We start from the raw sequence: 57,671 nt of genomic DNA on the forward strand, positions 1-57,671 counted from the left end.
AAACATTTGAAATTATAAAAGGAATAGTTGACAGATTAAAGCCTGCACTGGTAATCGCTGTAGACTCACTGGCGGCACAGAATGTCGAACGAATAGGCACCACCATTCAAATGTCTAACACCGGCATCCAGCCAGGAGCAGGTATAGGCAACTTAAGACAATCCCTGACTTATGAAGGTTTAGGTGTCCCCGTTATAGCCATAGGGTGTCCTACCATAGTTAATGCCGGAATTATTGCCGACCAGGCCATCAAAAAGTTTTGTTTTCACAGCGGTGCTATGTACAATGAAAATAAAGCAATTGATTCCATTAAAGATGTCCTTTCATTCTTTGGCGGAAGTTTAGGAGTTACTCCTACCGAAATAGATGAAATAATTGAAAATACTTCGCGCATTATAGCTATGGGAGTGGCTAAATCATTATTCCCCGGTATTTCAGAAGAACAGCTTGAACTTTATGCCACCTGATGTCGACATAATGAAAACAAGCGGATATAATTTAATCCGCTTGTTCACCATAATATGATTAGATTATCCGTTAAATATTATTTCATACCACTTTGCTGATTCTGCTGCTTAATAGTATTTAAGTCCTGAGTCATGCTGAGAGGAGTAGCAGTACCTCCAGCGGATCTCTGTTGATAATCATAAATCATCTTCTTAACCATCTGTCCGCCTATACTGCCAGCCTGGCGGGCAGTAAGGTCCCCATTATATCCGGGTTTCAGGTTAACTCCCACTTCCTGAGCAGCTTCATATTTGAACTGTTCCATAGCTGCCTTAGCCTGTGGCACTAACAGATTATTTCTTGCCATCTAATTTCACCTCCTTTTCCTTTGGTAGTCTTATTGTGTCACCTTAACCTTTCTTATATGCTAGAAGTATTTTCATCACCTTTTAATATTTTCCCCTCTTTCCTCATTTCTTTTTTTAAGCCAAATTCCCATCTCCTGAGCCACCTCAAACTTAATATTTTCTATATCTTTTTTCTTTTTTTCATTGCTTTTCAAAAAACTCACCTCCAGGTAAACTTTTTTAAATAAAAAAAGCTAACATCGGCAATAATTTAAATATCCGATCTTAGCTTTAAAATAATTTTTAAAATTTATACAGGTTAATTTTGAATAACATCATCTTCTTTTTTAAATTTTTTATTTATATAAAAAAGGAGTTGCTCATCAGGCTCTATAATCTTAGCCAGCTCACGTGCATTTTCAATAATTTTTTGATCCTTTATAAGGTCTGCCACCTTGAGCTGGTCAAGGCCGTGCTGCCTTACTCCCCAGAAATCACCCGGCCCTCTCAGCAAAAGATCTTCTGCCGCCAGTTTAAAACCATCATTAGTATTTTCCATTGCTTTAAGTCTTCTAAAAGCTTCTTCGGTTTTAGGTTCCCCTAAAAGGAAACAATAAGCCTGTTCGTCTCCTCTTCCTACCCTTCCCCTGAGCTGATGCAGTTGAGAAAGGCCAAATCTTTCCGCCCTTTCTATAACCATAACGGTAGCATTAGGAACATCAACCCCCACTTCTACCACTGTTGTAGAAACTAAAATATCAACAATCCCTGCTTTAAAATTTTCCATAATAAATTCTTTTTCTTTAGGCTTCATTTTGCCATGTAAAAGCCCAACCTTGTATTCAGAGAAAACCCGATTTTTTAATTCTTCATAAAGGCTGACTGCTGCCTGTAAATCCTGCTTCTCAGATTCCTCGACCAATGGACACACAAAATAAACCTGTTTTCCTTTTTTCAGCTCTTCTTTTATAAAATCATAAAGCCGATCGCGGAAAGATTCCTTTATATAAATCGTTTTTACCGGCTTTCTTCCAGGAGGAAGCTCATCTATAACTGAAAGTTCAAGATCGCCATAGAGAGTCAAAGCTAAAGTTCTGGGTATAGGAGTTGCTGTCATAACCAGAATATCAGGAAAATCACCCTTCTGGCTCAATAAGGTACGTTGTTTAACTCCAAAACGATGCTGTTCATCTATTATCACCAGTCCCAAACGGTCAAAAAATACATCTTCCTGAATAAGAGCATGAGTCCCTATTATTATATCTATCTTGCCCTGGCTTAATGCCTCAAGTATTATCCTACGCTGGGCGTTTCCCGTACTTCCGGTAAGTAAGGCAATTACCACATCAGCACCCTTAAAAAATTTTAAAATCGATTTATAATGCTGTTCAGCTAAAATTTCGGTAGGAGCCATGATAGCCGCCTGATATCCGCTGGAAACCGCTTTAGCCATTGCCAAAGCCGCTACTACGGTTTTTCCTGCCCCTACATCTCCCTGTAAAAGCCGGTTCATCTGCTTTTCTGCTTCCATATCAGCAAATATTTCTTCTATAACCCTCTGCTGGGCTGAAGTTAGATCAAAAGTCAGATTTTCAGTTATTCTCTTTACCAAATCATTTTTTTCTTTATGAACAACATAATCTTCAGCTAAAGGTGTTTTTCTCTCCTGCCTCAAACCTATCTGAAAAAGAAAAAGCTCTTCAAAAGCCAGCCTTCTGCGTGCCTTAATATATTCTTCTCTTCCTTTCGGGAAATGAATATTCAAAAAGGCTTCAGATATTCCGCACAGATTATATTCCCGCCTGATTTTTTCATCAAAAATATCCGGATAATAAGGTAGAAATTCCTTTAAAACATGAAAAACTATACTGCGAACAGCCTTCTGATTCAAGCCTTCAGTTAAAGGATAAACTGGCAAAATCTTAAATGCCAAATCTTCTTCCGTCATAATCTCATATTCGCTTACATTAATCTCCAAAGCACCGTAGTTCATCTTTACTTTTCCTGTTATCAGAATATCTAACCCAGGTTTTATAATATTCTTAATATAAGGCTGATTGAACCATACTCCCTGAACTATACCGGAATTATCCTGAATAAAGGCTTTAAAAATTTTCATACCCCGCCCGGTCTTTATCTCCTGAACCGACTTTACCTTTCCCTTTATCATTCCTTTTTCCCCAATCTTCAAATCCTTTATGCTGTGAACTTTTTCCCGGTTAACATAACTGCGGGGAATATACCATAAAAGGTCAAAAACATTTTCTACGCCCAGGCGCAAAAACTGCTTCTTTCTTTTAGGGCCCACCCCTTTAACATACTGTATATCTTGAAATAAATCTTCCATATTTACTCACCTTCCAGTGAATAATAAATTTAAGGAGTATTCTCTTAAAAAGAATACTCCTTGTTCCAGAAACTATAGTAGCAAACCTCTTTATTCCACTGAAACATAATAGCTGTAATGCGGCTGTCCGCCGTAATGGACTTCTATATCACAATCAGGATAAAGATCTATTATCTCTTCTTTAATCTGGTTAGCCCGTTCTTCCGTAATATCATCGCCATAAAATAGAGTTATAAGCTCACTGTCTTCATTCGCCATTTTGGCCAATAACTCTATTAAAGCTTCTTTATCATCAACGGCAGTCAAAACAATCTCACCCTCTAAGATTCCGATCACATCACCTTCTTTAATTTTTAAACCGTTAACCGCCGAATCTCTCACCGCATAAGTTATTTCGCCCCATCTTACCTGTTCCATTTCCTCTCTCATATTCTGAACCATCTCTTCTATATCACCTTCAGGATCATAAGCAATAAGGGCAGTAACCGCCTGCATAACAGATTTAGTGGGAACAACCCTGACTTCCTTTCCACAAATCTCTGCTGCCTGTTCAGCTGATAAAATCACATTACTGTTATTCGGGAGAATAATCACACTCTCTGCATCAACTTCATCGCAGGCATTAAGAATATCCTCAGTGCTGGGATTCATCGTCTGCCCGCCTTCTACCACCTTGTCTACTCCCAGGTTCTGTAATATATCAACTATCCCTACTCCTGCTCCTACAGCCACCAAACCTATCTTCTTGCTGAACTTCTTTTCACCATAATTGGATTCTTCCCAATTATGCAGGTGTTCATGGGCTTCTTCCAGCATATTATTTATCTTTATATCGCTGAGTTGACCCCACTGCAGGCAGGTTTCAAGAACCTTGCCCGGATGATTGGAATGAATGTGCACCTTAACCATTTCTTCGTCTCCGACCACCAGCATAGAATCCCCAAGTGGTTCGAGATGATCTTTTATATCTTCTATATCAAGATTTTCTCCTTTAATCAAAAGTTCTGTACAATATTGGAATTCCAGGGATATTTCTTCTCCCGAAGCCTTTCTAAATGAAGGAGCAGCCACTTCCCGATATGTTTCGAGTTCTATTTCTTTTTCACCTGCTAATCCTTCGACCAAACCTTCCAAAAAATAAAGAAGTCCCTGACCTCCGGCATCAACTACTCCAGCTTCTCTTAAAACCGACAGCATACGGGGCGTCTTTTCCAGGGTTTCATAACCCTTTTCAATAGCAACAAACAAACAGGCAATAATATCAGAATTTTTTGCTGCTTCTTCCTCACATGCCTTGGCAGTTTCTCTTATTACAGTAAGTATAGTCCCTTCAACTGGCTTCATAACTGCCTTGTAAGCAGTCTCTGACCCCATCTTTAAAGCTTGTGCAATATCCATAGAATAAGCCTGTTTCTTGCCTTCCAACACCTTAGCCATTCCCCTAAAGATCTGAGACATAATAACTCCGGAATTGCCGCGGGCTCCCATTAAAGAACCCATTGACATAGCCTTGGCTACTTTGCCTATATCTTCCGACTTATTTTTTTCTCCCTCTTTTACTGCCGATAATATAGTCAAATACATATTAGTTCCGGTATCACCATCAGGAACCGGAAAAACATTAAGAAGGTCTACTTTATCGCGATTATGCTCTAATTTTATACAACCTGCTTTAATACTCCTTATCCACTCAATCCCGTTTATTTGTTCTAAAGCCAATGCTATTATCCTCCCCTAATTTTCTCTCATTACTTTTACTCCCTTGATATTTACATTAACTCTAGCAACAGGCAGTCCTGCATCATTTTCCAACACATAAGTAACTTTTTGCATTACATTATGTGCCACTTCGTGAATTTTTACTCCATATCCTACTATAACATACAGATCAACAATCAAACCTTCATCTGAATCCCTTACTTCTACACCTTTGCGAACAGATTCCATTCCTAAAATGCTAGTAAGCCCAGACTGAATATTTTGTGGCACCATCCCTACCAATCCATAACAGTCTATGGCAGCCAAACCTGCTATAGTTTCAACTACTTCCTTGCCAACAAATATATCACCTAATCCAGTATTTTTCACCTTATACATTGATATCCCTCCTAAATTATAAGGATACTAATTTTAATTCTATAGTGCAAATATTTATTCCTTCTTCTTGCCCTTTACCTTTCCTTTTGATACAATATTTAAGTGATTGTGAAAGAGAGGGGGCAAAATTATGGCAAAATGCGAAATATGCGGCAAGGGCGTTACTTTCGGCAAACAATACAGCCACTCCCACATAAGAACTAGCCGCCAGTGGAAACCTAACATACAGCGAGTAAAAATAATTGTAGATGGAACTCCTAAAAAAGCGTACGTTTGTACTCGCTGTCTGCGTTCCGGGAAAGTACAAAGAGCCATTTAAGCTGATAAGCCTTAGATAGTTATCTAAGGCTTTTTACTTCTTTCCTCTGCAATCTCTTCCGGAAAATAAGTATAAACTTCATTGCAGAAATTGCACCTGACTTCTATTTTTCCTTCATTATTGTAAATATCATTAAGCTCCTCATCTGAAAAACCTGCCAAGATTCCCTTAAGCCTTTTCCGGCTACAACTACATTTAAATGCTAAATCTTTTCGGTCTAAAATTTCATAATCTTTTCCCTGCATAATCTTATCCAGAACATATTCCAGACTTACCCCTGACTCTATCACACCGCTTATAGGTCCAAGATCAAGAATATTAGTTTCAATTTTTTCCAACAAAACATCATCAGCACCTGGCATGGCCTGAACCAGAACTCCTCCAGCCGCTTTAATACTAAGGTCTTTATCTACCAGCACCCCTAATGAAACTAAAGATGGAATCTGCTCTGATTTAAGAAAATAATATGCAAGATCTTCTGCTATCTCTCCACTCACAAGTTCCACCCTCCCTACAAAAGGCTGTTTTAACCCTAAATCTTTTACTACTTCCAGATAGCCATTTTTTCCTACCAAACTGCCTACATCAAGTTTGCCCGGACTCTTTGAAGGCAAATCAGCCTGCGGGTTTAAAGGATATGCCCGACCATTTCCTTTAGCATCAGCAGTAGCTACTATGCCTTCTATCGGTCCATCTCCTATTAATTTTAAAGTAAGGGTATCTTCTTCCCCTTTTAAATCAGCACCCATGATAAGAGCCGCAGTAAGCAACCGGCCGACTGCAGCTGAAGCAGTAGCCGAAGTATTATGTCTCTTCCTCATTTCATCAACCGTTAGAGTAGTCCTCGCCAAAAAAAGCCTCACATTTTTCCCTTCATCTACAGCTCTGATAAGATAATCCTTTCCCATAACTACTTCCCTTCTTTATCTTCTTTCCCTAAATTATAACACCAGCCTGAATTTTTCCAAAATTATAAGCCTTTATTACTTTATTAATTATAACCGTAGTAATATTCATAGTTAACATTATTTTCCCATAAGCTTTCGTTTTTTCCAAATTCACAACCTTATACTCCCATTTTTTAAATCATCTCCAGATAATAAGCAGGAATATAAATCAAAAATGTATAATAAGGATACAATTTAATTATACTGGGGGGTTTAAAATGCCATTATATGATTTTGAGGGAAAAAAGCCAGTAATAGGCAAAGATTCTTTTGTTCATCCGCAAGCCGTCCTTATCGGAGAAGTAGTGATCGGTAAAAACTGCTATATAGGTGCAGGAGCTGTCCTCAGAGGAGATTATGGTAAAATAATTGTAGAAAATGGAAGCAATATTCAAGACAATGCTACTTTACATGCAGAACCGGGAACTGAAGCTGTAGTCAGCGAAAATGCCCTAATAGGGCATGCCGCTATAGTTCACGGACCATGCAATATAGGGCAAAATTCAGTAATAGGCATGGGATCTGTGGTAAATACCGGATGTCAAATAGGGCCTGAATCATTGTTAGCCGCAGGCAGTGTCCTGCCACCGAACAAAACTGTCCCTTCCCGCAAAATAGCTATGGGCAATCCGGCCCGGATAGTAAAAGACCTAGATGAAAACATGCTAAATTACAACAAAGCAGCAGTTAAAATATATCAAGACCTAGCAGAGCGCTATCTTAAAGGGTTAAAACTTATAAAAGAATGAAAAACCACTTTATCCCATCATCGCCTATATAGAAATATAACTGTAAAACAGCTCCTATATCTGTTTTTATCTTCCTTATTCCTAGCTTGTCCTCACATGCCTTTCTTCAGGCAATTTGAGACACAAGCCCACAAAAAGTAAAATAAGTATAGAATTCAGGCTTATTAAAGCCTGAATTTTTATGTCTTATTACTTTTAGCCGTAGTAAAAGTAAGGGGAGAAAGGAGAATTATATGCTTAAAAAAAGCTTGACAACATTTATTATTTTATCCTTTTTAGCTGTTTCATTAACCCTTGTTATTCCCAACACCGCTGAAGCTGCTCAACCTGTTTTAAAGTGGGGCTCTGTAGGAGAAACCGTAAAAACACTACAACAGACTCTTAACAGCAAAGGCTACTGGTGCGGGGCAGTAGACGGGATATTCGGTAAAAAAACATATAATGCGGTTATAAAATTCCAAAAAGATGCAGGTATAAAAGTTGACGGAATAGTAGGTCCCCAAACCTGGAGGGCTTTAGGAAAAAATTCAAATACAAATTATACACAGCCTTCCAGAGGAACAGCTCGCACATTAACCGTAGTGGCAACAGGTTATTGTCCTTGTTATAAATGTAACTATCCGTTTTATGGACAACCTTCTTACTTAGGTTATCCATTAAGAAAAGGCATCGTAGCTGTTGACCCCAAGGTAATTCCTATGGGCAGTCGCCTCTACATTCCAGGATACGGAGAAGGTATAGCTGCCGATCAAGGCGGAGCAATCAAAGGAAACCGCATCGACTTATGTTTCAGCACTCACCAGGAAGCATTAAACTGGGGAATAAAAACTGTTACTATCACTGTTTATCCATAAAAAGCCGGGCAAAAGCCCGGCTTTTTATGGATATTTACTGTCTTTCAAAAATTTTACAAAATCTTGTGCTTCTTTTTCATTGGTAATTTGTCCTGTAATTTCTTTCTCAACTACCATTCGCAAAATATTTCCAACTTTTGAAGAAGGTCTTACACCTAAAATTTCCATCACTTTATCACCGTTTATATACCGCGGAAGTCTAAACCATTCCCTTCCTTCCTTCAAATAAAACTGCAGAAAATCTTCTACATAACAGGCATAATCAAAAACCTCCCCGTCAATATTATCATTATCAGCTGCAAAATCGGCCAAAGAAAATATCAGCAAAATCGGAGTATATTTATTATATTTATTCACAAACCTTCTTTTAGCCGATAAATCTCTCAAATTATTCTTATAAATTTTTGATACTTCACTGTATCCTTTCACAACGGTTAAAACTATATCCTTTTCCCAACCCGGCATTCTTAAAAAATCACACACTTCTTTTGCTTTCTTTACATTTCTCCTTTCAGAAGATGCAAAATTATCCAAAAGCACCGCCAGCTTAATTGCTGGTGTTATATCTTCTACAAATTCAGCAGTTGTTTTCTCATACAAACTTCTTATGTTATCAAAAATATCAGCAGTCAAACTTCCTTTCCAAAACTCCTCCAAAAACTTAAGCCGCACAAATTTATCAGACCAGGTATTTACCTCAGCATTATCTTCTAAATTCCGATTCCCAAAAAGCTTATCAAGAACACAGGATTTTTCTTGCATATACAAAAGAGTTTTCAGAGAGTCTTCAAAACCTAAAATCATCCTCAATTCTTTCCAGATTCTTTCCCCAGCAATTTTTCCCCAGTCTACCTTTACAGCTTCCATACAAAGTAAATTCAAGGTTTTATCTTCTATAAAAAAATCCAGACCTGAAGCTAAACGAAATGCACGCAAAATGCGCACCGCATCTTCCTTAAAAACCTGCGGATTAACCGCTCTTATAGTCTTTTTTTCAATATCATCCCTTCCCCTGTAAGGATCAATCACTTTTCCAAAATTTAAATCTCCTGACCTTAAAGGCAAAGCCATGGCATTAATTGTAAAATCCCTTCTCCCTAAATTATCCAGAATATCTCCTTCAGTAGTATACTCTACATCTATATAAATCTGATATTCTTTAAATGGTAAAACTAAACGAACAACTGTAGGATGGGCAAATTTTACAAGAACAACATCCAAAAAAGCTGCCAGTTTATCGGCAGAAGAAACATCTCCAATAACAACCAGATCAATATCAGCCGGAAACTTTCCCAGTATAAAATCCCTCACCGTCCCTCCCACCAGATATCCGGTTAAGTTTTCGGAATGAAGGAAAGATTTTACTTTATCAAGCAAGGTGTTAAACAAATCGGAAGTAAGCATTTTAAATAAAGTGCTCCTTTTTGCAAAAAAATTTACTTCAGAACTTAAACAAAACATTACCTCTGCCAAAAACAAGCAATTTTTTTAAGTTATTCTTTTTCATCTTTAGACATCTTTCTATAAATATCATCAAGTTTGTCATAAATGTTAGATAACATTATCATCATAAAGCCCAGCATTATAAAAGTTACTATTTCTTTAGTATAAAAAGCCAGTAAGCCCAAAATAAGCAAATAAAAAGCTTGCCAGCCAGAATTATTGATAAATTTCTTCACAATTTCCCCCCATAAAACAGCTTCAGTTTCCATCTGCATTTCACAATAAAAAACAAAAACAGCGTATGAACCGGCTTATGTATTCCATATTTTGCTTTATTAATAATTTTATATTTTTAAACAAAATTTTATTCTAACGACAAAATTTGTCAAATAAATTATTGCTTTTTTTTTTTTAAGCGATTAAACTCTTTATTAAAATAAAATATTAATAATAAATATATGGAGGTGATATATAAAAAAATTATTTATATTATTATTAAAATTACACACTTTTATTTTTTATCTTTTCTAACTAAAATTGAAAGGAGTATTTTTCATGCGCAAAAAGGGTATAAACTTCCTCATATTATCATGTCTATGTTTAACATTAGTTTTTAATTTTTTTATAATAAACAAGGCAGTCTCGGCTGAGGATTCTTACTCTGTAAAATACAAAACTATTTTCAACGCAAATGAAATTACGGATTTAGACAGATTATATAATATTGCCAAAAGCAATTCTTTTTCAAAAAATACATCAATAAATCCCGCCAAAATGACCGCAATAAATGCAAGAGACAAAACAAAGCAAATAGTTCCAACCTATACAGCTACCCAGTTGCTAAAGATTGAAAAAACTGAAGATGGAATGGTAAGAAAAAGCTTTGCAACCACTTACTTCGCTGATGTGAAGAGTAGCTACCTCGAAGATCAGTATAGAGAACAGTGGGATGGAAGTTTATCTGTAAGAGCATACTCTACAGTATATTATTCTATAATTTCAAATCAAGGAATAAACTATTATAAACTTTCAAAAGTTAAAGGTGGATGGTATAAAGCAGATAATACCGTTTCACTATCCAATCGCCAGGTCACTATATCCAACCAAGGTTTTATTCTAGGAGGGGGTATTTCCAATACAATACTTTATAAATATCCTACTTCAAATAGTTTTTCATACTTATGTCCTTCTTCATGGCCTCCAGTAGCTGCTCATACTCACTATTTTCCTGGCTGCAGCACATCTGTCACCTTGACTAGAGGTGGAGAAAGTTGGATTTTACGACTTCCAAACAATTTACCGCCTACTTTATAAAAAACATAAAAGTGGAGGTCCTTTCACTATGCGTCTTAGAAAATATTTATCGGTTTTATTAATAATCATATTGGCAACAGGGATATTATCTGCTATCGTGTTTATTTCTAATCAATATTACTCAAAAACATATAATGCTGTAATTCAGTTGAGTATTGTTAATCTTTCCTATATTATACTCGGCATCATTTTGGGTATTGTCCACATAACAAGGCAACATAGCACTCCCGGAAACTGGAAAATTGATAAACTGCAAGTTGCGGTATTTACGATCCCTTTGTCAGTATTCTACCTGATGTTGATTTTTAACGTGCAAGACATTTTTATCCGCTATCACATGGTAATCAACAGTTTTTTTAAAGATGCGATAGGTATTCTCATAGGTTATTCATTTATAAGCAGCTTTTATAAAGGGTAACTTTTCAAATTCTTTAAATTCAAAAATACCATTATTTTTTTAGACTTAAACATTCTCGGTTTTTTATCACCGGGAATGTTTTTCCCCCTGCAGCTATAATAAACCGATCATCCGCCCTAGAGAAAATTATAACCCTAAAATAAAAAGAATCCCTGTAAAAACGCCCAATATGAATGCTCATATAGAATCGTTCTACGCAATTTTAAGAATGAATGCTACAGTCAAAATGAGTAGGAAGGGTAGTTTTGGGCTGGAAGTCTTTATTATCAGACATCAAAACATAAGCACGTACGGTTTTTAATTGATCCTGAATGCTTTCAATGAGAGGCAGGAAATCTTCATTGACAAAAAGTACTACATCTTCAGCATGGTTAATACAAAAAGCAATTTGGTCTGGGGACATACGTACGTTAACGGTGTGGAACAGACTTTCGTACAGGGGGATTGCCCAATGAGCTTCCAAGTAACGGTAGGTGTCCCATTCCAGCATACCAACTGCCTCACCTTGTTTGACTCCCAAGTAAGACAGGTCATTTGATAACTGTTTAACACGGTCATAGTGTTCAAGATAAGTAAACTGGCGTTCATCACGATACTTAATAATTTGGTTGGGAGCATACAACACACCATAATCTAAAAAAGGTCGCAGTGTAAGTTGATATTGATAACCGATGCTTTTCATTATTTAACCTCCTGATATTACGATACTACAATAATGATAACTCTCGATTATAATGCGGGGTGATTACTATATAGCCCCCTAACCAAATTGGATAAAAAACGTTTGAGTGATAAGATAAGAACATAAAAAACAAGGGGGTAATTATATGACCAAAAGAGAATATACTCAGAAATTCAAAGAACAAATAATAAAAGAATGCCAGGAAGTTGGCAATATAGCGCTGGTCGCACGCAGACATAATATTTCTCCTAATACCATTCAAACCTGGGTACGGAAGATTAAACAGACAGGTTCATTAAATCCATTACCTAAAAATAGCAAAAAAAGAAGGCAAGAAATCGAAAAAAGATTAGAAGACATAAGCCGTGAAAATAATGAATTAAAAAAGCTTTTAGGAGAAAAAGAACTCGAACTTGCTGTATTAAGAGATATGAGGGATAAAATAAACCCTCAGTAACCGACAAAGTCGAAATAGCTCAAAAGTGGATAAACAAGGGATACAAAGCTTCTCTTATCTTGGACTTTGTCGGGCTTTCTCCATCCACATATTACGAAAATATATCCAGAAAACACTGCATCTCAGAAAAAAATAAGTCTGAAGTATATGCTGCTCCTAAAAACGTTGGAGGAAGACCGTTTTCTGGATATTCCCTCACCGGTAAAGGAGAAAAAATATCTGATGAACAAATAAAAGAATTTTTGTGCGAATTAGTATGCGGTGACGGCTTTATGGATGCTTACCGGATTATAACAGAATATATGGAATTTTATAACCAGCGTCGAAGACATGGAAGTATAAAATTTATGACTCCAACTGGATTTTACGAAGCATTTATGAGTAATTCTGTAAAACTCGAATCTTTTAGTGCATAATCTCCGGATTTAGGGGGTCAAGCCGTAGTTCCTGTAGATGGGTTTCAATTCCTTATAGGTAAGCTACAAACTACCTACCATGAGTCCAAGCATATAGCCACCCTGTAGTTTCAATTCCTTATAGGTAAGCTACAAACTACCTACCATGAGTCCAAGCATATAGCCACCCTGTAGTTTCAATTCCTTATAGGTAAGCTACAAACTAGCCTTTACGAGCAGATCAACTGTTATCGCCGGATGTTTCAATTCCTTATAGGTAAGCTACAAACTAATATAGGAGGATGATAAAATGATAGTTAAAGTTGGGTTTCAATTCCTTATAGGTAAGCTACAAACTTAAAGCTCCCAAACGGGACTGTAAGATTCAAGGATAGTTTCAATTCCTTATAGGTAAGCTACAAACGAACAGCTTGAATGTCTCTTCCTTGCCAGTGATAATAGTTTCAATTCCTTATAGGTAAGCTACAAACCAAATTCCCTGCTTCCCCCCTTTTTGCCGTCCGCCGTTTCAATTCCTTATAGGTAAGCTACAAACCCCAGCTTGTCCATATGTCACCTCTGTTGAACGAAGTTTCAATTCCTTATAGGTAAGCTACAAACCTGCCTCAGCAACTTTAATTGCTAAAGATGCTGAAGTAAGTTTCAATTCCTTATAGGTAAGCTACAAACGGCTTTATCCTTATACAAAATATTATCTGGAGGGCAGTTTCAATTCCTTATAGGTAAGCTACAAACGATATATGTCTCAACGGGTTTTTTCATCCCCCTAGAAGGTTTCAATTCCTTATAGGTAAGCTACAAACGGAGTAGAACGGGAGGGGAAGAACTATGAAAAAAGCAGGTTTCAATTCCTTATAGGTAAGCTACAAACATTCCCTACACCTGATACTTCCAGCGCCTATTGTTTGGTTTCAATTCCTTATAGGTAAGCTACAAACGGTTTTAGTTCTTTTTCTGCCCAGTCCATTAGATCAGGTTTCAATTCCTTATAGGTAAGCTACAAACCAGTCCAGCAGCGGCCCAAAGAGCAGCTCTGGATATTTGTTTCAATTCCTTATAGGTAAGCTACAAACTAACGGCGATACAAAAGTATTTGTTATGCGTGGTGGTTTCAATTCCTTATAGGTAAGCTACAAACGGGAACCTGGCACAAGTGGAAATAAAGCTGATTATAGTTTCAATTCCTTATAGGTAAGCTACAAACTTAGCCAGTTTTCTTAAAGCTTTAATTTTTTCAGGAGGGTTTCAATTCCTTATAGGTAAGCTACAAACGGATTGATGCTCAAAAAAGCGTGAAAGAACAGTTCGTCGTTTCAATTCCTTATAGGTAAGCTACAAACCGGGCAGCCACTTGAAGTTGACCAATACACCACATGCGTTTCAATTCCTTATAGGTAAGCTACAAACGGATTGATGCTCAAAAAAGCGTGAAAGAACAGTTCGTCGTTTCAATTCCTTATAGGTAAGCTACAAACTATCTCTTTCGATTACAAGACACCTAGCGAATGTTTGTTTCAATTCCTTATAGGTAAGCTACAAACACGCTAGAACGCAAAAATTATTAGAATAGCATGAACTAAGCTATTCTCTTATATCTCTCGCTTATTTTACTAAAAATTCCATTATTCCGCAAGCCTTTGGGGATTTTATTTGTCGTCGACCTTCCGTGGTTTTTACATTACTTGAGGTCGACGACAAATTTACAGATTCCTTTTATAAAAAGTTGTCCTGCCCTCCTTTTTTTATTCCCATTATTTCCCGATTTGAATATTTTGTGGTGCGGAAGGTATAAAATATTATGGAATCATATTCTTCATCGATGACTTTGTCCAGCTCATACTTTAAACGGCGAAAACTGCTTTCGGTTATCTCTCCTTCTAAAACAGAATTCTGCACCCAATACAAATATTTGCGGGAAATTTTCAAAACTTTTCCCACCCTTTTTTCTCCTACATCATAAACCATTATGACAAACAAACTAATCACTTCCTACCAGCGGGATACAAAAGGTTCATATTCTTTTTCCCCTATAAGATGTTTTTCAAGTTTATAAAGTTCCATACGAATAATTCTCCTATAAGATACTTCGCGCCCCAGTTCACGGTGTTTTATAGTAGTCTGCAGCTTTTCTTCCCAGCCCTGAATAAATACCCTCCTTCCTTTTTCATTAAGCAGTATACTGTCGGTCTTGGCTTCAAAATAACTTGCCTTAAGCATGTTGCGTCCTATTAAAGCAAATATAAGCCGGTCCACCAAAATCGGCTTGAAAATTTCGGCAATATCAAGGTTAAGGGTAAATTTTCGAAAGTTGGTAGTATGCAGATAACCTATTCTAGGATCGAGATGAGTTTTGTAAATTTCGCTCAAAACAGTAGTATAAGCCAAAGTGTTGCCAAAACTTATAAGGGCATTTATACGATCCCTGGGCGGCCTTCTGCTACGTCCTTCAAAATAGAATTCAGGATTATCAATTATGGTATTAAAAGCCTCATAATAAACATCTCTAATGTTGCCTTCAATAGCCATAAGCTCCTCAACAGTAGTGCAACCATCAAGCAGACCAATTAATCTATCTATTTTTTCCATTTCTTCATTTAGTTCTTTACCGCGGTTGTTGTAATATTTTAAGACATTAAGGATATTCAAAGCCGCCCCTCTTACAAAGGCGCGCGCCAGGGTTATCCGTTTACTCTCATCCAGATAGAATTCTGCCTGTTTCAATATCATATAGCCAGAGTTGAGATGTTCACGCGGATAATAGCTCCCGGTATAATAGCCGTAATTGTTAAAAAAGTGCAGTATTATCTCCTTTTGGGTCATGAATTCCAAAAACCTTTTATTTAATGTTACTTCACCAAATATGAGTATTTCATTTATATCTTCAATCGGCAGGTATTTTCGATCTTTTTCACTTTCAAAATAAATCGTGTTGTCTTTGCGTTTAAACTCTCCGCTATTGAAAACATAAATAGTTTTTTTCACAATACCACCCGTCTTATTTATGCCCAGCAAAACTCTGCATAAGCACAGTTTTTACAGTATTTGTTTTTCTGCGGAAGAGGAGGGAAATTCTCTAAAGCTATTTTTTCAATATTCGCCATAGCCTCCCTTATTTCCCTTTCTTCTTTTTCTCCCAGATTTATTTCGATTTTTTTTCTTTCTTCAGGTATTAAAAGCTCGCCTTTGGCTTCTATTCCCATTTCTTTCAGCTGAAGAAGATAAAATAGAAGCTGCTTGCTTGCACTTTCCACAAAACGTGATGATTTTTTGATTTCACCTACCACTAAACGACCTTTTTCCGTGCGCAGAATATCAAATTTTCCGGTAGTTATATCTACCTCTTTTTTCTCCCTCTCATAAGCAATTTTCCCTATAAGTCTTCCTATCCTTATATTCTCATCATCCTGGTCAGGCTCTAAACCATGTGACATAAGCCAAACCTGCCTTGGACATATGTAGTAATACCATATCATGGTTCCTGTTATGTTAAAGTCCATACGATCACCTGTTCTCCATTAAAAGAAAATGTCATAATCATGCACATCTCTTTTAAAGCCGCTATTCTCATCATAATATTCCTCTGCTCCTTCTAAAGGCAGAGAAAACAGGATCCCTTTTTCTCCTATTCTATCCTGCACAAAAAACTTAGCATATTTAACCGGCATGGAAATGGTATAGCTGGCAAAAATACTTTTTATTTTTAGGTACTTTTCGGTCCTAACTGCGAAATCCTTTTCCTTGATTACGTCCCAAAAATCCTGGTAAGCACTTTCCACTTCCGGAGTTAATCGGAATAAAACATCTATATAGTCCGGATTGTTCTGGATAATTGAAAAACCTGCTATATGATCTTTATCCATTGCAAAGTTTTCTACAGCATCAATCAAGTCATATGATTTTTGCTGGCTCACATTTTCCTTTACTTTTTGATAATATTTCTCGATTAGCAGTAAATAATCTTTTTCTTCAAGCTCTTCGTATTCTTCTAAAACTTCTCGCGTCAAATTAAGGTTGGTTTTTCCATATATGTAATATGCCAGACGTTTCCCATTTTTGTCTTTGAGATTATACAAATAAACCCAGCCTTTCTCGTCATCATAATGAATTCCTGAACGGTTGCATCTGCCTGCACACTGGATAATGGAATCCAATGGTGCAAAATCCCTTATAACCACGTCAAAGTCGAGATCAACTCCGGCTTCCACCACCTGAGTAGCAACTAAAATAAGCTTTTCCTTGTTCTTTAGTTTCTCAGCAATTTTCTGAACCCTTCTCTTTCTATCAGCCGGAACTAAATTAGTGGAGAGGTAATATAAAGGCTCACCCCGCCCTTGTTCTTTTATTATTTTTTTAACACGTCTGTAAATCTCTAGAGAAGAATTTATAGTATTACATACAATCATCACTGATTTATTGCTCAAAATTATTTCTTTTATATCCTCAATAAATTCTTCTATGAACATATCCTTTTTTTTCAGCATAAGCCTGGTTCGGTTAAATTTTTGATAATATAAAGGATATTCAGGCAGCAACTCACAAACCGGAAAAGCTTGAACAAGTTCTCCGCTAAATATCACCGGTTTGGTAGCGGTCATCAAAATCACCCGGCTGTCGAATTCCCGGCATAAAATTTTCAGGAGGTGTTCAACCAGCGGGTAAAATTTTATATCTAATGCCTGTATTTCATCAATCAAAAATACAGCCCCCGCATAATTATGCAGCTTCTTAAGCATACGGTTGCGGTGGGTTAAAATGCTTTCGAAAAACTGCACAAAGGTAGTAACTGTTACTCTGCTGAACCAGTTTTCCAGGTAGAGCTGCAGTTCACTCAAAGAGTATTTTTCCATATCATTTTCTTCTTCTTCACTGTTGGTATCAGAATAAGCCAAATGGTGATGTTTAGCTATATACGATAATTTCCTCTTTATATCGCTGCTCTCATCTTGCAAACTTTCACTTATAAGCCGGTCAATAAAATCATAGTTTTGATCAATTATTGAGGTAAAAGGAAGAACATATATAATTTTGCGATTGCCGCCCAGTTTTTCAGCCAGTTTAGCAGCTGCACAAAAACCGGTTAGTGTCTTGCCTGAACCAGTAGGACTGGTAATAGTAAATATCTTTGCTTTATCCCAGTTATCTTCAATATTTTTGGACACTTCATCAAATATTTTTTCACGTATCTTATTAATGTCTTTTTTCACCTGGGTTTCAGGATCTGATATTATTTTTCCTTTAGCTGACAGTAAATCTCTATAAGATATGTGTCCGGGCGATATGACATCCAAACCTGCGGCATCAATTTTGTCAGCAGCTATAAGGGAAGAATATATAAACTGATGCAGAAAATAACTGCTTGGATTCCTGTATTTTTCATTAACCTTGAAATTATATTCTATGCGCAAAAGCCTTTTTAAATAAACCTCCGGGGTAAAGCCTAGAACAAAATCCTGAATAATTTTCTCCTCAATTATATCTTTACATGTTCTTTTTACATCTTCTAAATTGTTTGCTATATCTTCTATCTGCTTTCTGGCAATCTCCACATTATTAGTCAGAACCGGTCCCAAATTTTTCGATCCCTCAGGCAATATTTCACTGTAAGAACTCAAGTTGCCATGATGGTGGTATATACTGCTGTAAACAGCAAGGGGGATTAGAGAATCATCCCCCCATATGCCTAAAGCCCAATAAGCCCCAAACAATGCGGAAAGAAAGCCATGCTGCTTTAATTTAGAGTTTTCTAAAGGTTCTTTATTGAGATACTTTTGAAAAAAAGTAGTAAACTTCCCAAAATCATGAGAAAGCCCTGCTATTCTAGCTGCTTCCTTGTACGGCTTGGGACAATAATCAGCTGCTAAAATACTCACCTGTTTCAGATGTTCCCCTAAATCCTTTCCTGGATGGGAATAAAATTTCACTTTGTTCATCCCCCTGAAGCTTAATAAAAAACTATATTATCTTCTAGATTCTTTCCATCCCAGCTATAGACAACTTTATGGCAGGCCTCCGCATTTTTCAGTTTCACCCGCAAACCCTTGCCTTTGTCTTCATATAAATATGTCCTGGTATTTATAGGGTATCGTTCAGGAGTAAAATCAACCGGCATTTTATCTTTTACCAGAACACTATCATCAAAAAACTGGTTAAAATCTAATTTTTCGACCAGGTTTATATCTACTGGAGTTACAATAGTCATGATTTCAGGAGTATCAACACCTTTAAGCTCCCCTTCTCCTATATATTCGATATGAGCCGCAAAAGGAGCAGCTCCCAAATAAGGCGGGAAAACACAACGCCTGTCAATAAGCCGTTTTTGCAAATCATGATATAAAGTTTTGTCTGCCAGCCGGGCATAAATCCTGTATCTTATTTCTGGATCGCCGCATATGATTTCAAATGGAATCTGGGTATGTCCATCGGGATATACAAAATGTTTGGATGTTGTAATTTTCATATAATTCAAACTCTGCACCAGCTTGCGGGTAGGATTAATCTTACCCACCGCTATATCAAGATTTTGGGAGCTTAAAATTTCATAATAACTGTCCCGCTCCAAGCCTAAAATTGCTGCTATAATTCCTGCCACGGTGGTGCGCGGCGGAAGCGAATAGCTCAAAGACGAGGAATTGGTATATATCTTACGGAAATGAGCGAAACAGCCAGTAAGGTCAAAGATAATTACCTGCATAAAATCATCCCTTACTTATATTTCTTGAACGCTGAAACAATTTAATATATCTTTCACATGCCTGGTTTCGCCATTTTCCAGGGTTTTAAGCTCTTCATCCTGGAAAAGGTAAATATTCTTTATCAAGTCTTTATTTTTTACCAAATATTCTTTTAATCTTCCGCATTCTAAGGCACATTCATTGATGGAACGCAGGCTTTCTTCATAAGAAATCAGATCAATATAATTGCGCAGGTCGTTGAGCATAGTTTCATTATCTTTAAATTCTACCCTCAAATAAAGCCTGGGGGTTTGTCCAATCTTACTCCGGGTAGTCTGAAGGGGTATAGCCTTTTTCATGGCCTCATCCAGCAGTTTTATGTCATTTGCGCTCAAATCAGTAAATTCAGCTCTTTTTCCGCTTATAACCCCGGAAAATGCTATAAACGAATATTTTACGCGGTAGTCCTTGCCCATTGCTCCCTGACGGTTACTGCTGCTGCTGGCAAAGTGAGAAGTTATGCTGGATTCTAGAAGCTCTACCTTGTTTAAGGAATAGCCCCAGTTGAACTGAACTGGCCCAATAAAAGCCCGATTATCGTTTTTTACGGAAACCGTAGCTCCAAATAGCCTTATGTCGATAAACCTTTCAAAGATAGTTTTATCATCAGCATTTTTTAAATCCTTAATCCTTTCTTCCGCTGTAACCGGTTTGCCTTCAATTTTCTGTACATAAAGCTCATGGCCCTTGTCTAAAAGATAATCCCTTATATATCGCTTTAAGCGCAAATCTGAAACCAGATTAATGTTTCTCTCATCATCCATGCGCGGGCGGTTTTCTTCATCGGGATCTCCGTTCGGATTAGCCATTTGGGCATCATAAAGGTAAAGCATCAGGCTGTTGTCCATTATTCCCTTCCTCCTTAGTCTTTTTTATAGGTGCCGTTGTGGCATAAGCATATCCTGAGAGCAGATAAAACAAGTTCTCATCTTTGCTAAGTTTCCAATTAGGCAAATTTTTGTCCATAAGCTGGCTTAAAACTGCAAATACCCTTTCATTGTAGTGCAAAATTTTTTCCTGCCGCATTTTGTTAAAAATCTCAGAACGCAGTTTCATTAATTTACTGGTGTCAATCCCATTGAAATTTATTTTGTTGAGAACCGGCTTATAGTTTCCTTCACCTCCGCTCTCCTTTAATCTTTTGGCCTGGGCATTCCCTACTTCTCCAACCAGGTAGCCTAGCAAAAACATAGCCCCCTGCATCTCGTTATAGCCCATGTCCTGCATAAAATTCTTTACTTCTTCCTTTAAATCCAGCCTGCTGTAATCCACTCTTTCACCACCTTTCATACATCCCATATATTCAAGGAATTTTACAAAAAATACCCCATCTAGAATCTTATAATGCAGGTTTTCCTTTTTAGCGCCAGAAACATTGAACCCTTTTCTTTCATAAAAAACTACAGCAAAGCATGTATTCAAATTTTCAATAATATGTTTTTTATCCACCTGACGCCCGGTAAACAAGGCATCATAAAGGGCTAAAATATCCCGAAAAGTTGCATTCTCACTTTTTTTATCAGAAAACCTAATCGGGATAGAATAGTAAACCTGCTCTAACCCGCCATTATAGCGGTAAATCCCTTTAAAATAATCTTCTGCTTTTTTCTGCAAATCTCCAACTGCCCTTGACATCTTTTCGAAAAACGATGGGTGAACATCTTTTATAAGCCTTAAAATCTTGGTAGAGGCATTGGCTTCGCGAATAAAGACAAAATCCAGCAGATAATAAATATCATCAAAATCCTTCATCTGATCTATAAGTTTCTTAAACTCTCCAAGCTCTTTTAAACTTTTGGCTCCGTTAATCGTCCCAACTATGTTTTTGCTGAGTTCTTCCATCCTCCCCGCATTGAGGCCTTCTCCATATATCAAATCAGGGATGACTAAGACATCAAATCCGCCTATCTGGGTCTTCATATTTTGCTTCAAAAAATTTTCCCCCGCTTGCATTTTTTCAATACAGTCCCTACACAGGTTAAGGCTTTTCCGGTAATCTTCCAGATTTCCCTTAAATATCTCCTGATTGGTAGTAAAGTATTTTATCTGCATCTTGTTTAAATCTGAACTTATATTTTCTCTGCTTCCGCATATATTGCACTCTAAGTCATAATTAGTTTTATTCTCCTGGATAACCTGCGGGAATTTGGCTTCGATTACTTTTTCCCGGTATTCAGGATAATCAGATACCGGAATATCATCTATAATCACCGTATATAAACCTATTTCTTTGGAAGTTATCCCGTAAGTGTTTTTGAGCCAATTGTTTAATTCTTTCTGAATTTTGTCCAAAAGCTTTTTCCCCGGTTTGCTTTCATTTTTGACTTCTTCCCATATATCTTCCATATCCTTATCGGTAATGCCCAATTTTGAAATATCAAGCATATATTGATATTTTTTATCTCCTACCTCTTCCCGGGGAAATTCATAGTAGAAATTTTCGACTATGTAATCTGCTTTTTCTTTTAATATTCCTAGTTCATAAATATTAGGGAAAAATTCACTTAAAATATAATTGCTTGTAGTGCTTGTAACCTGCCACTGAGGAGATCTTGAGGAACCAATTCTTCCTATATGCAGATATTTATACGCTGAACTGGCATCTATTTCTTCATTTACATCAACCTTAAACTCTCCTTTTTCCGTATTAAATATGAACTTGCATACATGCTGTGGTTTTCCTTTTTTTTCATAGGGCACCTTCTTTATAAGAGAAATCAGCTTATCCCTTTCACCCAGCACCATATCCCCCAGGGCAATTATGCTCTCTAACATCATCTTCCCTCCTTAATTTCAAAACAGCCAAATCCTTGGGAGTTTTTGCTGCCCAAACCTGTATTATAAGCAATTTTTATCAGCTCAGGATTACCTCTAAGCCAATAATCTCCATCATAGCCTTTAACAATAAAATTTTTATAGTATATTATACGCGAAAACTTATCGCCTCCATTTCCAACCGGGATAACCTCTATTTCATCTGCGCATTTTTCCCTGTTTATAATCTCAAATTTTTTGTGGAGATTCTGATTTATAAGAGCTGTAAATTTTTCCTCCCAAGGAGAGTAATAGCGGGTTTTCTTTCTTTCTGCATTAATTTCAGTACTGTAGGCAACCACCGGAGAAAGCATTTTCACCAATACTTTATCTCTAAAATCTGGTTCTCTGTGCACCTTTATTCCTTCAACCTCAACTAAATTATTTCCTAAAACTTTAACCCCGCCCCGAATCAAGGTTTCAGCTACATCAGTTATAAATTTTTCAACCGGTGAAGATATAACTAGCCTAACCGGGGATGCAAAAGTTACCACCTTTTTATCCCTGTCAACAGTTATATCACCTAAAAGCTTGGAAAATGTAAAAAGCTTAAAACTGCGGCTGCCGTACTTGTAGCCCTGGTTATGCAGAAAATCCCGGTAGTCTTTATCTGTAATTTGTCGATATATAAATCCCTGTACTATATGGTTATAATGTTGCGGAAGTGTAATCTCCTTATCAGCCGTAAGATTAACCGTTATTCTCATATCCTTGCGCCCCTTCTCAAACCAATTTTTATATGTAAAATTCTACTAATTTCTGCTTATTCCTGCTTAAATTTTAATCTAATCTGGTGACAGGAGAATGTCACTAAAAAATAAAAAAACTTCCTGCCTTTCGCAGGAAGTTTTTATTCTCATCATTTTTATTCTTCCATCTCTTCTAACACATCAATAAAAACCTCTACAATCTCCGGATCAAACTGGCTGCCGGCATTTTTCTTGATCTCTTCTAAAGCTTCTTTTTTAGTCAATGGCTTTCGGTAAGGCCGATTGCTGGTCATGGCATCAAAAGCGTCTGCCACTGCCAGTATGCGACACTCAAGCGGAATTTCTTCTCCTTTTAAACCTAGAGGATAACCTGTTCCATCCCATCTTTCATGATGTTTTAATATTAGATCCGCAATACCCGCCATATCAGGAGATGAAACAGCTATGCGGTATCCTTTTTCCGGATGACGTTTGATTACCTCCCATTCTTCATCAGTAAGGGGAGAAGTTTTAAATAAAATATTGTCAGGAATTGCAACCTTTCCCAAGTCATGAACCTCAGCCAGCAGAATGAGGTCAGCCATCTGCTGGAAGGAAAGATTCATTTTTTGTCCCATTTCTTTGCATATTTTTTTCAGCCTTTCGGCATGGCCATAAGCCAGATAATCTTTTTCCTCCAAAGCTGTCATAAGTGCACTTACAATCCGGTTGCGTGCACTGGTGCGGTTTAAAAGCTTAGTACGGTACATTAAATCATCAGCCCGTTTAAAGGTCTGTTCTAAATCCTCATCCGCACTTAAACTCGTTGCCGCTCCTATTGATATCTTAAGGGGTAAAGCGGGATGTTTTTCATTGTAAGCTTCAACAGCTGCATATAATCTTTCAACAATCTCTTCCGCCGCTCTTTCATCTGTTTTCGGCAAAAGTGCAGCAAATTCATCTCCTCCGATGCGGGCAACTGCATCTGAAGCCCTAAAAGCACTTTTTAAAACTGCGGCACATGCCTTAAGCATTTCATCCCCTATATTATGGCCCATAGTATCATTGATAAGCTTTAATCCATCTAAGTCAGCAATTATTATAGTTACAGGATAATCCCGTCCTTTTGCCAGGCGTTTCATCTCTTCTTCAAAAAATGCCCGATTGTAAAGTCCGGTTAATGCATCATGCAGTGACAGGTATTTAAGTTCATTTTCATAACGCTTGCGTTCTGTTATATCAAGACCTGCCTTTACAACTCCAGCAACTCTTCCATTTTTATCTTTGATTGGTTTGGCATTGATACTAAATATCCTTCCGTCAGGAAATTCAACTTCTTCCTGCTCCTCTTGTCCGGTTTCAAGAGCTTTTACTGCCGGACAACCCGGGCAATATTCATCTCTTTTAGCCCATAGCTGATAACATTTTGCCCCAATGAGATCGTTCATACTGTAATTTTCAGCATGTTCTTCAGCAGCAACTCTATTAAACCAAATCAAATGTAAATCAGGATCTAACAAAGCAACTCGCTCAGCAAGGCTGTCTAATATCATATTTTTTTCGGTTATAAGACGCTCTATCTCTTCTTCCAATATTTTACGCGGAGTTACATCTCTCAAAAAATGCAGGGTAGCTGCTTTTCCTTCCCATTCAATTACAGCAGCATTATCCTCTACCCATATTTTCTGGTTATATCTACCTGAAAGTTTAAAAGAAACTATTAAATTGGAACGTTTTTTTTCCGTTAAATCCCGGTATCTTTTTAGGAACTTTTCCCATTCGCCGGTTTCCATGTCTAGAAAATCCCTACAATCTCTGTATAATATTTCATCAAATTTGTAACCTATATCTGATATCATTTTTCCACGGGCAAACACTATTACTTTATCCTGAATTACTATAATCGCCCCCGGAGCACTTTCCAGAAGCGAATACCATTTTCTCTCATTTTTTATTATATCTTCCTGTTGTTTGGTTATTCTCTCCATCATTTTTTGAATAGCAGAGGAGAGTAGGGTAAACTCATCTTTTTCCCCAAAAACAGGAATATCGGGAGGAAAAGAAGAAACTAAGTCCGTTTTTTCAACTGCTGAAGTAAGCTCAAGGATTTTAGTCACAAATTTTCGGTTAAACCATATCCAGGCCAGATAAAAACATAGAATCAGCGCACTCAACAGTAATACCTCATAAGCTATGGCAACTGAACCTAAGATCTTTGGAACCCATCTTTGATAACGGACTTCAAGAAATAAAACATTTCTTCCATATATATCCTTCAAAATGGTAATCCTACTATTCTTATTTTCTGATATATTATCTTTTCTGACATAAAACTTAATATCATTTCCAGCCGTGCCGACCAGTTCAAAATCCAATAAATCGCTGTATTCAAATGGATAAATTGATAGATTGAGCTTTATCCTCTCAGAAATTATCTTTAACTCTTCATCTGTTAATTTTCGCGCAAAAATCAAACTCCCATGTCCTAATCCGCTGCCGTCGCTTTTTAAAACAGGTCTGGCTGCAACTAATACCGGCCCTTCAGATGTCATCATTATTCCTTTTTTGCCACCTGGAATATTTGATACATTTAAAAAGATTTCCGAAGGTACGTGAATATCCTTTTTCATAACAAAGTCATAGCCTCTGGCATAAATTTTTTCGTTTTTAGAGTTCAAGACAACGATATAATTCAATCTTAAACCTTCAAACGTGCTGTTTAATAAATTTTTATCTATATAATCCCGGTTCTTTTCTTCTACAAATCTGTAGGTATCGTCCCATTCCGCTTCATCATTGACTGCCCTGTCCAGATTCTCCACCTCATCTTTTAGAGCATAAACGGCACGTTCCATATTACTGTCCATAATCTTAGTTTCTATTCTATCCGCAATATTCCTCGTTATAACATGAGAGATAAAAACAAAAACTAATCCACAGGTTACAAAAAAAATCAAAAAAGCTATAAAAATTTTATTTTTTAAAGACATCTGCTCTAATCTCTCCCCTAAAACTCAAAATATAAATGTCCACATACATAATCGCAACACTTTATCATAATACAATATTTTTCATACCAAAATACACAAAAATAAAAGCCTAATTTAATTATATTTTAATATAAACTCATGACATATTTCTGTCATAAAATAAAAAACTCTCTGCCTACGGCAGAGAAAATTATTGTAATCCAGTCAATTTATTGTTTCAATTTTTCTTTCAGCTTCTTTTCAACCGGCAATGGAACCATTGCGCTTACATCACCACCCAATATAGCAGCTTCTTTTACCCCACTGGAGCTTATAAATATATACTCCGGCCTGGACATGACGAATATAGTATCAACATCAGGCAGAAGATTTTTGTTCATATATGCCATAGTCGCTTCATATTCAAAATCGGAAACAGTCCTCAAACCACGTATTATAGCACAAGCCTTTTTTTCGCGGATATAATCAACTAAAAGTCCGCTGAAAGATTCCACTTCCACATTATCAAGATGAGAAATCGATTCTTTTATAAGTTCTACCCTTTCTTCCAACGTAAACAAAGCTTTTTTGTTTATGTTATGGACAACAGCGATTATAATTTTATCAAAAATTTTGCTGGTTTTTTCTAAAATATCAATATGTCCCCTGGTGATAGGATCAAAGCTGCCAGGATAAACAGCCAATTTCATCTTCCTGCCCCCCGTCAATGTAGATTTCAGGTATTATTTCTATCCTTAAACCTTTTTCCCTGCAAGAGCAGAATTATTCAGAAAAATTTTTTACTTTATCCTAAAAACAGACTTACCGCATTTCTGGTCAAAACAGTAAGGGGAACAGGATATATTCCAAATAGCAAAGTTAAAAGCACACAAATCCAGAGAGCAATCCGAGCCGGAAATTCTATGGCAAGAGGGGCATTTTTTTCAGCCTTTCCTATATACATCACCTTCACAACTTTAAGGTAATAATAAACGGATATCATACTCATCAACAAACCGATAAAAGCAAGCCAAACGTATCCGCCTTCCACGGCACCGGAAAACAGATAAAATTTGCCTGCAAATCCGGCTAAAGGAGGTATGCCGGCTAAAGAAAGCAGACACACAGTCATAACTGCAGCCAGGAAAGGCGATCTTTTACCCAGCTGTCCAAAGGCTTCTATTTCATTGCTTTCCATATCATTTTCAATCTGGGTTGCTACCGCAAAGGCTCCTAAGTTGGCAAAAACGTATACCATGCTGTAAAAAAGTACCCCTTTAAGGCCATAGTCATTGGCTGCTACTAAGCCAACCGCCAAATAGCCTGCCTGGGCAATACTGGAATATGCCAAGAGTCGTTTAATATTTGTCTGAACTAAAGCAATCAGATTTCCAATAATCATAGTCGCAGCAGCGAGTATTGCCAATAATAAATGCCAGTCAAACCAGAACAAATCTAAACTTATCATAAAAAACCGCACCATGGCTGCCAATCCGGCCGCTTTAGAAGCAACCGCCAGAAAAGAAGTTACATTTATAGGTGCTCCTTCATATATATCCGGAGTCCACATATGGAAAGGAACCAAGGCAATTTTGAAGCCAAAGCCGGCTAAAAGCAAGACAACTGCGCTTATAAGTGCAGGCTCTTCCCTCAAACACAGAGCTATCTCACTGATTACAGTAGTACCACTTAAAGCGTATATCATACTTATACCAAAAAGAAGAATTCCGGAAGATAAAGCCCCCAGAATAAGGTATTTAATGGCTGCTTCCTGCGAAGTTTCCCTGTTTAAAACATAAGCAACAAGGATGTAAAAGCTTATAGTCATGAGCTCTAAAGCAATATAAAGGGTTAAAAGATCTCCGGCGCTTACCATTATCATCATACCTAATATGGTGAAAAGTAAAAAAGCATAGAATTCGGATGTGCGCCTTCCAAATTTTTTTACATATTTAAAAGAGCTTAAAATTACCAACAAGGATGCCGTCAAAAATAGCATTTTAAAAAAGCTGGCATAAGGATCAATCAGATATATATTGTTAAAAAGGCTGGCTTCACGGTTAAAATTAGAAAATATCCAGACTAAAACCCCGATTATTCCGGCAGTAGTAACAAACTTTGCCGCTTCCTGCCCTTTATTAGGGAGGATTAAAGTTAAAATAACAACCAAAATTCCCAATAAAGCAATTATTATTTCCGGCATCAGCAAGAGATACATAATCATATCCCCCCTATATTAAGTAAATTTATATGGGCTAAAAGTTCGGTCGCTCCCTGATTTATCAAATCCATGATAGTAAACGGGAAAAATCCGCCTAAAATTATAGCTGCCCCTAAGATTACAAGCGGAACCATTTCTACTCCTTTTAAATCTTGCAGATGATCCCATTTTTCCTGACGGGGTCCAAAAAGAACTGCTCCTAAAGTTCTTAAAATATATAAAGCGGTAAAAATAACCCCGGAAACAGCCAAAACAGTCAAAACCCGATATTCAGAAAATGCTCCGACAAAAATAGTAAATTCGCCAATAAAATTTACCATCCCGGGAAGCCCTAATGAAGCAAGCCCTGCAATCATAAATCCGGTTGCCAAACGCGGCATTTGATGGGCTAATCCTCCAAAGTCATCTATATTACGGGTATGGCTTTTTTCATAAAGATTACCGATTAATGCAAAGAAGAGAGCGGCCATAACTCCGTGCCCAAACATCATCATAACGGCTCCGTTTATGCTGATGAGATTTAAAGCAGCAATTCCTATAAGCACATATCCCATATGACTTACACTTGAATATCCGACAATATATTTCAGGTCTTTCTGGCTTATACAGATTAAAGCGGCATATAAAACATTACAGATAGCCAAAACTGCAATAACCGGAGCTATAACCTGTGCGCCAGCCGGCAGAATGAACAAACCAATGCGTATAAGTCCATATCCCCCGATTTTCTTCAATACCCCGGCATGAATCATGCTTACTGCAGTTGGGGCACCGGCATACCCATCCGGCGACCAGGAATGGAAAGGAAACATAGAAAGCAAAGTTCCAAAACCTAAAGTCATAAGAGCAAACACAAATATCTGGAAAGATAAATCATAATCCAAACTTGATAAAAACATCAAGTCAGTCGACGGCTTTCCGGTCAAAAGATATGCCTTAACATAAAGGCTTATTATACCTAGAAGCAGGAAAGCACTTCCGATTAAGAGATATATGGTGAGTTTCATCCCGGCATATTCCTTGGTAACCCGCTTGCTGCTTCCCCACATGATAACCAGTATGTAAATAGGAATTACTACCACTTCATAGAAGAGGAAAAATATGAAGAGATCGGTAGTAACAAAAGTCCCCATTACCCCGGTTATCAAAAGCAAAAGCAGGGAAAAGAACTCTTTAGCCTGCTCTTTTATGTGCCATGAAGCATATACCGCGCTGAAACCAATAAGGTTGGTAAGCAAAAGCATAGGAAGACTTATTCCATCTATTCCCAAAGCATAGCTTACTCCTAAATCAGGTATCCAGGTTATCCTTTCAATAAACTGCATACCTCCTGTGCTGCGGTCATAGAAAATGAAAACCAATAAAGACAGGAGCAAACTCAAAAAAGTAACTAAAGCCGCAGTCCATCTGATAAATTTAACCTTATCTTTGGGCAGGAACATTATAAATACAGCACCTATGGCTGGTAACAGCAAAGTTAAACTCAAAATAGGTAAATTATGCATTGTTCTCCCCCTCTACTGCATTATTCCTAATCCTGCCAGCAAAACGGCTGCGGATATTATTATAATTCCACCTATCATATAATAGGCGTAAGTCTGCACCTGCCCGTTTTCAGTATAACGTAGTTTGCTACCTGCCCCGCCGGTAAGTTCGGCAGATAAATCAACCAGGCGGTTTATAATATGAATATCTATCCAAAACATGATTCTAGCCGAACCGTCTACGAATGTGCGGATAAGCCAGGCATATATTTCGTCAATATAGAACTTGTTGAACACCACATTGTAAATCCAGCCCAAACGCTGTTTCAAACTTTCCTGGCTTAAAACCTTCTTACCATAGAACAGCCACGCCAGGAAAATTCCGGCTAACGCCAGAATTGTCGATAGAACAACTACCATTATCTCCGGCTCGTGATGCACTTCACCGTGATAATGAATATAATGTCCAAATATATTGCCGGTAACCGGAGCCCCTATAAAGCCGGCAAATATAGACATAAAAGCGAGTATTAGCAAAGGCATAGTCATAACCCAAGGGGATTCATGAACTTCATGACGTTCATGTCCGTCATGAAGATGATTTTCCGTTTTTTCTCCAAAAAAGGCTGTGAAAATAAGCCTAAACATGTAAAAAGCGGTGAAAAAGGCTACCAGTGAACCTAAAATATAAAGCCCGGTATATCCCCCTGCATAAGCGCTTAAAAGTATTTCATCCTTACTCCAGAACCCGGCTAAAGGGGGGATTCCGGCTAAAGCCAAAGCTCCTATGACAAAAGTCCAGGTAGTAATCGGCATTTTGTGGACCAATCCTCCCATTTTCCTTATATCCTGCTCATGATGCAGAGCATAGATAACGCTTCCTGCCCCTAAAAAGAGCAGTGCTTTAAAAAACGCATGGGTAGTAAGGTGAAACATTCCGGCAGTCATAGCCCCGATCCCCATTGCCATAACCATGTAACCGAGCTGGCTTAAGGTAGAATAAGCTAAAATTCTTTTAATATCATACTGAGTAAGTGCAATAACTGCGGCAAAAAGAGCCGTAAATCCGCCGATAAAAGCTATAACCTGCATAGCCTCCGATGTAGAACTGAAAATAAAAAAGGCACGCGCAATCAAATATACTCCGGCAGCTACCATAGTCGCAGCATGGATTAAAGCGCTGACCGGAGTCGGGCCTTCCATGGCATCGGGAAGCCATACATGCAGCGGGAACTGGGCTGATTTTCCCACCGGCCCTGCTAAAAGAAGCAAAGTAACTATAAGTAAACCACCAGTATTAGTATAAGAAGCTACTTCACCGGTAAGCTCCCCGAAATTCAAGGTGCCGAAAATAATCTGGACAAAAAGTATACCGAGCAAAAATCCAAAATCTCCGACCCGGTTGGTTATAAAAGCTTTTTTGGCTGCATCCCGGGCTGAATCTTTGCCAAACCAGAAACCAATCAACAAATACGATGCCAATCCGACCAATTCCCAGAATACATACATTTGTCCGAAGTTATTTGCCAAAACCAATCCCAGCATGGCAGCTGCAAATATTGATTGATATGCATAATAACTGGCAAATCCGGGGTCACCTTTCATATACCCTAAAGAGTAAAGCTGAACTAAAAAAGCGATAAAAGTAACTATAAAGAGCATAACTATCGAAAGACCATCAACAAGTATTCCCATTTCTATGGTAAGACCCGGCATTCTAAGCCAGGAAACAGCCGCTTCATAATCAGGCGAAACCCCTAAATTCGCCATGCCTTTAAGTAAAATCAGTGACATAATAAGCCCAATACCTATGCTAAAAAGAGAAATTCCTGCTGAAACTTTAGGCCAGCGGTAAAGAAAAAGTCCAATAAAAGCAAAGGCCAAGAACGGTATTAAAGCAATAAGCCAGGCATGTTGCAAAACCCATTCAAACATGATTTCCCCCCCTTACCACTTGAGAATGTTATAGTCATCTAAATTAACAGATTTTTTATGGCGAACAATGGAAATTATCAAAGCCAAGCCAACGGCAACTTCAGCAGCTGCCACCACAATGACGAAAATACTAAAAAGCTGGCCAATTACCCCGTCCCCTGCTACAAAGCGATTCGCTGCCACAAAATTTATATTGACTGCATTGAGTATAAGCTCTATGGACATAAGAACAGCTACCGCATTTCTTTTGGCTAAAACCCCATAAAGTCCTATACTGAAAAGAATTGTGCCCAAAATCAGATAATGGGTAAGTCCTATCATCTCTTGTCTTCCCCCCTTGCCAAAATAATTGCCCCGATAACTGCTCCCAGCAAAAGCACGGCTGCTACTTCAAAGGCAATTACATAATCTCCCATAAGCATATAAGCAATTTTACCTATACTATCAGTCCAATCCGGAGCAATCCCATGCGTCCAGGAAGTAAAATATATTGATAAAATAATCAGAAATGCGAATAATTCGGCAAAAATGGCCGCTTTCCATTTTCCCCTGCCATGCGAAGGGTTGCTTTCGCTTACCTCCCGGCTTAAAAGAAGCATAATGGCAAAAATTATTAGAACGGAAATAGCTCCAGCATAAGCTAGAATCTGAACTAAACCTATAAAATCAGCTCCCAGATAAAAATAAATTCCGGCTACTCCCACAAAAGTAAGGACTAAACATAAAGCACTGTGCACAATATTGGGCAGAGCCACTACTCCCAAGGCAGCAATTATGGTGACTGCTGCCAAAACGTAAAATATTATGTAAGGCCAATTCACCTCTACCCCTCCTTTAACCTTCTTCCTTCTTCTGTCCTTTGACTAAAAATGCCCGGGCAACCTTAGCCGCCTTTTCCTTATCGATTACTATAAGCTCTGCCATTTTCCTCAGCTTGTTTTCATCTTCGCCTATCATCTCAGCCAGTTTTAAAGCCTCAGATTCATCATTTAAAATCTTGCCCAGGGCTTTGGCCGGATTTTTTCTTATAGCAATAATAGTAGCATTTATAAGTTTTTCATTTTTATCTTCCTTACTTGCTCTTATTCCCTTTTCCCCGGCTTCTGCATCGTCAGATGCCAACTCCAGATGGCTAAGATCCGGCTCATAAACAAATTTTATATCTTCTCTATTAAAAGCTGCCCATTCAAAATCATGGCTAAAGTAAAGCCCTCCCGTGGGACATGCTTCCACACACAAGTTGCAGAACATACAGTACTGATGATCGATAGTATAGCTGGTTAAAACCTTTTTCTTCCCCTCTTTTAACCTTGCCTGGGTAAAACTCAAAACATTATTGGGACAAGTTTTGACACACATGCCGCATACTATGCATTTTTCAGGGTTAAGTATTAAACGTCCGCGAAACCTAGGGTAAAGATTTGGTCTTTCTTCCGGATACTGTTCGGTAATATCCCATTCAAAAAGATGTTTTAAAGTAATCGCTAATCCTTTTAAAATTCCACTACCCCACACCTTTATCACCAACCTATCTATTTAAAAAACTGTAAAACACATCCAGTTACTACCAGGTTAACCAAGGTTACAGGTATTAAGACCTTCCAACTGAATGACATGAGATGATCCATTCGTATGCGCGGCAAAGTCCATTTAAGCCAGAAAAATACGAGCATTATAATATAAGCTTTTATCGGAAGCCAAAGCCAGGAAGGAAGCCAGGGCCCCTGCCAGCCGCCGAAGAACATAACTGCCGCCATAGCTGAAACTGCAAAAAGGTTAGTATACTCAGCCAGGAAGAACAAAGCCCATCTCATACCGCTGTATTCGGTATATGCTCCGGCGGTAAGCTCCTGTTCTGCTTCCGGCATGTCAAAAGGTCCCCGGTTAAGCTCAGCAGTCGCAGCAATAAAATAAGTAATAAATGCCACCGGCTGTAAAAATACAAACCATACATTATTTTGAGCTGCTATTATATCTGACATCTTAAGTGATCCGGCAATCATTATTACACCTAAAAGCGAAAAAGCCAAAGGGATTTCATAGCTTATCATCTGGGCTACTGCCCGCATGGCTCCTAAAAGAGACCATTTATTGTTGGAACCCCAGCCTGCCATCAGGAGAGCTATGGTTCCTAAGGAGCCTACTGAAATAAAATATAAAACCCCCATATTTAAATCAACTATCGCCATACCATCGCCAAAGGGTATAACGACATAAAGCATTAAGGAAATAACTATGAATACGATAGGTGCAGTTCGAAAAATAATTTTATCCGTTTGTGAAGGTATAATATCTTCTTTGGTAAGCAACTTTATTGCATCAGCAATAGTCTGGAATATCCCCCAAGGCCCTAAACGGTTAGGCCCCAGGCGTTGCTGGATAAAGCCGGATATTTTGCGTTCCAGCCAGATTAAAATAATTATATTTACCGTAACTATAGCCGCTATGCAGATAAACTGGATTACAAGCAGAACAATGTCCGCAACTAATGGCGACATTCCCTGTTTTTCAAGCCAGGTAACAATCAAGCGGGCTAAATCAATAAAAAATGTTTCTGCTCCTCTCATATTTGCAACTCTCCTTAACCAGTTAATATGGTCAAATACGGTTATCAGCGGTCTGCTTCCCCCAAAACCGGATCCAAAGTAGCAATATTAGCAATAAGATCCTGCAGTTTCCCTCCACGGGAAATCAAAGGCAAAACCCCTAAATTTATAAAAGAAGGTGCCCTTACATGCAAACGATAAGGCTTTTCACTGCCATCACTGACTATATAAAATCCGAGTTCCCCCTTTGAAGATTCAATACGGTGATAAACTTCTGCTCCCTTTTCCGGTTTTATAATTCTTGGCACTTTTGCTCTTATTTCACCTTCCGGCAAATCCTGCAAAGCCTGTCGTATAATTTTGGCACTTTCTTCTATTTCTCTTATTCTCATTAAAAAGCGATCCCAGTTGTCCCCTTTGCTTCCTATCGGAACATCAAAATCAAACCGCTCATATATGCTGTAAGGTTCTGCCTTGCGGATATCATAAGCTATTCCGCTCGCCCTTAAATTAGGACCACTTACCCCGTAAGCTATAGCCTTATCAGCAGGCAATATTCCGGTATTCTTAAGCCTGGCCTGCAGTATTTCATTGCCGGTTAAAAGGTTGTTGTATTCATCGAGCATATAAGGCAGGTCATCTAAAAAACTTTTTACTGCCGGATAAAACTCTTCCGGCAAATCTTCAGCAATTCCGCCTATACGCATATAGCTGGCAATCAATCTCTGCCCGCTCGTCATTTCAAACATATCCATTATCCGCTCCCGGTCGCGGAAGCAGTAGATTAAACCTGTTGTAGCCCCAATGTCTATGGCTAAACTGCCTATAAAAAGCATATGGGAAGCAATACGCGAAAGCTCCGCCATTATTACCCTTATGTATTCAGCTCTTTCCGGAACTGTAACCCCTAAAAGCTTTTCTACTGCCTGACAGTAACCCATAGCAGGAAGATGAGTTGCCAGGTAATCGAGCCGCGAATTATAAGGGATAAACTGCGTATAAGTACGCGATTCTGCAATCTTTTCCACCGAACGATGAACATAGCCCAGGTGAACTTTAACATCAACTATATGTTCACCATCTAAAACAGTTTCAGCATGCAGTCCTCCGTGGGTGCTGGGATGCTGTGGCCCTACGTTTATAGTAATGAAATCAGACTCTATCAACTAAAATCCCCCCTTAACTTTAAACTGCCTTATAATCTTTACGCAGAGGGTGTCCTTCAAAATCTTCGGGAAGAAGAATTCTCTTTAAGTCGGGATGCCCTTTAAATACTATTCCCATCAGATCATAAACTTCTCTTTCCTGAAAATCAGCCGCCGGCCATAAACATGTAAGTGAATCAATTTCCGGATTATCCCGCGGAATATCAGCTTTGACGCATACCTTTAAGTTTTCTGGAATCCTGCAGACATGATAAACCATCGTAAATTTTTCGCCATAATCCACCCCACAGAGATTGGCAAGATAGTTAAAACCGAATTCTTTTTTTAAAAACTCCATCAAAGTAAATAAAATTTCGGATTGGGTTATAATCTCAAAAAAATCTTTTCCTTCATTTATTTCAATTTTTCCGTCCCAATTCTTTAAAAGCCTTTCTTTCAATTCCTGGTACAATATTTACCCCTCCTATCTCTGCCCTAAAACCTTGGCCTTAAGCTCCAAAAGACCGTTAAATAATGCTTCCGGACGCGGCGGACAGCCAGGAACATAAACATCAACCGGCAAAAAGGTATCACAGCCGGGAAGAACACTGTAGCCATCCTTAAAAGGGCCTCCGCTTATTGCACAGTTCCCCATTGCCAAAACCCATTTAGGTTCAGGCATCTGGGCATAAACCCTCTGAACTACCGGTTTCATCTTAACTGTTACCGGTCCTGCCACAATAAGGAGGTCTGCCTGTCTAGGAGAAGCCCTAAAGACTTCATACCCATAGCGTGCAATATCAAATCGGGCAGCACCTGAAGCCATCAGTTCAATAGGACAGCAATTGCATCCGTAGGAAAGTGGCCAGAAGGAATGAGCCCTTCCCCAGTTCCATATTTTTTCTAAAGTCGTTACGATAATATTGTTTTTTTCCAGCATTTTTACATCTTTCTCTAGTACCATTTCAAAGCTCCCTCCTTCCAGGCATAGAACAAGGCCAAGAGTAAAATAATCAGGAAAATAATCATCTCTACAAAAGCAAAAATTCCCAACTTATTAAATTTTACCGCCCATGGGAAAAGGAAAATAGTTTCAACTTCGAATGCTAAAAATACCAGGGCATAGAGAAAATAATTTACTTTAAACCTAACCCATGTCCTGCCCTTGGTATCAACTCCACATTCATATGGCACTATTTTTTCCGGGTCGAATTTCGATTTTGGGCGCAGTAAAGCAGCTAAACCTAAAGCAGCCAGTGGAAAGCTTAAAGAAAGAAGAAAAAATATGCCGATAGTTGAATAATCAGTAAGCATAAAAAGCCTCCTTTTTTCAATTTATTTTTCTCCTCTCAGCCCTTTCAAGTATAAGTAAAATAAATGATACAACACCAAAACTTTTAATTCTATATATTTATTTTAAATATTAGTTAATATAATATTAAAAAAAGATTAACATTTTATTAAAATAAACAAGCCAGCCCCTGATAAAACTCCCAGGAGCCGGCTTATTAAAGCTGAAGCAACATTCTCTTTAATATTGGCCAGCATTTTTCATTCATTTATCACTTCAATATCATTTATCTACTTAATTTATATTTTAAACATAAAGAACTTATTTTTACAAGCTTAAATATTATTCCAATTCCAAAATAATACAGTCGCGATTCTCCGCCACATTGGCCTGCACCTGGTTTATTTTCAGTTTTATATCTAAAACCTCTTTTAGCACGTTTTCCAGCTCAGCTCCTTTTTCTGCATAAAAAATCCGGCGCAAATACTCTACAAGGCGGATATTTTTACTGTTAGATATAACACTTTGTTCCAATATCGTTAAAACTTCCAGAGCTCTAATCTCTATCTGCCCCCGGGTTATAAAAACCTGTACATCACGCGGGCCTTTTCCGGTAGTTGATTTCATAAAATAGGCCACTGCTGTTTTTACCTTTTTTTCCATTTCCATTCTTTCTTTTCTTTCCATTAAAAGCAGCTTATCGGCTGTTTGCTGTTTAAATTGATTTCGAAAATATTCTTCTGCTATTTTTTCCATAGTTTCTAAAAGTCCATAAGGATCAACAGGTTTAACTATGTATTTCACAATTCCTATATCAACAGCCTGAAGAATAGTTTCACTATCAGATAAAGCAGAAGCAATAATAAAGGCACATCTGCCACCTTCTTCTTTAATCCTTCGGCACATAGTAAGCCCATCCATTACAGGCATTCTTAAATCTACCAGTGCTATATCCGGCTGATGAATCTTAGCAAGCTTTAAACCCTCCTCCCCATTACAAGCAACAAAAAGCTTACCCACTCGCTTTTTGAGGAAAAAACTCAACTCATCTCTTGTAAATTCTTCATCTTCTACATATAAAACTTTAAGCTGGGATAAGAGTGAGTTTTCTTTTTTACTTCCCATCTTAATCCCCTCCTGCAACTGGAACTGCTAACCTCATACATACTCCCTGTTCCGTGTTATGCCAGTCGATTTTTCCACCCATATTTTGTTCAATTATAGTCCTGGTTATATAAAGCCCTAAACCGGTGCCTTTATTTTTTTCCTTGGTAGTAAAATATATTTCAAAAATCTTATCCCCAATTTTTTCATCAATTCCACCGCCGTTGTCTTCAATTTCCAAAACAGCCGTTTCAGCCTCTTTGTAAATTCTGATAATAATCTTTCCATCCTGCCGGAAGCTGTTTTTCAAAACTTCAAAAGAATTATTAACTACATTAAAAACTGCCTGAGCATACTGATTAGGATAACCGTAAGCACATATCATTTCGATTTGTTCAAACTCTATTGTAATATTATTAAATCTAAGGTTTTCCTCCATTAAATCCAGGACAGAAACTACCGCCTCGTAAATGTAGAAAACTTCTTTCTGGCTGTGCGGGCTTAAAAAATCCCTGAAATCTTCAATAGTATCTGATAAAGCAGTAATAAGCCTCCTGGCTTTTTCTAAAGAAATTGCCATAAAATCAGGAGTCAGTTCATGGTTTTGATAAGCATCCTCTAAATTAGTTAAAACTAAGCCTAAATTATTAAGCGGCTGTCTCCACTGATGAGCAATATTTGCCATCATTTCTCCCATAGCTGCTAATCGTGCCTGATGAATAATAAGGGCTTCTTTTTGTTTGTTTTCTTCAAGTTGTCTTTCAAAAGCAATTTTAAGTTCGTTCATGGTGTGTCTGGCAGTCATATAAACGGTCAAAACAAACAAAGATAATATTACCAAAACCAGAGTAAAAATATTCACTACCTTTTGCCTTTGAATTTGGCGGGCATTCTGGATAGTTTCATAATCAAATATTAAATCTTTTATATTAATTTCATTCTTAACCAAACCTAAACTGTGCAAAGCCTCGGACATCTGCTTCCAACGATAGGGATTAATATTTCCTATCTGTACAACTGGATAAAGGGTAAAGTTTATAACCTGTTTGGCTTGAAAGAGATTAAAATCCAATATTTCCTGCTTATTTTCGGCTAAAGGATAATATTTGTTAACAATATAGAAACTGGTTTCTTCAGGATGAGTTAAAGCATATTCCCATCCCTTTAAACTGGCTCTGCGAAATTTTTCAACTAATTCAGGATTGGTCAAAGCCAAACTCCGGCGGGTAAAAAGGGAATCACCATAAAAATCTATACCATAATCTATAGGCCTTATTTTCTTTAATTCCACTCCTTTTTTCCCCGCATAATATGAAATCGTCCCCAAGTAGCCCGGGATTACATCAAACCTGCCTGAAGTCAAATCTTCCACCCGAAAATTTCCTAATCTTTCGCAAAAAGGAAATTTTTCAGGGTTTATTCCTTCCCTCAATAATAACGTCTGCAGTTCTATATCCAAAAGGTCATCTTTTCTGCGGGCAATTTTAAGCTTTGCCAAATCAGCCGGTGAATTATAAGGTGTATTTTTCAGCATAAAAAACTCGGTAGGACTGCGCTGAAAAACGGATGATATTATTATCAAATCTTTCTTTTTATCTCCGGCAATTAAAATATCCATAGCTCCGATGCCAAAATCAGCCCTCCCGGAAGCTACTTCTTCAGGGGCATTTAAAAGCGTGCCATCCGGGGTAAAAGCTGATTTTATTTCTACATCTAGGCCTTCATCAGCATAGTAACCTAAAGACTGTGCCATATAATACCCTGCAAATTGAAACTGATGCTGCCATCTAAGCTGTAGGATAACCTTTTCCATCTCTTTGGCATCTGCCCTGAACGGTATTGCCAGTAAAACCGTAATTGTTACAATAAAACAGCTATAAATCTTCATTCTGTTTTTATATTTTCTATTATATCTCATCTTTCTTCCCTGAGTTTTTCATTTTGTCTTAAATTTTATTATTTTCGACAATATTGTCAATAAATTTTAAAATATTCAACAAATTAATTTTATCTCTTGTAAATTTTGATAAACTGTGTTATTAATATAAATAACTACAAGTAAATTAAACACAGATGGGCTGAAAATCCTTAAGATAAGCAGCTCATAGTGTATATATTTCATACATAATATTGCTGGTAATGTTTAAGAGAACATAAGTTCGGCTTTAAACAGGCCAGCTTTAAGGAGATGTTCCTCCTTGAAGCTGGCCTGTATTTTTTGCAGATAAAAATAAAAGGAGGGAGATATACAAAACTAAAAGCAGGTTAAATCAAGCAAAAAACTATAAATTTAAAGGAGGTTTTACTATGACCAATGTCCACACCCTTAGCGATCAGGAACTTATTTACAAGCTGGATGGTAAACCATCTTTGGGAGTTGCCATACCTCTGGGTATGCAGCATGTCCTTGCCATGTTTATTGGTAACATTGCGCCTATAATAATCATCACCAACCTCTTAGGCATACCTCAGGAACAAAAAGTAATAATGCTGCAGTGTGCTATGATATTTGCTGGATTAGTTACCCTCGTGCAAATTTACCCCATCGGCCCGGTCGGAGCTAGACTTCCCATTGTAGTCGGTACTAGTTTTGCTTTTGTTCCCTCAGCAATAGCTATCGGTAAAGCATATGGAATCGCTGCCATTCTAGGAGCCTCACTCTTAGGAAGTTTGGCTGCAGTTTTAGTCGGCATTTTCATTAAACAGCTGCGCCGCTTTTTCCCACCTTTGGTTACAGGCACAGTCCTTATTGCCATCGGACTTTCTCTCATGCCGGTCGGAGTCAACTATTTTGCTGGCGGAGTAGGCAAACCTGATTACGGCTCTCCTGAAAACCTGATGCTCGGATTTATCGTTCTCATCACCGTTATCCTATTACAGAGATTTACCAAAGGTATCCTCAATGTAGCTGCTATTCTAATCGCTCTGGTCGTAGGATATTTAATTGCCATACCTATGGGCAAAGTCGATTTCAGCGTAGTAGCGCAAGCAGGCTGGCTCAGTTTTCCCCGTCCATTAATGTTCGGCCTTGAATTCCATTGGGATGCTATAATAAAATTTGCAATCGTTTATCTCATCGTGTCTCTTGAAATTATCGGAAACCTTTCAGCTATAACCCTGGTAGCAGAAAACCGTGAAGCTACCGAAAGAGAAATGGGAGGAGCAATAATTGCTGATGCTTTAGGGAGCGCTTTAGCCGCTATTTTTAATATAATGCCTCTTAACTCTTATGGACAAAATGCAGGCATAATAGCTTTTACCCGCGTAGTAAACCGCTTTTGTGTAGCAACAGGCGCCATCTTCCTTATACTGGCAGGTATTATTCCCAAAGTAGGTGCAGTAGTTGCTGCTATGCCTTCAAGTGTATTAGGCGGTGCAGTAATAGTTGTATTCGCTATGATTACGATAACCGGAATGAAGATGATTGCTACTGCTGGCCTTACTCAGCGTAATACTACGATTTTAGCAATCGCATTCGGTGTAGGTTTAAGTTTCAGCTTTGTTCCTGCTGCTCTAGAACATATGCCGGCTGTATTAAAAGCTTTTCTGGAAGATGGGGTTGTAGCCGCCGGAATCCTGGCCTTAGTCTTCAATGTAATCTTCCCGGAAGATAAAGAAGAAAATTTAGCGGCTGAAGAAACTGCTGAAATAGCCCATTAGTTATATATCAAAATTATTGAAAGGGGTGATACCTTGCTCAACATCAAAGAATATGTAGCACCAACTTCACTGGAAGAAGCTTATCAATATCTGGTATCTCAAAAAGGGGCTACTCTACTGGGTGGATGCGCCTATTTAAATTTAGGCACCCGCACCATCCCCTTAGCTATCGATCTTTCAAAAGCAGGGCTTTCTTTTATAAAAGAAGAGAATGACTACATAGAAATTGGGGCTATGACAACATTTGGCGATATTGAACAATCAAAGGTTTTAGCACATTATTTCAATAATATATTGGCCCTGTCCGTCAGCGACATAGTAGGAGTTCAACTTCGCAATCTGGTAACCGTGGGCGGAACTGTCTACTCCCGCTACGGTTTCTCCGATTTCATTACTGCTCTACATGCTCTGGACACCAAAGTTAAACTATATAAACAGGGAATATTTGACCTGGAATATTTCCTGGAAAAGGGATCTAAAGAGCCTGATATACTGGAAAAAGTCATCATAAAAAAAGACAATCGCAAAGCGGTGTTTAAAGCTATGCGCAACTCACATGGTGACTATGCCATCTTAAATCTGGCAGCAGCTCAAATCGGTGATAAGTTCAGAATAGTAGTAGGTGCCAGACCGGGAAGAGCTGCTTTGGCCTACCAAACCATGGAATATCTTAATAAAGAATATCTGAAAAACCAAGAATTTACATCATCTGCCTTAAAGCAGGCAGGAGAAATTCTGTCCGAAGAATTAAGCTTTGGCAGCAATGGAAGGGGAAGCAGCGAATACCGTAAAGAATTAGCAAAGGTTTTATTACGAAAAGCACTTAAGGAGGTGACTTATCTTGCAGGTCAATCTGAAAATTAATGGACGTGAACATATCGTGGATGTCCCTCCTGATGAATTTTTGCTTACTACCCTTAGAAGGTTAGGTTATTTAGGTACCAGGCAAGGTTGTGACACCAGTACCTGCGGAGTATGTACAGTACATGTCGATGGAAAAGCAGTCCTATCCTGCACCATCTTAACATGCCGCCTGGATGGACATGAAATAACCACAATTGAAGGGGTAGAAAAAGAAGCCGAAATTATCGGCAAATATTTAGTGGCTGAAGGGGTAGAACAGTGCGGATATTGCAGTCCAGGCCTTATAATGAGTATTCTATATCTGGAAAAATGCGTTCAGAACCCTGCGGATACTACTGATGAAGAAATCCTTCATTATTTAAACGGCAACCTCTGCCGCTGTTCAGGATATGAAGGACAGCTCAGGGCAATCAAAAAATATCTGGAGGTGAAATATGGTGCGGGTAGTAAATAAACCATTTGATAAAATAGACGGTTTAAGCCTTGTAAAAGGTAAACCCCTTTATACCGATGATCTCTGTCCGGCAAATGCCTTAACTATCAAGGTTTTAAGAAGTCCACATGCATTTGCCAGGATTAAAAATATTGATACAACAGCTGCGGAAAAACTTCCCGGCGTTGAATGTATACTTACTTATAAAAATGTACATCACAAGCCTTTTACCCGCGCCGGACAATGTCATCCAGAACTATCACCTTATGATAAATTTTTCTTAGATGAATATGTCCGCCATGTCGGGGATGATGTAGCAATAGTGGCCGCAGTTGATGAAAAAACTGCCTTAGAAGCACTGAAACTTGTCCAGGTTGAATACGAAGTTTTAAAACCAGTTTTAGACTTCGAAACTGCAGAAGATAATCCTATCCAGGTCCATCCTGAAGACGATATTTTTTGCCATATGCCGGTAGGATTTGATCCTAAACACAATGTGGCATGCCGGGTAAATTTAGCTTCAGGCGACGTAGAATCGGTACTAGAAGACTGCGAGGTTGTTATAACCCGCACCTACAAAACTCAGCCTCAAGCCCAGGCAATGATGGAAACCCAAAGGGCTTTTGCCTATCTCGATAGCTATAGAAGATTGGTAATAGTAGCTTCAACTCAAATCCCTTTTCATGCTCGGCGCATACTGGCCACCGCTCTTGACATTCCTGTCAGCCGAATACGGGTAATAAAACCGCGTATCGGGGGAGGCTTTGGGGCGAAACAAACAGTTAATGCCGAATTGTATCCGGCTCTGGTAACTTTAAAAACTGGTAAACCTTCTAAAATCGTTTATACCCGAAGTGAAGTATTTAATGCCACAACAACCCGTCATGCTATGAAATTCACGATAACCCTGGGGGCTATGCGTGACGGTAAAATAAGGGCTATCGATGTCAAAGCCCTTTCCAATACCGGAGCATACGGAGAACACGCAGAAACTACACTGGGAGCAGCCGGTAAAAAAGTTCTTCCGCTTTACAATAAGGCAGAAGCAGTGCGCTACCAGGGTACTGCCGTTTACACCAATATGGTGCCCGGAGGAGCTTTAAGGGGATTTGGAGTAACACAGGGAACCTATGCCTTAGAGTCAGCAGTAAATGAGCTGGCTGCTGAATTAGGTATGGATCCAACTGTTGTTAGAGAAATAAATATGATAAAAAAGGATGAAACTACTCCCCTCCTTAACATTACTACCAAAGGTTGGGGAACTGAACCTATGTACATGGATAGCTGTATGTTGGAATATTGCGTTAAAAGAGGAAAAGAACTCATCAAATGGGATGAAAAATATCCACGCCGCCAAATCAGCCCTACCAAAGTGAGGGGATTAGGAATGGCGATTGCTCAGCAGGGTTCAGGACTTCCTAACATAGACATGGCAGCTGCTACCATTAAGCTAAATGAAGACGGCTTCTTTAATCTTTTAATTGGGGCTACCGACTTAGGAACTGGTGCCGACACTGTTATGGCTCAAATTGCGGCAGAAACCTTGGGAGTAGATTTAGAGCAAATTGTAGTGTATTCATCCGATACGGATGCCACTCCTTTTGATACCGGAGCTTATGCTTCTAGTACAACATATACTACCGGCAATGCGGTAATCGAAGCAGCCTTAAAGATGAAAGAAGAAATTATAAAAACAGGTGCTCTTTACTTTAATACAACCCCAGAAAAAATAATTTTTGATGGCAAATATATAATATATACAGATAACCATGAAAAAATAAGCCTATCTGAATTTTCCAAAAAAATAACTTACAACCTGCTTCATACTCAGCTTTCTACCAGTGGTTCGTTTGTGCCTAAAAAACAAGCTCCTCCTTACATGGCAGGATTCGCTGAAGTTGAGGTAGATTTAGAAACTGGTAAAGCTGAAGTAGTTGAATTCATAGGCATTGTTGACTGCGGAACTCCTATAAATCCAAAACTGGCACGAATCCAAACTGAAGGGGGAATTGTCAAAGGCATAGGATTTGCACTCTACGAAGAAGTCCGGTATTCTCCCAACGGCAAACTGGTAACTGACAACTTTATGGATTACAAAATCCCTACCCGACGGGACATTGGCAAAATAACTGTGGAATTTGCTCCCAGCTATGAAAATACAGGACCTTATGGAGCTAAATCCATCGGTGAAGTAGTTGTAAACACAGTAGCTCCCGCCATAATGGATGCTATATATAATGCCTGTGGGGTGCGCATAAGAGAACTTCCTGCTACCCCTGAGAAAATCTGGCGTGCTTTAAACTGCTAGAAAGGCGGCGTAAAGCCGCCTTTCTAACTCTATTTCAAAATATAATTTGCTATTACTACTCTCTGGATTTCATTGGTTCCTTCATAAATCTGGGTTATTTTGGCATCCCTCATCATTCTCTCTACCGGATATTCCCGGGTATATCCATATCCTCCCAAAATCTGAACTGCTTCAGTAGTAACCCACATCGCTGTATCTCCCGCAAAAACCTTGGCCATTGCACTTGCTTTACCATAAGGAAGTCCATTACTCTCAAGCCATGCTGCCTGATAAGTAAGCAGCCTGGCTGCTTCTATCCTGGTTGCCATATCTGCCAATTTAAACTGGATCGCTTGCTGTTCAGCTATCGGTTTGCCGAATTGAACCCTTTCTTTTGCATAATTTAAAGCATATTCATATGCTCCCTGCGCAATCCCTACTGCCTGGGCAGCAATACCGTTTCTGCCTCCGTCTAATAACATCATTGCTATTTTGAAGCCTTCCCCTTCTTTTCCTAAAAGGTTTTCTTTTGGTATACGGCAATTGTCAAATATCAGCTCATAGGTAGCGGAAGAACGAATCCCCAGTTTTTTTTCTTTTTTCCCAAAGCTGAATCCAGGAGTCCCCTTTTCTACTATAAATGCACTTATACTCTTGTGTTTTAGTTCTTTTGGGCCGGTGCGGGCTATTACTACATAGATGTCGGCATAATATGCATTGGTTATAAAAATTTTGGTTCCATTTAAAATATATTCATTTCCATCTAAAACAGCAGTAGTTTTTGTTCCTCCGGCATCACTTCCTGCTCCCGGCTCGGTAATCGCAAATGCTCCCAGTTTTTTTCCCTCAGCCAGCGGAACCAGATATTTCATCTTCTGCTCTTCGGTCCCAAATTTCCATATCGGCCAGGAACAAAGCGAAACATGGGCAGATAATGTTACTCCGGTTGAAGCACATACCCTTGAAAGCTCTTCTACCGCAATAACATAAGCCAAAAAGTCTGAACCTACCCCCCCGTATTTTTCTTCCCAGGGAAGGCCACACATGCCAAGTTCGCCCATTTTATAAAATATGTCCATATCAAATCTTTCTTCTTCATCTCTTTCCGCAGCAGTAGGTGCTACTTCATTTTCCGCAAAATCGCGAAATGTTTTTCTAAACATTTTATGCTCTTCGCTCAGTTTGAAATCCATATTACCCCTCCCCTAAAAAATTTACCTTTGCACAATCATGGCTGCTCCCTGTCCTCCGCCAACACACAGAGTAGCCAAACCGGTTTTAAGATTTCTTCTCTGCATTTCATAAAGCAGGGTAACTAGAATCCTGGCTCCTGATGCTCCAATCGGATGTCCCAAGGCTATAGCTCCTCCATTAACGTTTACTTTTTCCATGCATTTGTCAAATCCCAACTCCCTCGCTACAGCAATAGACTGGGCTGCAAAGGCTTCATTAGCTTCAATAAGGTCTATGTCATCTAAAGTCATGCCTGCTTTTTCTAAAGCCTTACGGGTCGCGGGAACTGGTCCAATCCCCATGATCGCCGGATCAACTCCGCTTGATGCACAGCTTACTATTTTTGCCATGGGCTTTATACCCAATTCTTTGGCTTTTTCTGCACTCATCACTATAACGGCAGCTGCTCCATCATTTATCCCCGAAGCATTTCCAGCTGTTACTGTTCCATCTTTTTTAAATGCCGGCTTAAGGACGGCCATTTTTTCTCGGATTGTTTGCCTTGGATGTTCATCGGTATCAAAAACTGTATCTCCTTTTTTATCTTTAATTGCCACCGGTACAATTTCATCTTTAAATTTGCCTTCCTCAATAGCCTTTCCAGCTAACTCCTGGCTTCTAAACCCAAAATCATCCTGGTCTTCCCGGGAAATATTCCAGCGTTCTGCAATGTTTTCCGCGGTTATTCCCATGTGATAATCATTAAATGCATCCCAAAGCCCGTCTTTTATCATCATATCTACTAAAACCCCGTTGTTCATGCGGTAGCCAAATCGGGCTTTTTCTAAAAGATATGGTGCTGCCGACATGTTTTCAGTTCCGCCAGCTAAGATGATATCAGCATCCCCTGCTTTAATAATTTGAGCTGCCAGGCTTACTGCCCTTAATCCTGAAGCACATACTTTGTTAATGGTAAATGAAGCTACCGTTTCAGGTATACCTGCTTTAATCGCTGCCTGTCTAGCTACATTCTGCCCCTGTCCACCCTGAAGCACACAGCCAAAAATGACTTCATCTAATTGTTCTCCCTTAACACCTGCACGATTTATTGCTTCTTTCATTACTAAAGCCCCTAATTCGACAGCACTAACATCCTTCAACTTTCCTCCAAAAGTACCAATCGGCGTACGACAAGCCCCTACCAGCACAACTTCACGCACCAAAAATTCCCCCTCCAAATTTTCTGAATCTTTTAGTAATAAGAAAAGTATTAAATTATAAAAACATTCATTAATTTATATTCTATATATAACCATTATATCCTTTTTATTCCCAAAATATATTTCAATATAAACAAAAAACGGTTCAAAGGAATTTAGGAATTCCTTTGAACCGTTAAAATTACCGTTCAGATTACCTAGCTTTTAATTGCCCATTGATTTCCAAAGAATTTCTGCAACATCAAATACTTTAACCTGTTCTTCCTTATTCGCACCTTTTACACCGTCAGAAATCATGGTTAAACAGAACGGACAGTTGGTAACTATCATTTCCGGGTTAGGAACTAAGAGCTGTTCTGTTCTGGTATCATTTATACGCTTGTAGCCTTCTACCGCATGTTCTTCTAACCACATGCGACCGCCGCCAGCTCCGCAGCAGAAGCCTTTATTTTTAGCCTGTGGTATTTCAACAATATTAGCTCCAGCAGCTTTAAGAACTTGCCTGGGCTGATCATAAACATTGTTATGTCTGCCTAAGAAGCAGGAATCATGATAAGTAATCTTAGCCCCAATATTGCCCGGTTTAAGTTTGCCTTCAGCCACCAGTTTCGCAAGAATTTCAGTGTAATGGTATACTTCATAATTTCCGCCCATTTGCGGATACTCATTCTTGAGGGTATTGTATCCATGCGGACATACAACGATTATTTTCTTTACTCCATAATTGTTAAATGTTTCGATATTCTGACTTGCCAAAGTCTGATAGAGGTATTCATTTCCTAAACGGCGTGCAGAATCTCCACAGCACATTTCTTCAGTTCCCAAATATCCAAAGCTTACTCCAGCCTGGTTAAGTAGTCTTACTAAAGCTTCTCCGACCTTCTTATATCTGTCATCAAATGATACTGCACATCCAGCATAAAGGAGATATTCAAATTCCTTGCCATCTTCAGAAAGAACATTTACCATTTCTCTGATACCTCTTTCCTTGAGCCATTCAGCACGGTTAGCCCAACCTACACCCCACGGGTTGTAGTTGCGTTCCATATTGGTAAATGCCATCTGAGCCTCGGAAGGCATATCTCCCTGCCACATAACCAGATTGCGGCGCATTTCTATAATCTTGGGAATATGTTCGATAAACATTGGACAATGTTCCATACATGCACGGCAGTTGGTGCAATCCCAGATTACATCAGTAGTCACAACATCATAAAGTAAGCTTTTATCCATCGGGCTTGCTGCTTCAGCTTCTTCAGTCATAGCAACCATTTCTGCATCTTCCTCACCGGCTTTGGCAGCCATTAAATAAGGAGCTTTTTCATCAAGATGTTGTTTCATAGCCTGGATAAGGGTTAATTTCGGATTTAAATGTTTGCCTGTATTGTAAGCAGGACAATTTTCCTGACATCTTCCGCAGCGGATGCAAGCATCTAAATCCAAAAGGTCTTTCCATCCAAACTCTTCAATATTTTCTACGCCGAAAGTTTCAGCTTCTTCAATATTCTCTACCATACGGCAGGCAGAAGGTTCCAAATCGCGGAATATATAATTTATCATACCAGCCATGATATGCCACAGTTTAGTATAGGGAATAAGGGCTATAAATACAAAAGCCATAGCCATGTGCAGCCACCATAAAATCCGATGCCATACTAAAATAGAAGCACGGCTCATACCCGCAAATAAACTTGCAAAGACCCATCCTACCGGTGAAGCAAATTTTTCATACATAATAGCTTCCATAGTAGGCTCCCACTTAATCTGAGCCATGATGCGCAGACCTTCAATAAAGTAACCGGTTAAAAGGATAGCAAATACCAAAAGGATTATCCATCCGTCAGAACCCTTATTATCATTAAGCCGATCAGGCTTTTGTCCATAACGAATGACAGCCAATACGATAATTCCAATTAAGGCCAACAGGCCAAAAATATCAACAAAGGCCGAGAAACTGATGTAAGAAGATCCTTCTATATGCGGAAAACCGAGCCAGTGATGGGAAGCGTCTACACCGGCAGCCAGGAACAATATCAAAAAGCCCCAGAATAAAAATGCATGCATAGTTCCAGGCGTTGGCTTTTTAAACAGCCTTAACTGTAAAAAAGTATAAACAAACCATGACCATATCCGCTGTCCAATCTTATCATTGCGGTGAAGCTCACCTTTTGCCAGTTTCCATACCTGAACCCTTTTTACAAATCCATAAAGAAAAATAGCAATAGGGATAAACATGAGAATATAAATAAGCCAATCGAAGGGAATATTTGCCCCTACTTCGCGCATGGGGACTTCATAACCGCCCTCTAAAGGAATATACCCAAATATCATCTACAATTCCCTCCCTCTAAATAAAAAAATAAGATGTTACTGGATATACATTGCTGTATATCCAGTAAATCCTCATCTAAAACCATCCCCCATAAAGAAACGATTTATTTCTTAAGTTCTTCACAAAGCAAAGGAATAACTTTAAACAGGTCTCCTACTACTCCAAAGTCAGCTACATTAAATATTGGGGCTTCAGGGTCAGTATTAATCGCAGTAATAAACTTGGAAGAAGACATACCGGCCAAGTGCTGAATTGCCCCGGAAATTCCACAGGCTACATAGAGGTTGGGGTTAACAACTTTACCAGTCTGTCCAACCTGATATTCATGCCCTAGCCATCCGGAGTCAATAGCAGCACGGGAACCGCCTACGGCTGCTCCCAAGAGATCAGCCAACTGTTCTACAACCTTAATACCTTCAGGTCCTTTACATCCGCGTCCGCCTGATACTACTACATCAGCTTCAGTAAGTTCAGGTCTAGCTGATACAGTCGGCTTGAATTCTATTATGTTCTGATATACATCAGCTTCAGTTGCAACTACAGCCGGCTTAATTACTTCACCAGCTCCAGCGTTTTCTTTAACTTCAAATACCCCAGCACGAACAGTGGCTAAAATCGGCTGAGAAGTTATTTCGACTTTAGCTAAAGCTTTACCAGCATAGATAGCTCTGGTAAATACGCCTTTACCTTCGCTTATTTCGGCTCCAATTACATCAGTTGCCAGACCAGCTTCTAATTTTTGAGCCAATCTGGAAGCAAAATCTCTACCATTAAAGGTGTGAGCAAATAAAACTGCGTTAGGTTTATACTCATTTATCATTGCAGCCATTTGAGCTACAAAAGCACCGGTATTATACTGGGCAAAAACGTCTGCATCAGCTACATATACCTTATCAGCCCCATATTTAGAAAATTGGGAAGCCAACCCTTCAACATCTTTTCCAAAAATAACCGCACAAACTTCATCGCCAAACTTTTTGGCCTCAGATAACATCTCATAAGTTACCTTCCGAACATTACCATCTCTTTGTTCAACAAATACCCATGTTCCTGCCATCAATTACCCTCCTTTTAAAATCATTCCCCCAAGTAGTTATGCCTTTACTTCAACTTTAGCCACATTCTTGATGAAATCGGCCAATTTTGCTGCACATACTTCAGGTTCGTCTTCAATCTTGGTTCCAGCCTGTTTTGCAGGTGGTAGTGAGTATTCGATTATCTTAGTCTTGTTTTCAACTGCTACTGCATCCACGGTAGCTACTGGTTTCTTCTTAGCTTGCATAATACCCTTCATAGAAGGATAACGCGGTTCATTCCAGCTAACCTGGGTAGAAATAACCGCCGGGAGAGCCACTTCAGTAACCTGACTGCCTCCGTCAGCTTCACTGGAACATTTTACTTTGCCATCAGTAATCTCTAAATCAGTTATAACATTGATATGTGGCCAACCTAAGATTTCAGCAATACGGGTTGGTACCTGAGAAGAGCCATCATCAGCAGCAACATGGCCTGCGAGAACCAGATCAGGATTTTCTTCTTTTATAACCGCAGCCAGGGCTACCGCTCTTGCATATTCATCTGCACCAGTATCCTGCTTTATAAGTATACCTCGGTCTGCCCCCATAGCCAGGGCAGTACGGATAGCATCCATAGCCTTATCAGCACCGGCTGATACTACAACTACTTCTTTGGCAATCCCTTTTTCTTTGAGTTGAATAGCTCCTTCTACAGCAACTTCATCATATGGGTTAATAATCAAATTAATCCCGGCATCAGAAATTTTTCCATCTTTTAATTCAATTTTAGCTTCAGTATCAAAAGTTTGCTTAACACATACCAGAACCTTCAAGTTCATTCCTCCTTTTCCCTCTCATAATTTAAAAAGACTAAAAACTTCTCAATTGCAGATACTGGTGTCGTACTCTCCACCACCCCCAAAACATTATCTTATAGTTTATCTTTTTCACGGTAATTCTACCGCCAAAACATCCCTTTTAGCAAAATTCGCTATCGATATTTTTTTTCCTGCCTCTTTTTTTATTTAAAAATTTTCTGTAAATACTCTCATCCATTTTTTTATATTTTTTGATAAAAAAAAGTAGCAATCGACTTTAATCCCATTTCCCGGGCATTGAAAATCTGCTCGGTACTTCCGATGAATATTACGCCTCCAGGACGCATAGCCTCTGCAAATCTGCGATAAAGCTTATCCTTAGTCTCCTCTGTAAAATAAATTACTACATTGCGGCATAAAATAAGATCAAAATCTTTTCCAAAAGCATCTTTCAGCAAATCATGCTGCTTAAAGTTTACCATCTGCCTAACTTCATCAGAAATGCGATAATTAGCCCCTTGCTGAATAAAATATCTCTTTAAATAAAGAGTTGGAACACCTTCTATCCCTTTCGCCGTATACAGGCCCATCCCTGCTTTTTCTAAAACCTCCCGATCAATGTCGGTAGCCAGTATCTTTTCTTTGAGGGGCCAGCGGTCTTCTTTTGCTGCCATAGCTAAGGAATACGGTTCTTCACCGGTGGAACAACCTGCACTCCATATTTTTAAAGTATTACGCTGTTTTAATAAGAGAGGAACTATTTCCCTGCGCAATATCTCCCAGTGGGCAGGATTACGAAAAAACTCTGAAACATTTATAGTAATATGATCCAAAAATTTACGATAAACATCTTTATCCCGGGTCAATAAATTTACAAATTCCTGATAATTGGCTGCATTTACTGAACGCATAAAGCTATTTATGCGTCTTTCCATTTGCGGTCTCTTATAAGCCTTTAAATCTATTCTGCTAATCTTCTCAAATCTTTCTATAAACCATTCCCAACTTCCCGTATTCAATTATTCTCCTCCCTGCTGTACTTTATCTAAAGCTCTTGAAACAGCCTCAACTGTTTTTTCTATATCCTCCATTTCATGGGCACATGACACAAAACAAACTTCAAATTGAGAAGGCGGAAAGTATACACCTTCTTCTAAAAGTTTCCGATAAAAAACAGCATACTGAGCAGTATCACATTTTACAACATCTTCATATGTATTAACCTCCGACTCCGTAAAGAAAATGGTAAACATTGAACCTATCCGATTTATGGTATAAAAAAGCCCATGATCCTCAAAAACATTCTTAAGCCGATTTGCGAGCATATAAGTCACAACTTCCAGACGATCATACCAGTCTCTATCCTGTAAAACCTTTAAAGTAGCAGCTCCTGCCGCCATAGCTAAAGGGTTTCCGGACAAAGTACCGGCTTGGTATACATCTCCTTCCGGAGCTACCCGGCTCATTATTTCTTTGCGACCTCCATAAGCCCCCACCGGAAGCCCCCCGCCTATAATTTTGCCTAAAGTAGTAAGATCAGGAGTTACGTTGGCAAAATTCTGAAAACCACCATAGCATATCCTGAACCCGGTTATAACTTCATCAAAAATAAGCAAGCTACCACTATATTCGGTTATCCTACGCAAACCTTTAAGAAAATCAGGATCAGGCAGAACCAATCCCATATTTCCTGCTATCGGTTCAACTATTACTGCAGCTATGTCGCGTCCTTCTTCTTTAAAAAGCCTTTCTACCGATCCCAAATCATTATATCTGGCCACCAGTGTATTTTTAGCATAGTCTTCTAAAACCCCGGCACTGTTAGGAACACCTGAGGTTAAAAGTCCCGAACCAGCCTTTATAAGAAAAGAATCAGCATGTCCGTGATAACAACCTTCAAATTTGACAATCTTATTTCTTCCCGTCCAAGCACGGGCTAGCCTAATAGCACTCATGGTAGCCTCAGTTCCGGAATTTACAAAACGCACCTTTTCAATAGAAGGAATCGCACTGCATATCATCTGGGCCAATTCCAACTCTTTCTCTGAAGGTGCACCATAGCTTGTTCCATTTTCAGCTGCTTCTTTAACCGCCTTTATTACTTCTGGATGGCTGTGTCCTAAAATTAAAGGACCAAAAGAAGCTACATAATCTATAAATTCATTATCATCAACATCATAAATTCTAGCTCCCTGTCCCCTCTTTATAAATAAGGGATCAAGTCCTACCGCTTTAAACGCTCTGACCGGACTGCTCACACCTCCGGGCATACATTCTTTAGCCATTTTAAAAAGCTCGTCAGACTTAGTGCGCCGCAAATAATTTCCCTCCTAAATCTATATTAATAACTCTTTTAAAAATATTCCATGCTTGTTTTTTTTATTTCTTTTATGCTTCGAAAAACTTTATATTCTTTAATACCAGTTTTTGAAGCTATTTCATCTATCAATCTTGCCAAATCTTCTTCACTCGTCGCATGCAGCATGGTAAAAAGATTATAGCCAAATTCTGCGGGAACCTTCCTCAAATAACAATGACTCACTTCTGCAAAGCCTGCCATTATTCTCCCTACTTTATCTTCTTCATTATCATTTACCTTCCATGCCGTCATAGCATTTACTTTAAAACCCATCCTGTTGTGGCGTAAAACAGCACCAAAACGGCGAATAATCCCACTTCTCTTCATATCTTCTATTCGCTTCAAAACATCTTCTTCCTTCACTCCAATTTCTTCTGCTATTTCCCTGAAAGGAGAAGATGTCAAAGGCATATTGCCCTGGATAGCTTTGATAATCGCCCTGTTTATATCATCCATTTTCCTCACCTACTGAAAAAACTGCCCTTATCTTATAAACCTTAAGAGCCGGCATGGAAACAACTTCTGCTCCTATGCTTTCTTTTAATTTTTCTATGATTTCTTCCGCTTTCTCTTCAGATGAAGCAGTCAGGGTAAACCATACATTATACCAGTCATCCCGGATATAATTATGAGTTACTCCCGGTTCTGCATTTATAAGCCTTATGGCTTCCTCAAGCTTATTCTCTTCAATATGACAGGCGCATAAAGTAGAATAAAAACCCAACTTTTTAGATTCCAGAACTCCTCCTATGCGCCTTATTATACCTTTCTCCTGCATAATCTTTACCCGTGTCAAAAACTCTTCTTCATCGATTCCAAGTTTATCAGCCATAACCTTGTAAGGCCTTGAAGTTATAGGAAAATCATTCTGCAAGAGATCCAAAATTTCAGCATCAAGCCTGGTAAGTTTCATTACCTTTCCACTCCCTTAGGCTTATAAAGACACCACTCATCCTCTGCCATAAAATCTCCCTGGCTGTAATAATATGCCCTGGCTCTGCACCCTCCGCATTTTTCTTTATAATCACAAATTCCACATTTACCTTTATATTCCATAGTTCTAAGTTTATTTAAAATCGGATCATTAAGCCATATCTCATTAAAAGGCTTTTCTCGAACATTACCTAAAGGAATATCAAGATAAGCACATGGCTGCACATCTCCTCTAGGACTTACTATGCAGTAGCTTATTCCTGCCAAACACCCGCGGCTAAAGCGAAGGGGAATTCCTTTTCTGTCCGCAATCCTTATAAACTGCGGGGCACAGGTAGGTTTAATTTCAATATCAAACTTTTTCTGCATCTCCATAAGCAGATTAATAGTTTTTTCATACTGAACTACCCGCAGGGCTTCTTCCTCTATATCAACTGCCCGTCCAGTAGGAACCAGAAAAAATACATGATAAGCCACAGCTCCTATTTCACAGGCAAAATCTGCAATTTTTTCAATTTCATTTGCATTCCAGTCCATAACCGTAGTATGTATCTGAAAAAGAACCCCTGCCTTCTTCAAATTTTTCATACCTTCAACTGTTAGATTAAAAGCATTTTCAAGTTTGCGAAAACGGTCATTTTTTTCCGGATTAAGGCTGTCTAAACTTACTCCAGCCGCCATAAAACCTGCTTTCTTTATTTTTTCGGCTACCTCAGAAGTAATCAAAGTTCCATTAGTGCCTAAAACAGGTCTTAACCCCTGCTTTGATGCATAAGAACCTAATTCAAATATATCCGGACGCATAAGAGGCTCCCCGCCGCTGAAAATCATTATCTTAAAACCGGCCTTTTTTATTTCATCAATAAGCTTTTTACCTTCTTCTGTGGAAAGTTCCTCATCCAGCTTATATCCTGCATCCCGGTAACAATGATCACAAAACATATTGCATTGATTGGTAGTATTCCAAGAAACCAGCATATTTTCACATCCCAACCTGTCTTAACTCGAATTTCTTAATACTGCAAAATCCTTGCCATATCTTTGGCCGCGTAAGTTATTATAAGGTCAGCACCCGCCCGCTTAATTGAAGTCATTACTTCCATCATTACCCGCTCTTCATCAAGCCAGCCGTTAAAGGCTGCTGCCTTTATCATGGCATACTCCCCGCTTACATTATAGGCAGCAGTAGGCATACCAAAGTTTTCCTTAACTGCTTTTATAACATCCAAATAGGCTAAAGCAGGTTTTACCATAACAATATCGGCTCCCTCTTCAATATCCAGAAATACCTCCCGCAAAGCCTCCCGTCCATTAGCCGGATCCATCTGATAAGTTTTGCGGTCGCCAAACTTGGGAGCAGACTCAGCTGCTTCCCGAAAAGGTCCGTAAAAAGCAGAACAGAACTTGGCAGCATATGACATTATAGGAATATTTTCATATCCTTCCTCGTCAAGCCTTTTTCTTATATAACCGATTCTTCCGTCCATCATATCGGAAGGAGCTACCATATCACATCCTGCCCTAACATGGGATAAGGCTTCCATGAATAAAAATTCCAGAGTGGCATCATTATCTATCCTTCCCTTTTCATCTAAAATGCCACAATGGCCGTGATCAGTATATTCACATAAGCACACATCAGTAATCACATACATTTCCGGATATAAATCTTTTATGTATTTTACTGCCTCCTGAACCACGCCGTTATCCTGATAGCCAGAGGTGCCTGAACTATCCTTGTATTCAGGTATCCCAAATAAAAGCACGGATTTTATCCCCAGACTCACCAGTTCATCAATCTCATCTTTAAGCATGTCCTTAGAAAGCTGATATACTCCTGGCATAGACTTAACCGGCTGTTTCCTTCCTTCACCATAAATTATGAACAGAGGATAGATAAAATCATCTACCGTTAAAACTGTTTCCCGGACCATACGACGTATAGCTTCATTCTGCCTTAACCTGCGCATACGGTGAATTGGAAATGTCATACTTAAATCTCCCCTTTTCTTTCTTCCTCAATGAGATAACAGGCAGGATCTTCTGCCCAGATATCTCCGTAAACCTCCCTTGCCCTTATACGACAACCACCGCATAATGATTTATAAGTGCAAATTCCGCATTTGCCCTTAACATGTTTTTCTTTTTCTCTCAGTTTCATCAAAAGTTCGTCATCTGAATTCCATACCCGGCTAAAAGGCTTTTCTCTCACATTCCCTATGGTATAGTCCTGCCAGAACTGGCAGGGATGCACATTTCCAGAAGCATCCACATTGGCAAACTTGGTGCCTGCTGAACACCCACCGTGCATATTGAGAAGCTTGATTATTTCATCAGCTCTTCCCGGCTCCTTTTGCCTTATATGATTAAGCAAAAATATGCCATCAGCATGGTTATCTGTAGTTAATATTTCAACTTCTACTCCTTTTTGGAAAAGCTCCACAGTCTTGCTGATTATAAAGTTTAAAATCTCACGCTTTTCCTGAGTTGAAGTATCCATATCTGCCATACTCTTTCCACGGCCAGCATATACCAGGTGATACATGCAAAAACGGGGAATCTTTTCTCTCTCAACCAACTCCAAAATCACCGGTAAATCAGCCATATTGTATTTATTTACAGTAAAACGAATACCCGTTTTAATTCCATTATCAAGACAGGCTCTTATTCCTTCTAAAGCCTTCTTAAAAGCCCCTTTCTGATTTCTAAACTCATCATGGGTTTCTTCTACGCCATCAATGCTTATTCCTACATACTGAAAACCGGATTCCCTGATTTTTTTTGCCTTAGCATCATCAATTAAAGTTCCA

56 protein-coding genes, 1 pseudogene and 1 CRISPR repeat array (2 of these 58 cut by a window edge) are annotated in these 57,671 nt (G+C 38.7%); of the genes and pseudogenes, 12 read left to right on the forward strand and 45 right to left on the reverse strand.

Going from position 1 to position 57,671, the window contains the following annotated elements:
- Window positions 1-467, forward strand: partial view of a GPR endopeptidase gene (gpr, locus tag H0Z36_RS07805; RefSeq protein WP_296865211.1) — the end only. It extends 493 nt beyond the left edge of the window; the window shows 467 of its 960 coding nt (coding positions 494-960); the start codon falls outside the window, past its left edge; the stop codon is at window positions 465-467.
- A gap of 167 nt (window positions 468-634) precedes the next feature.
- Here the strand turns inward: gpr and H0Z36_RS07810 are convergent.
- The 5 genes and pseudogenes from H0Z36_RS07810 to H0Z36_RS07830 all read right to left on the reverse strand — a co-directional run.
- Window positions 635-814: pseudogene (locus H0Z36_RS07810) on the reverse strand (alpha/beta-type small acid-soluble spore protein); the annotation flags it as partial.
- 75 nt (window positions 815-889) lie between these two features.
- Window positions 890-1,009 (reverse strand): small, acid-soluble spore protein, alpha/beta type, encoded by a 120-nt coding sequence (locus H0Z36_RS07815; protein ID WP_296865213.1) that lies wholly within the window; start codon window positions 1,007-1,009, stop codon window positions 890-892.
- Between the two features lie 104 nt (window positions 1,010-1,113).
- Window positions 1,114-3,141 carry an ATP-dependent DNA helicase RecG gene (gene recG, locus H0Z36_RS07820; protein ID WP_296865215.1) on the reverse strand — a complete coding sequence of 676 codons (2,028 nt, stop codon included), beginning with the start codon at window positions 3,139-3,141 and terminating at the stop codon, window positions 1,114-1,116.
- A 90-nt stretch (window positions 3,142-3,231) separates the two neighbouring features.
- A complete protein-coding gene (locus H0Z36_RS07825; protein WP_296865217.1) occupies window positions 3,232-4,860 on the reverse strand; it encodes a DAK2 domain-containing protein in 1,629 nt (542 codons plus the stop codon).
- A 15-nt stretch (window positions 4,861-4,875) separates the two neighbouring features.
- On the reverse strand, window positions 4,876-5,238 hold the full coding sequence (locus H0Z36_RS07830) for an Asp23/Gls24 family envelope stress response protein (protein WP_296865219.1): 363 nt from the start codon (window positions 5,236-5,238) through the stop codon (window positions 4,876-4,878).
- 130 nt (window positions 5,239-5,368) lie between these two features.
- Here H0Z36_RS07830 and rpmB point away from each other — a divergent pair, with 130 nt between their 5' ends.
- Entirely contained in the window at window positions 5,369-5,557 is a 189-nt protein-coding gene (rpmB, locus tag H0Z36_RS07835) for a 50S ribosomal protein L28 (protein WP_296865221.1), read from the forward strand.
- A gap of 23 nt (window positions 5,558-5,580) precedes the next feature.
- On the opposite strand, the gene hslO is transcribed toward rpmB, so the two are convergent.
- The gene (gene hslO, locus H0Z36_RS07840) at window positions 5,581-6,465 is read right to left on the reverse strand and encodes an Hsp33 family molecular chaperone HslO (RefSeq protein WP_296865223.1); all 885 of its coding nucleotides are present in this window, start codon (window positions 6,463-6,465) and stop codon (window positions 5,581-5,583) included.
- A gap of 28 nt (window positions 6,466-6,493) precedes the next feature.
- A complete protein-coding gene (locus H0Z36_RS07845; RefSeq protein ID WP_296865226.1) occupies window positions 6,494-6,619 on the reverse strand; it encodes a hypothetical protein in 126 nt (41 codons plus the stop codon).
- Between the two features lie 103 nt (window positions 6,620-6,722).
- On the opposite strand from H0Z36_RS07845, the gene H0Z36_RS07850 reads away from it, so the two are divergent.
- On the forward strand, window positions 6,723-7,253 hold the full coding sequence (locus H0Z36_RS07850; RefSeq protein WP_296865228.1) for a DapH/DapD/GlmU-related protein: 531 nt from the start codon (window positions 6,723-6,725) through the stop codon (window positions 7,251-7,253).
- A gap of 233 nt (window positions 7,254-7,486) precedes the next feature.
- Window positions 7,487-8,107: a peptidoglycan-binding protein gene (locus tag H0Z36_RS07855; RefSeq protein WP_296865230.1), complete on the forward strand. Its 621-nt coding sequence runs from the start codon at window positions 7,487-7,489 to the stop codon at window positions 8,105-8,107.
- Between the two features lie 24 nt (window positions 8,108-8,131).
- On the opposite strand, the gene H0Z36_RS07860 is transcribed toward H0Z36_RS07855, so the two are convergent.
- On the reverse strand, window positions 8,132-9,580 hold the full coding sequence (locus H0Z36_RS07860; protein WP_296865232.1) for a hypothetical protein: 1,449 nt from the start codon (window positions 9,578-9,580) through the stop codon (window positions 8,132-8,134).
- 20 nt (window positions 9,581-9,600) lie between these two features.
- Window positions 9,601-9,786 carry a hypothetical protein gene (locus H0Z36_RS07865; RefSeq protein ID WP_296865234.1) on the reverse strand — a complete coding sequence of 62 codons (186 nt, stop codon included), beginning with the start codon at window positions 9,784-9,786 and terminating at the stop codon, window positions 9,601-9,603.
- A 319-nt stretch (window positions 9,787-10,105) separates the two neighbouring features.
- Between H0Z36_RS07865 and H0Z36_RS07870 the strand changes: the two genes are divergently transcribed.
- On the forward strand, window positions 10,106-10,864 hold the full coding sequence (locus tag H0Z36_RS07870) for a hypothetical protein (RefSeq protein ID WP_296865236.1): 759 nt from the start codon (window positions 10,106-10,108) through the stop codon (window positions 10,862-10,864).
- Between the two features lie 28 nt (window positions 10,865-10,892).
- Window positions 10,893-11,282 carry a hypothetical protein gene (locus tag H0Z36_RS07875; protein ID WP_296865238.1) on the forward strand — a complete coding sequence of 130 codons (390 nt, stop codon included), beginning with the start codon at window positions 10,893-10,895 and terminating at the stop codon, window positions 11,280-11,282.
- A 202-nt stretch (window positions 11,283-11,484) separates the two neighbouring features.
- Here the strand turns inward: H0Z36_RS07875 and H0Z36_RS07880 are convergent, their stop codons facing one another.
- Window positions 11,485-11,964, reverse strand: a complete 480-nt coding sequence (locus tag H0Z36_RS07880; RefSeq protein ID WP_296865240.1) for an AMP-binding protein — start codon at window positions 11,962-11,964, stop codon at window positions 11,485-11,487.
- Between the two features lie 145 nt (window positions 11,965-12,109).
- On the opposite strand from H0Z36_RS07880, the gene H0Z36_RS07885 reads away from it, so the two are divergent.
- Window positions 12,110-12,421, forward strand: a complete 312-nt coding sequence (locus H0Z36_RS07885) for a transposase (RefSeq protein ID WP_296865242.1) — start codon at window positions 12,110-12,112, stop codon at window positions 12,419-12,421.
- Window positions 12,422-12,480: 59 nt separating this feature from the next.
- A complete protein-coding gene (locus H0Z36_RS07890; RefSeq protein WP_296865244.1) occupies window positions 12,481-12,837 on the forward strand; it encodes a hypothetical protein in 357 nt (118 codons plus the stop codon).
- A 41-nt stretch (window positions 12,838-12,878) separates the two neighbouring features.
- Window positions 12,879-14,378: direct repeats of the CRISPR family, unit length 30 nt; unit sequence GTTTCAATTCCTTATAGGTAAGCTACAAAC.
- A gap of 172 nt (window positions 14,379-14,550) precedes the next feature.
- Here the strand turns inward: H0Z36_RS07890 and cas2 are convergent.
- From cas2 to H0Z36_RS08005, 23 genes are all read right to left on the reverse strand, one after another.
- A complete protein-coding gene (gene cas2, locus H0Z36_RS07895; protein ID WP_296865246.1) occupies window positions 14,551-14,814 on the reverse strand; it encodes a CRISPR-associated endonuclease Cas2 in 264 nt (87 codons plus the stop codon).
- A 12-nt stretch (window positions 14,815-14,826) separates the two neighbouring features.
- Window positions 14,827-15,819: a type I-B CRISPR-associated endonuclease Cas1b gene (gene cas1b / locus H0Z36_RS07900; RefSeq protein ID WP_296865248.1), complete on the reverse strand. Its 993-nt coding sequence runs from the start codon at window positions 15,817-15,819 to the stop codon at window positions 14,827-14,829.
- A gap of 17 nt (window positions 15,820-15,836) precedes the next feature.
- Window positions 15,837-16,334 carry a CRISPR-associated protein Cas4 gene (gene cas4, locus H0Z36_RS07905; protein ID WP_296865250.1) on the reverse strand — a complete coding sequence of 166 codons (498 nt, stop codon included), beginning with the start codon at window positions 16,332-16,334 and terminating at the stop codon, window positions 15,837-15,839.
- Between the two features lie 18 nt (window positions 16,335-16,352).
- A complete protein-coding gene (cas3, locus tag H0Z36_RS07910) occupies window positions 16,353-18,767 on the reverse strand; it encodes a CRISPR-associated helicase Cas3' (protein ID WP_296865252.1) in 2,415 nt (804 codons plus the stop codon).
- Between the two features lie 11 nt (window positions 18,768-18,778).
- Window positions 18,779-19,528, reverse strand: coding sequence for a type I-B CRISPR-associated protein Cas5b (cas5b, locus tag H0Z36_RS07915; protein ID WP_296865255.1), 750 nt, complete (start codon window positions 19,526-19,528; stop codon window positions 18,779-18,781).
- Window positions 19,529-19,543: 15 nt separating this feature from the next.
- Complete coding sequence (cas7b, locus tag H0Z36_RS07920; protein WP_296865257.1) at window positions 19,544-20,416, reverse strand: type I-B CRISPR-associated protein Cas7/Csh2; 873 nt, start codon at window positions 20,414-20,416, stop codon at window positions 19,544-19,546.
- The gene (locus H0Z36_RS07925; RefSeq protein WP_296865259.1) at window positions 20,385-22,346 is read right to left on the reverse strand and encodes a TIGR02556 family CRISPR-associated protein; all 1,962 of its coding nucleotides are present in this window, start codon (window positions 22,344-22,346) and stop codon (window positions 20,385-20,387) included. The genes cas7b and H0Z36_RS07925 overlap by 32 nt, the downstream gene beginning before the upstream one ends.
- A complete protein-coding gene (cas6, locus tag H0Z36_RS07930) occupies window positions 22,343-23,089 on the reverse strand; it encodes a CRISPR-associated endoribonuclease Cas6 (RefSeq protein WP_296865261.1) in 747 nt (248 codons plus the stop codon). Before cas6 ends, H0Z36_RS07925 begins: the two co-directional genes overlap by 4 nt.
- Window positions 23,090-23,247: 158 nt before the next feature.
- Window positions 23,248-26,061: an HD domain-containing phosphohydrolase gene (locus H0Z36_RS07935; protein ID WP_296865262.1), complete on the reverse strand. Its 2,814-nt coding sequence runs from the start codon at window positions 26,059-26,061 to the stop codon at window positions 23,248-23,250.
- Window positions 26,062-26,270: 209 nt separating this feature from the next.
- Entirely contained in the window at window positions 26,271-26,750 is a 480-nt protein-coding gene (coaD, locus tag H0Z36_RS07940; RefSeq protein WP_296865264.1) for a pantetheine-phosphate adenylyltransferase, read from the reverse strand.
- Between the two features lie 95 nt (window positions 26,751-26,845).
- The gene (locus tag H0Z36_RS07945) at window positions 26,846-28,258 is read right to left on the reverse strand and encodes an NADH-quinone oxidoreductase subunit N (protein WP_366508879.1); all 1,413 of its coding nucleotides are present in this window, start codon (window positions 28,256-28,258) and stop codon (window positions 26,846-26,848) included.
- Between the two features lie 2 nt (window positions 28,259-28,260).
- Window positions 28,261-29,766 (reverse strand): NADH-quinone oxidoreductase subunit M, encoded by a 1,506-nt coding sequence (locus H0Z36_RS07950; RefSeq protein ID WP_296865268.1) that lies wholly within the window; start codon window positions 29,764-29,766, stop codon window positions 28,261-28,263.
- A gap of 12 nt (window positions 29,767-29,778) precedes the next feature.
- Complete coding sequence (gene nuoL / locus H0Z36_RS07955) at window positions 29,779-31,680, reverse strand: NADH-quinone oxidoreductase subunit L (protein WP_296865270.1); 1,902 nt, start codon at window positions 31,678-31,680, stop codon at window positions 29,779-29,781.
- A gap of 12 nt (window positions 31,681-31,692) precedes the next feature.
- Window positions 31,693-32,001 carry an NADH-quinone oxidoreductase subunit NuoK gene (gene nuoK / locus H0Z36_RS07960; protein ID WP_296865272.1) on the reverse strand — a complete coding sequence of 103 codons (309 nt, stop codon included), beginning with the start codon at window positions 31,999-32,001 and terminating at the stop codon, window positions 31,693-31,695.
- Window positions 31,998-32,501, reverse strand: a complete 504-nt coding sequence (locus H0Z36_RS07965; protein ID WP_296865274.1) for an NADH-quinone oxidoreductase subunit J — start codon at window positions 32,499-32,501, stop codon at window positions 31,998-32,000. The genes nuoK and H0Z36_RS07965 overlap by 4 nt, the downstream gene beginning before the upstream one ends.
- 13 nt (window positions 32,502-32,514) lie before the next feature.
- A complete protein-coding gene (locus H0Z36_RS07970) occupies window positions 32,515-33,204 on the reverse strand; it encodes a 4Fe-4S binding protein (RefSeq protein ID WP_296865276.1) in 690 nt (229 codons plus the stop codon).
- Window positions 33,205-33,212: 8 nt separating this feature from the next.
- A complete protein-coding gene (gene nuoH, locus H0Z36_RS07975; RefSeq protein ID WP_296865278.1) occupies window positions 33,213-34,247 on the reverse strand; it encodes an NADH-quinone oxidoreductase subunit NuoH in 1,035 nt (344 codons plus the stop codon).
- A gap of 44 nt (window positions 34,248-34,291) precedes the next feature.
- Complete coding sequence (locus tag H0Z36_RS07980; RefSeq protein WP_296865280.1) at window positions 34,292-35,392, reverse strand: NADH-quinone oxidoreductase subunit D; 1,101 nt, start codon at window positions 35,390-35,392, stop codon at window positions 34,292-34,294.
- Window positions 35,393-35,411: 19 nt separating this feature from the next.
- Complete coding sequence (locus H0Z36_RS07985) at window positions 35,412-35,843, reverse strand: NADH-quinone oxidoreductase subunit C (RefSeq protein WP_296865282.1); 432 nt, start codon at window positions 35,841-35,843, stop codon at window positions 35,412-35,414.
- Window positions 35,844-35,855: 12 nt separating this feature from the next.
- Window positions 35,856-36,335, reverse strand: a complete 480-nt coding sequence (locus H0Z36_RS07990) for an NADH-quinone oxidoreductase subunit B (protein ID WP_296865284.1) — start codon at window positions 36,333-36,335, stop codon at window positions 35,856-35,858.
- A complete protein-coding gene (locus tag H0Z36_RS07995) occupies window positions 36,326-36,685 on the reverse strand; it encodes an NADH-quinone oxidoreductase subunit A (RefSeq protein ID WP_296865286.1) in 360 nt (119 codons plus the stop codon). Before H0Z36_RS07995 ends, H0Z36_RS07990 begins: the two co-directional genes overlap by 10 nt.
- 319 nt (window positions 36,686-37,004) lie before the next feature.
- Window positions 37,005-37,787 (reverse strand): Na-translocating system protein MpsC family protein, encoded by a 783-nt coding sequence (locus tag H0Z36_RS08000; protein WP_296865288.1) that lies wholly within the window; start codon window positions 37,785-37,787, stop codon window positions 37,005-37,007.
- Window position 37,788: 1 nt separating this feature from the next.
- On the reverse strand, window positions 37,789-39,654 hold the full coding sequence (locus H0Z36_RS08005; protein ID WP_296865290.1) for an ABC transporter substrate-binding protein: 1,866 nt from the start codon (window positions 39,652-39,654) through the stop codon (window positions 37,789-37,791).
- A 419-nt stretch (window positions 39,655-40,073) separates the two neighbouring features.
- Here H0Z36_RS08005 and H0Z36_RS08010 point away from each other — a divergent pair, with 419 nt between their 5' ends.
- From H0Z36_RS08010 to H0Z36_RS08025, 4 genes are read left to right on the forward strand one after another with little or no spacing between them, the layout of a single operon-like run.
- Window positions 40,074-41,426 carry a nucleobase:cation symporter-2 family protein gene (locus H0Z36_RS08010; RefSeq protein WP_296865292.1) on the forward strand — a complete coding sequence of 451 codons (1,353 nt, stop codon included), beginning with the start codon at window positions 40,074-40,076 and terminating at the stop codon, window positions 41,424-41,426.
- A 33-nt stretch (window positions 41,427-41,459) separates the two neighbouring features.
- Window positions 41,460-42,290 (forward strand): FAD binding domain-containing protein, encoded by an 831-nt coding sequence (locus H0Z36_RS08015; RefSeq protein WP_296865294.1) that lies wholly within the window; start codon window positions 41,460-41,462, stop codon window positions 42,288-42,290.
- The gene (locus H0Z36_RS08020) at window positions 42,268-42,744 is read left to right on the forward strand and encodes a (2Fe-2S)-binding protein (RefSeq protein ID WP_296865296.1); all 477 of its coding nucleotides are present in this window, start codon (window positions 42,268-42,270) and stop codon (window positions 42,742-42,744) included. Before H0Z36_RS08015 ends, H0Z36_RS08020 begins: the two co-directional genes overlap by 23 nt.
- The gene (locus H0Z36_RS08025) at window positions 42,725-45,031 is read left to right on the forward strand and encodes a molybdopterin cofactor-binding domain-containing protein (RefSeq protein WP_296865298.1); all 2,307 of its coding nucleotides are present in this window, start codon (window positions 42,725-42,727) and stop codon (window positions 45,029-45,031) included. Before H0Z36_RS08020 ends, H0Z36_RS08025 begins: the two co-directional genes overlap by 20 nt.
- A 29-nt stretch (window positions 45,032-45,060) precedes the next feature.
- Here H0Z36_RS08025 and H0Z36_RS08030 read toward each other — a convergent pair whose 3' ends face one another.
- The 12 genes from H0Z36_RS08030 to H0Z36_RS08085 all read right to left on the reverse strand — a co-directional run.
- On the reverse strand, window positions 45,061-46,203 hold the full coding sequence (locus tag H0Z36_RS08030) for an acyl-CoA dehydrogenase (protein WP_296865301.1): 1,143 nt from the start codon (window positions 46,201-46,203) through the stop codon (window positions 45,061-45,063).
- A gap of 21 nt (window positions 46,204-46,224) precedes the next feature.
- Window positions 46,225-47,403: an acetyl-CoA C-acetyltransferase gene (locus tag H0Z36_RS08035; protein ID WP_296865303.1), complete on the reverse strand. Its 1,179-nt coding sequence runs from the start codon at window positions 47,401-47,403 to the stop codon at window positions 46,225-46,227.
- A gap of 204 nt (window positions 47,404-47,607) precedes the next feature.
- Window positions 47,608-49,734 carry a heterodisulfide reductase-related iron-sulfur binding cluster gene (locus H0Z36_RS08040; RefSeq protein WP_296865305.1) on the reverse strand — a complete coding sequence of 709 codons (2,127 nt, stop codon included), beginning with the start codon at window positions 49,732-49,734 and terminating at the stop codon, window positions 47,608-47,610.
- A gap of 104 nt (window positions 49,735-49,838) precedes the next feature.
- On the reverse strand, window positions 49,839-50,792 hold the full coding sequence (locus H0Z36_RS08045; RefSeq protein ID WP_296865307.1) for an electron transfer flavoprotein subunit alpha/FixB family protein: 954 nt from the start codon (window positions 50,790-50,792) through the stop codon (window positions 49,839-49,841).
- A 36-nt stretch (window positions 50,793-50,828) separates the two neighbouring features.
- On the reverse strand, window positions 50,829-51,590 hold the full coding sequence (locus H0Z36_RS08050; protein ID WP_296865309.1) for an electron transfer flavoprotein subunit beta/FixA family protein: 762 nt from the start codon (window positions 51,588-51,590) through the stop codon (window positions 50,829-50,831).
- A gap of 221 nt (window positions 51,591-51,811) precedes the next feature.
- Window positions 51,812-52,588 carry a protein-glutamate O-methyltransferase CheR gene (locus H0Z36_RS08055; RefSeq protein ID WP_296865310.1) on the reverse strand — a complete coding sequence of 259 codons (777 nt, stop codon included), beginning with the start codon at window positions 52,586-52,588 and terminating at the stop codon, window positions 51,812-51,814.
- Window positions 52,589-53,887, reverse strand: a complete 1,299-nt coding sequence (hemL, locus tag H0Z36_RS08060) for a glutamate-1-semialdehyde 2,1-aminomutase (RefSeq protein ID WP_296865312.1) — start codon at window positions 53,885-53,887, stop codon at window positions 52,589-52,591.
- A gap of 35 nt (window positions 53,888-53,922) precedes the next feature.
- Window positions 53,923-54,384 carry an AsnC family transcriptional regulator gene (locus H0Z36_RS08065; protein WP_296865315.1) on the reverse strand — a complete coding sequence of 154 codons (462 nt, stop codon included), beginning with the start codon at window positions 54,382-54,384 and terminating at the stop codon, window positions 53,923-53,925.
- Window positions 54,377-54,841, reverse strand: coding sequence for an Lrp/AsnC family transcriptional regulator (locus H0Z36_RS08070; protein ID WP_296865317.1), 465 nt, complete (start codon window positions 54,839-54,841; stop codon window positions 54,377-54,379). The genes H0Z36_RS08065 and H0Z36_RS08070 overlap by 8 nt, the downstream gene beginning before the upstream one ends.
- On the reverse strand, window positions 54,841-55,839 hold the full coding sequence (gene nirJ2 / locus H0Z36_RS08075; protein WP_296865320.1) for a putative heme d1 biosynthesis radical SAM protein NirJ2: 999 nt from the start codon (window positions 55,837-55,839) through the stop codon (window positions 54,841-54,843). Before nirJ2 ends, H0Z36_RS08070 begins: the two co-directional genes overlap by 1 nt.
- A 35-nt stretch (window positions 55,840-55,874) precedes the next feature.
- Window positions 55,875-56,852, reverse strand: a complete 978-nt coding sequence (hemB, locus tag H0Z36_RS08080; protein WP_296865322.1) for a porphobilinogen synthase — start codon at window positions 56,850-56,852, stop codon at window positions 55,875-55,877.
- Window positions 56,853-56,854: 2 nt separating this feature from the next.
- Window positions 56,855-57,671 carry the 3' portion of a radical SAM protein gene (locus H0Z36_RS08085; RefSeq protein WP_296865324.1) on the reverse strand. It continues 362 nt past the right edge of the window, so only the last 817 of its 1,179 coding nucleotides appear in the window; its start codon lies off the right edge, out of view; its stop codon occupies window positions 56,855-56,857.

It is taken from the genome of Thermosyntropha sp. (assembly GCF_017656155.1).
Classification (GTDB): Bacteria; Bacillota; Syntrophomonadia; order Syntrophomonadales; family Syntrophomonadaceae; genus Thermosyntropha.

What these genes read in the sequence shown, in the direction of transcription:
- recG (WP_296865215.1), bottom strand. Translation starts at nt 3,141, where the DNA reads ATGGAAGATTTATTTCAAGATATACAGTATGTTAAAGGGGTGGGCCCT.
- H0Z36_RS07830 (WP_296865219.1), bottom strand. Translation starts at nt 5,238, where the DNA reads ATGTATAAGGTGAAAAATACTGGATTAGGTGATATATTTGTTGGCAAG.
- rpmB (WP_296865221.1), top strand. Translation starts at nt 5,369, where the DNA reads ATGGCAAAATGCGAAATATGCGGCAAGGGCGTTACTTTCGGCAAACAA.
- hslO (WP_296865223.1), bottom strand. Translation starts at nt 6,465, where the DNA reads ATGGGAAAGGATTATCTTATCAGAGCTGTAGATGAAGGGAAAAATGTG.
- H0Z36_RS07850 (WP_296865228.1), top strand. Translation starts at nt 6,723, where the DNA reads ATGCCATTATATGATTTTGAGGGAAAAAAGCCAGTAATAGGCAAAGAT.
- H0Z36_RS07855 (WP_296865230.1), top strand. Translation starts at nt 7,487, where the DNA reads ATGCTTAAAAAAAGCTTGACAACATTTATTATTTTATCCTTTTTAGCT.
- H0Z36_RS07870 (WP_296865236.1), top strand. Translation starts at nt 10,106, where the DNA reads ATGCGCAAAAAGGGTATAAACTTCCTCATATTATCATGTCTATGTTTA.
- H0Z36_RS07875 (WP_296865238.1), top strand. Translation starts at nt 10,893, where the DNA reads ATGCGTCTTAGAAAATATTTATCGGTTTTATTAATAATCATATTGGCA.
- H0Z36_RS07880 (WP_296865240.1), bottom strand. Translation starts at nt 11,964, where the DNA reads ATGAAAAGCATCGGTTATCAATATCAACTTACACTGCGACCTTTTTTA.
- H0Z36_RS07885 (WP_296865242.1), top strand. Translation starts at nt 12,110, where the DNA reads ATGACCAAAAGAGAATATACTCAGAAATTCAAAGAACAAATAATAAAA.
- cas4 (WP_296865250.1), bottom strand. Translation starts at nt 16,334, where the DNA reads ATGGACTTTAACATAACAGGAACCATGATATGGTATTACTACATATGT.
- cas3 (WP_296865252.1), bottom strand. Translation starts at nt 18,767, where the DNA reads ATGAACAAAGTGAAATTTTATTCCCATCCAGGAAAGGATTTAGGGGAA.
- cas5b (WP_296865255.1), bottom strand. Translation starts at nt 19,528, where the DNA reads ATGCAGGTAATTATCTTTGACCTTACTGGCTGTTTCGCTCATTTCCGT.
- cas7b (WP_296865257.1), bottom strand. Translation starts at nt 20,416, where the DNA reads ATGGACAACAGCCTGATGCTTTACCTTTATGATGCCCAAATGGCTAAT.
- H0Z36_RS07925 (WP_296865259.1), bottom strand. Translation starts at nt 22,346, where the DNA reads ATGATGTTAGAGAGCATAATTGCCCTGGGGGATATGGTGCTGGGTGAA.
- cas6 (WP_296865261.1), bottom strand. Translation starts at nt 23,089, where the DNA reads ATGAGAATAACGGTTAATCTTACGGCTGATAAGGAGATTACACTTCCG.
- H0Z36_RS07935 (WP_296865262.1), bottom strand. Translation starts at nt 26,061, where the DNA reads ATGTCTTTAAAAAATAAAATTTTTATAGCTTTTTTGATTTTTTTTGTA.
- coaD (WP_296865264.1), bottom strand. Translation starts at nt 26,750, where the DNA reads ATGAAATTGGCTGTTTATCCTGGCAGCTTTGATCCTATCACCAGGGGA.
- H0Z36_RS07945 (WP_366508879.1), bottom strand. Translation starts at nt 28,258, where the DNA reads ATGTATCTCTTGCTGATGCCGGAAATAATAATTGCTTTATTGGGAATT.
- H0Z36_RS07950 (WP_296865268.1), bottom strand. Translation starts at nt 29,766, where the DNA reads ATGCATAATTTACCTATTTTGAGTTTAACTTTGCTGTTACCAGCCATA.
- nuoL (WP_296865270.1), bottom strand. Translation starts at nt 31,680, where the DNA reads ATGTTTGAATGGGTTTTGCAACATGCCTGGCTTATTGCTTTAATACCG.
- nuoK (WP_296865272.1), bottom strand. Translation starts at nt 32,001, where the DNA reads ATGATAGGACTTACCCATTATCTGATTTTGGGCACAATTCTTTTCAGT.
- nuoH (WP_296865278.1), bottom strand. Translation starts at nt 34,247, where the DNA reads ATGAGAGGAGCAGAAACATTTTTTATTGATTTAGCCCGCTTGATTGTT.
- H0Z36_RS07990 (WP_296865284.1), bottom strand. Translation starts at nt 36,335, where the DNA reads ATGGTACTAGAGAAAGATGTAAAAATGCTGGAAAAAAACAATATTATC.
- H0Z36_RS07995 (WP_296865286.1), bottom strand. Translation starts at nt 36,685, where the DNA reads ATGCTTACTGATTATTCAACTATCGGCATATTTTTTCTTCTTTCTTTA.
- H0Z36_RS08000 (WP_296865288.1), bottom strand. Translation starts at nt 37,787, where the DNA reads ATGGGAAGTAAAAAAGAAAACTCACTCTTATCCCAGCTTAAAGTTTTA.
- H0Z36_RS08005 (WP_296865290.1), bottom strand. Translation starts at nt 39,654, where the DNA reads ATGAAGATTTATAGCTGTTTTATTGTAACAATTACGGTTTTACTGGCA.
- H0Z36_RS08010 (WP_296865292.1), top strand. Translation starts at nt 40,074, where the DNA reads ATGACCAATGTCCACACCCTTAGCGATCAGGAACTTATTTACAAGCTG.
- H0Z36_RS08025 (WP_296865298.1), top strand. Translation starts at nt 42,725, where the DNA reads ATGGTGCGGGTAGTAAATAAACCATTTGATAAAATAGACGGTTTAAGC.
- H0Z36_RS08030 (WP_296865301.1), bottom strand. Translation starts at nt 46,203, where the DNA reads ATGGATTTCAAACTGAGCGAAGAGCATAAAATGTTTAGAAAAACATTT.
- H0Z36_RS08040 (WP_296865305.1), bottom strand. Translation starts at nt 49,734, where the DNA reads ATGATATTTGGGTATATTCCTTTAGAGGGCGGTTATGAAGTCCCCATG.
- H0Z36_RS08045 (WP_296865307.1), bottom strand. Translation starts at nt 50,792, where the DNA reads ATGGCAGGAACATGGGTATTTGTTGAACAAAGAGATGGTAATGTTCGG.
- H0Z36_RS08050 (WP_296865309.1), bottom strand. Translation starts at nt 51,590, where the DNA reads ATGAACTTGAAGGTTCTGGTATGTGTTAAGCAAACTTTTGATACTGAA.
- H0Z36_RS08065 (WP_296865315.1), bottom strand. Translation starts at nt 54,384, where the DNA reads ATGGATGATATAAACAGGGCGATTATCAAAGCTATCCAGGGCAATATG.
- H0Z36_RS08070 (WP_296865317.1), bottom strand. Translation starts at nt 54,841, where the DNA reads ATGAAACTTACCAGGCTTGATGCTGAAATTTTGGATCTCTTGCAGAAT.
- nirJ2 (WP_296865320.1), bottom strand. Translation starts at nt 55,839, where the DNA reads ATGCTGGTTTCTTGGAATACTACCAATCAATGCAATATGTTTTGTGAT.
- hemB (WP_296865322.1), bottom strand. Translation starts at nt 56,852, where the DNA reads ATGACATTTCCAATTCACCGTATGCGCAGGTTAAGGCAGAATGAAGCT.